32 protein-coding genes, 1 tRNA gene and 1 pseudogene (1 of these 34 running past the window's edge) are annotated in these 43224 nt (G+C 42.0%); 30 read left to right on the forward strand and 4 right to left on the reverse strand.

What is annotated here, in order from left to right:
• From PHO71_RS06100 to PHO71_RS06165, 14 genes are all read left to right on the forward strand, one after another.
• Nucleotides 1-821, forward strand: partial view of an Sb-PDE family phosphodiesterase gene (locus tag PHO71_RS06100; protein WP_300200403.1) — the 3' portion only. 271 nt of this gene lie to the left of the window's left edge; 821 of the gene's 1092 nt are visible here — the last part of the coding sequence; its start codon lies beyond the left edge, outside the window; its stop codon occupies nt 819-821.
• A 134-nt stretch (nt 822-955) separates the two neighbouring features.
• Nucleotides 956-2287 (forward strand): IPT/TIG domain-containing protein, encoded by a 1332-nt coding sequence (locus tag PHO71_RS06105; RefSeq protein WP_300200406.1) that lies wholly within the window; start codon nt 956-958, stop codon nt 2285-2287.
• Between the two features lie 13 nt (nt 2288-2300).
• Nucleotides 2301-5429, forward strand: coding sequence for a TonB-dependent receptor (locus PHO71_RS06110; RefSeq protein WP_300200409.1), 3129 nt, complete (start codon nt 2301-2303; stop codon nt 5427-5429).
• An 18-nt stretch (nt 5430-5447) separates the two neighbouring features.
• Nucleotides 5448-7475, forward strand: coding sequence for a RagB/SusD family nutrient uptake outer membrane protein (locus PHO71_RS06115; protein ID WP_300200412.1), 2028 nt, complete (start codon nt 5448-5450; stop codon nt 7473-7475).
• A gap of 21 nt (nt 7476-7496) precedes the next feature.
• Nucleotides 7497-8399 carry a DUF4361 domain-containing protein gene (locus PHO71_RS06120; protein WP_300200415.1) on the forward strand — a complete coding sequence of 301 codons (903 nt, stop codon included), beginning with the start codon at nt 7497-7499 and terminating at the stop codon, nt 8397-8399.
• Between the two features lie 100 nt (nt 8400-8499).
• Nucleotides 8500-9405 carry a 23S rRNA (adenine(1618)-N(6))-methyltransferase RlmF gene (gene rlmF / locus PHO71_RS06125; protein ID WP_300200418.1) on the forward strand — a complete coding sequence of 302 codons (906 nt, stop codon included), beginning with the start codon at nt 8500-8502 and terminating at the stop codon, nt 9403-9405.
• A gap of 91 nt (nt 9406-9496) precedes the next feature.
• Nucleotides 9497-11149, forward strand: coding sequence for a sialidase family protein (locus PHO71_RS06130; protein ID WP_300200421.1), 1653 nt, complete (start codon nt 9497-9499; stop codon nt 11147-11149).
• A 95-nt stretch (nt 11150-11244) separates the two neighbouring features.
• Nucleotides 11245-11607, forward strand: a complete 363-nt coding sequence (locus tag PHO71_RS06135) for a DUF488 domain-containing protein (RefSeq protein ID WP_300200424.1) — start codon at nt 11245-11247, stop codon at nt 11605-11607.
• Between the two features lie 84 nt (nt 11608-11691).
• Nucleotides 11692-12924, forward strand: a complete 1233-nt coding sequence (locus PHO71_RS06140) for a Cof-type HAD-IIB family hydrolase (RefSeq protein ID WP_300200428.1) — start codon at nt 11692-11694, stop codon at nt 12922-12924.
• Nucleotides 12921-14015, forward strand: coding sequence for an isochorismate synthase (locus PHO71_RS06145; RefSeq protein WP_300200431.1), 1095 nt, complete (start codon nt 12921-12923; stop codon nt 14013-14015). Before PHO71_RS06140 ends, PHO71_RS06145 begins: the two co-directional genes overlap by 4 nt.
• 117 nt (nt 14016-14132) lie before the next feature.
• The gene (menD, locus tag PHO71_RS06150) at nt 14133-15800 is read left to right on the forward strand and encodes a 2-succinyl-5-enolpyruvyl-6-hydroxy-3-cyclohexene-1-carboxylic-acid synthase (protein WP_300200434.1); all 1668 of its coding nucleotides are present in this window, start codon (nt 14133-14135) and stop codon (nt 15798-15800) included.
• Between the two features lie 3 nt (nt 15801-15803).
• Nucleotides 15804-16628: a 1,4-dihydroxy-2-naphthoyl-CoA synthase gene (gene menB / locus PHO71_RS06155; RefSeq protein WP_300200437.1), complete on the forward strand. Its 825-nt coding sequence runs from the start codon at nt 15804-15806 to the stop codon at nt 16626-16628.
• Nucleotides 16629-16658: 30 nt separating this feature from the next.
• Nucleotides 16659-17684, forward strand: coding sequence for an o-succinylbenzoate synthase (locus PHO71_RS06160; RefSeq protein ID WP_300200440.1), 1026 nt, complete (start codon nt 16659-16661; stop codon nt 17682-17684).
• Entirely contained in the window at nt 17684-18784 is a 1101-nt protein-coding gene (locus PHO71_RS06165; RefSeq protein ID WP_300200520.1) for an AMP-binding protein, read from the forward strand. Before PHO71_RS06160 ends, PHO71_RS06165 begins: the two co-directional genes overlap by 1 nt.
• Nucleotides 18785-18949: 165 nt before the next feature.
• Here the strand turns inward: PHO71_RS06165 and PHO71_RS06170 are convergent, their stop codons facing one another.
• Nucleotides 18950-19426: a Dps family protein gene (locus PHO71_RS06170; RefSeq protein ID WP_300200443.1), complete on the reverse strand. Its 477-nt coding sequence runs from the start codon at nt 19424-19426 to the stop codon at nt 18950-18952.
• Between the two features lie 160 nt (nt 19427-19586).
• Between PHO71_RS06170 and PHO71_RS06175 the strand changes: the two genes are divergently transcribed.
• Nucleotides 19587-20513, forward strand: a complete 927-nt coding sequence (locus PHO71_RS06175; RefSeq protein WP_300200446.1) for a hydrogen peroxide-inducible genes activator — start codon at nt 19587-19589, stop codon at nt 20511-20513.
• Nucleotides 20514-20642: 129 nt separating this feature from the next.
• Here PHO71_RS06175 and PHO71_RS06180 read toward each other — a convergent pair whose 3' ends face one another.
• Nucleotides 20643-21359: a NigD-like protein gene (locus tag PHO71_RS06180; RefSeq protein WP_300200449.1), complete on the reverse strand. Its 717-nt coding sequence runs from the start codon at nt 21357-21359 to the stop codon at nt 20643-20645.
• 177 nt (nt 21360-21536) lie between these two features.
• Between PHO71_RS06180 and PHO71_RS06185 the strand changes: the two genes are divergently transcribed.
• The 3 genes from PHO71_RS06185 to PHO71_RS06195 all read left to right on the forward strand — a co-directional run bounded on the left by PHO71_RS06185 (nt 21537) and on the right by PHO71_RS06195 (nt 24407).
• Nucleotides 21537-22085, forward strand: a complete 549-nt coding sequence (locus PHO71_RS06185) for a sigma-70 family RNA polymerase sigma factor (RefSeq protein WP_300200451.1) — start codon at nt 21537-21539, stop codon at nt 22083-22085.
• Nucleotides 22086-22091: 6 nt separating this feature from the next.
• On the forward strand, nt 22092-23378 hold the full coding sequence (locus PHO71_RS06190; protein WP_300200454.1) for a hypothetical protein: 1287 nt from the start codon (nt 22092-22094) through the stop codon (nt 23376-23378).
• 135 nt (nt 23379-23513) lie between these two features.
• The gene (locus PHO71_RS06195) at nt 23514-24407 is read left to right on the forward strand and encodes a glycerophosphodiester phosphodiesterase family protein (RefSeq protein WP_300200457.1); all 894 of its coding nucleotides are present in this window, start codon (nt 23514-23516) and stop codon (nt 24405-24407) included.
• Between the two features lie 873 nt (nt 24408-25280).
• Here the strand turns inward: PHO71_RS06195 and pflA are convergent.
• Together pflA and pflB are read right to left on the reverse strand one after the other, a co-directional pair.
• On the reverse strand, nt 25281-26006 hold the full coding sequence (pflA, locus tag PHO71_RS06200) for a pyruvate formate-lyase-activating protein (protein ID WP_300200523.1): 726 nt from the start codon (nt 26004-26006) through the stop codon (nt 25281-25283).
• 14 nt (nt 26007-26020) lie between these two features.
• Entirely contained in the window at nt 26021-28249 is a 2229-nt protein-coding gene (gene pflB / locus PHO71_RS06205; protein ID WP_300200460.1) for a formate C-acetyltransferase, read from the reverse strand.
• A 241-nt stretch (nt 28250-28490) separates the two neighbouring features.
• On the opposite strand from pflB, the gene PHO71_RS06210 reads away from it, so the two are divergent.
• From PHO71_RS06210 to PHO71_RS06265, 12 genes and pseudogenes are all read left to right on the forward strand, one after another.
• Nucleotides 28491-28575: transfer RNA gene (locus PHO71_RS06210), tRNA-Ser, on the forward strand.
• 299 nt (nt 28576-28874) lie between these two features.
• Nucleotides 28875-30107, forward strand: a complete 1233-nt coding sequence (locus PHO71_RS06215; RefSeq protein WP_300200463.1) for a site-specific integrase — start codon at nt 28875-28877, stop codon at nt 30105-30107.
• A gap of 5 nt (nt 30108-30112) precedes the next feature.
• Nucleotides 30113-30520: a hypothetical protein gene (locus tag PHO71_RS06220; RefSeq protein WP_300200466.1), complete on the forward strand. Its 408-nt coding sequence runs from the start codon at nt 30113-30115 to the stop codon at nt 30518-30520.
• A 163-nt stretch (nt 30521-30683) separates the two neighbouring features.
• Nucleotides 30684-31637 carry a ribose-phosphate pyrophosphokinase gene (locus PHO71_RS06225; protein WP_300200469.1) on the forward strand — a complete coding sequence of 318 codons (954 nt, stop codon included), beginning with the start codon at nt 30684-30686 and terminating at the stop codon, nt 31635-31637.
• Between the two features lie 263 nt (nt 31638-31900).
• Nucleotides 31901-32242: a helix-turn-helix domain-containing protein gene (locus tag PHO71_RS06230; protein WP_300200472.1), complete on the forward strand. Its 342-nt coding sequence runs from the start codon at nt 31901-31903 to the stop codon at nt 32240-32242.
• Complete coding sequence (locus PHO71_RS06235) at nt 32239-32574, forward strand: helix-turn-helix domain-containing protein (RefSeq protein WP_300200475.1); 336 nt, start codon at nt 32239-32241, stop codon at nt 32572-32574. Before PHO71_RS06230 ends, PHO71_RS06235 begins: the two co-directional genes overlap by 4 nt.
• A 120-nt stretch (nt 32575-32694) precedes the next feature.
• A complete protein-coding gene (locus PHO71_RS06240; protein ID WP_300200478.1) occupies nt 32695-34323 on the forward strand; it encodes a DUF4099 domain-containing protein in 1629 nt (542 codons plus the stop codon).
• Nucleotides 34324-34327: 4 nt separating this feature from the next.
• Nucleotides 34328-34528 carry a hypothetical protein gene (locus tag PHO71_RS06245; RefSeq protein ID WP_300200481.1) on the forward strand — a complete coding sequence of 67 codons (201 nt, stop codon included), beginning with the start codon at nt 34328-34330 and terminating at the stop codon, nt 34526-34528.
• A gap of 54 nt (nt 34529-34582) precedes the next feature.
• Nucleotides 34583-36679, forward strand: coding sequence for a type IA DNA topoisomerase (locus tag PHO71_RS06250; protein ID WP_300200484.1), 2097 nt, complete (start codon nt 34583-34585; stop codon nt 36677-36679).
• Between the two features lie 164 nt (nt 36680-36843).
• Nucleotides 36844-37284 carry a DUF1896 domain-containing protein gene (locus PHO71_RS06255; RefSeq protein ID WP_300200487.1) on the forward strand — a complete coding sequence of 147 codons (441 nt, stop codon included), beginning with the start codon at nt 36844-36846 and terminating at the stop codon, nt 37282-37284.
• Nucleotides 37274-42844 carry an N-6 DNA methylase gene (locus PHO71_RS06260; RefSeq protein WP_300200490.1) on the forward strand — a complete coding sequence of 1857 codons (5571 nt, stop codon included), beginning with the start codon at nt 37274-37276 and terminating at the stop codon, nt 42842-42844. Before PHO71_RS06255 ends, PHO71_RS06260 begins: the two co-directional genes overlap by 11 nt.
• Nucleotides 42845-42982: 138 nt before the next feature.
• A pseudogene (locus PHO71_RS06265) lies at nt 42983-43224 on the forward strand (heavy metal translocating P-type ATPase); the annotation flags it as partial.

Below are 43224 nucleotides of genomic sequence, written 5' to 3' on the forward strand. Positions count from 1 at the left end.
ACCGTTCCTATGAACTTTCTCAAAAGCAAGCCCAAAAGTTGGGAATACTTTTAATCAAAGGCAGTGAAATTACCCGTTCTATGGCTCCGGGACATTTTAACGCTATTTTCTTGTCTGACTCTAACCCGTTGGAACAAGAAACATATAAAGAGGCTTTCAATGAAGCAAAAAAGCAGGGAGCGTTTATTTTTTGGAACCATCCGGGATGGGATCGGCAGCAACCTGACTCAACCAAGTGGTGGCCTGAACATACGCAACTTTATAATGACGGTTGTATGCATGGCATTGAAGTAGCAAATGGTGGCCTTTTTATGCCTGAAGCAGTTCAATGGTGCTTAGACAAGAATCTGACAATGATAGGAACTTCCGATATTCATCAGCCTATTCAGACTGATTACGATTTTTCGAAAGGCGAGCATCGTACAATGACATTTGTATTTGCTAAAGAACGTTCATTAGAGGGAGTTCGTGAAGCACTTAACAATCGTCGTACTGCCGCTTACTATCGCGAATTGGTGATAGGGCGTGAAGAAGTTCTGCGTCCGTTCTTTGAGAAATGTATAGAGATAAAAGAGGTGAAACGTACAGATAAAGAAGTAACATTTTCTGTTATAAATACTACTGATCTGGTACTAAAACTGAAAAAAACGGCACATGACACTTCTTTGATTTATTTCCGTGACATGATATTGAAACCACATACTCAACATACAATTTCTGTAAAGTTTGAGAATGGTATCAAAGGAGGAGATTGTAACTTTGAGGTAACAAATTTTATTGTAGCACCCAATAAAGGTTTGAATTATACAATAAGACTATAAAATTCCAATCGCAAAAGATAAACATCAACATTCACTATAAATATATGGCTTAGATTATTTCACCCTGTTATCACATAGTAAAACAGGGAAATGACACTAACTAAAAACACTGTTTAATTTCAAATTATTATTTTATGAATCGTTACTTATTATTGGGCTGTTTCTGGGGAGCTTTATTTTGTTTCTCAAGTTGTGAAAGCAGCAGTGAGAACGCTGGCAAAGCGCATGACCCCGGTAAACCGATTGTACTCACATCTTTTTATCCTAAAGAAGGTGGAGCACGTGATAAAATTCTTTTGGACGGAAGCAATTTTGGCACCGATACAAGCAAAATTAAGGTGTATTTCAATAAAGCAAGAGCATCGGTTGTTTCATCAAGTGGTGACCATATTTACGCTATTGTGCCTCGCCTTCCGGGTGATAATCCTCGTATTTCTGTTGTTGTCGATGCCGATTCGGTAGTTTATGATGATATGTATACTTATCATACTCAAGCACAGGTAAGCACTGTTACCGGTAATGGTGAAACAAGTTTCCTTCCCGGAACACTTGCCACAGCTCAGGTGTATGGTAAATATCTTGAATTAGATGCCGAAGGGAATATCTTTATGTCATGGCGTGACGGTGGTTCATTTGGAGTAGCCCGAATTAATGAACAGCAAAATATTGTGACTCCATTGATTGAAGCAAAAACCACAGCCGAGCGTATACTATATGCAAATGGTTTAACGGTGGATCGCGCCACCGGAATGCTGACTGCCGCACATGAATCGGTGAAGGAAGTAATGTTCACCTTTGATCCTCGGGAGGCTTGGTATCCTCGTCAGCGTAACATGAAATACTCGCCATCCGATTTGAACTCAATAGTAGCTGCTGATTTATACAAGAACTTTATAACTTTTTGTCCATACGACGGGTATTTGTATACACGATATCGTGATGGAAAGGTTGCAAAAATAAACCCTGAAACATTGGAAGCGACTATTATCCATCAAGGACCTTATGGGTCGCAATATGGACAAGCCATCAACCCTGTGAAGCCTTGGCTTCTATATATAACGCTTCATTCCAATGCTACTCCTACCGAATTCAGACAAGGTATTTCGGTATTAGATCTCCGTGATCCAAACGGGACCGGTGGATTTAAACGACTGAACGCTCCGGGGGGCAGTGGCTTTCGTGATGGTCCGCTGGAAGATGCGTTATTCAATTATCCCAAAGATATTAAGTTTGATAACAATGGCAATATGTTTGTTGCCGATTATGGAAACCATTGCATCCGCATGGTATCTGCCGACAATATAGTTACTACAGTAGCTGGGCAGCCCGGCATTGCCGGATACAAAGATGGAGGTCCGGTAGAATCACTGTTCAACCAGCCTTGGGGAGTGGCTGTGAATGAGCAAGGTGACATTTATATTGCAGACTGGAGTAATGCACGCATTCGTAAGTTAGTTATTGAATAAAAAGCTGTTTATAATGAAAATCATTCAAATCTTATATTTGATGTCGTTTTGCTTGTTGCTTACAACGACAACTTTTGCTCAACAAGTGAAGGAATTCACTATTGCCGGTACGGTAGTGGATGGGAGTAAAGAAACGATACCCGGAGTATCTGTATATATAAAGGATAAGCCTTCTATAGGTACTTCTGCCGATAATAGCGGAAATTTTAGTCTTAAAGTAATTTATGGAGATAAGGTGGTATTTACATTTTTGGGATGCGACCCTGTAGAATATGTAGCCATTGAACCAAACAATAATTTAACTATCACTCTTCTTGAAAAAAGTGCTTCCATTGATGAGGTTGTCATTGTTGGATTGGGAAACGTTCAACGGAAAATCAGTTCGGTAGGAGCCATAACAGCCATCAATGCCAAAGATCTTCAGTCTCCGGCTCCATCCATTGCTAACCTCCTGGGAGGAAGGGCTGCCGGTGTTATTTCTATGCAAAGCAGTGGTGAACCGGGACAGAATATCGCCGATTTCTGGGTACGAGGTATAGGTACATTTGGTGCCAACAGTAGTGCTCTTGTATTGATTGATGGTTTGGAAGGCGATCTTAATACCATAGATCCTGCAGATGTCGAAAGTTTTTCTATCTTGAAGGATGCGTCAGCAACTGCTGTTTATGGGGTAAGAGGAGCTAATGGTGTGGTATTGGTAAATACTAAAAAAGGTACTTCAGGTAAGATTCAGATTACAGGACGTTTTAATACGACACTGTCAGTCCTCAATCGGTTGCCGGAATATCTGGATGCTTATGAATATGCTCAATTAGCCAATGAAGCCAGTGTAGTACGAGGTGATAGTCCTTTGTACGACCAGACTGAGATGGGTATTATCCGCAATGGTCTGGACCCGGATATGTATCCTAACGTGGACTGGCAAAACGAGATACTCAACAAAAGCTTCTGGCGTCACACGTATTATGTAAGTGGTAGTGGAGGTAGTGATGTAGCTCGTTATTTCCTAAGTTTGGGAGGTAAAAATGAAAGCGCGGCATACAAAGTAGACAAAAACAGTGTATATAGTTCTAATGTAAGCTATAATACCTATAATTATCGAATCAATCTGGATGTCAATCTGACTAAAACGACTAAAGTTTATCTAGGGTCAGATGGATTTTTATCCCAGTTAGACCAACCCGGTGTAGCAAATACCGAATATATATGGGGTGCTCAGTCACGTCTTACTCCATTGTCTATTCCTACTCAATATTCCAATGGCTTGCTACCCGGTCGCGGAAGTGGCGATCTGGCATCACCTTATGTGATGATCAACCATACAGGTAAGGCATCTGACCAAGTATTCAAAGGAAAATCAACATTGGCCCTTAACCAAGATCTTTCCGGACTGCTTGAAGGACTTAAATTCCGCGCTCAGGGAGCTTACGATATTCATAGTTACTTTAGTGAGAGAAGAAAAGTACAGCCGGCTCTCTATACCGCTTTGGGCAGAGGGGCAGACGGTACGCTCATCATGCAGGAAACAGTGCAGGAGAAAAAAGCATCATATAGCAAGTCTACCCGTCAGTATCGTAAATATCACTTCGAGGCTGTGCTCAATTATGATCATCTATTTGGCACTGACCACCGAACATCTGCATTGGTATACTACTATCTCAGCGATTCTAAAGATACCGATGACGCAACAAGCAACCTTGCCGCTATTCCTCTGCGCTATCAGGGAGTATCCAGCAGATTGACATATGGTTTTCGCGATACTTATTTACTGGATGTCAATTTTGGGTATACCGGTTCTGAAAACTTTCAGCCCGGCAGACAATATGGCTTCTTCCCATCAGTCGCATTGGGTTGGGTTCCTACAGGGTACGATTTTATGCGCGAAGCATTTCCTTGGCTTGACCATTTTAAAATAAGAGCTTCGTATGGTTCGGTAGGTAATGACAGAATTACCGATATCAGATTCCCTTATCTTACTAAGGTGAATGAGGGCACAGGAAACGTCTGGGGTATTCCGAATATCGAAACTATCGGCGAAACAAGAATAGGAGCAGACAATCTTGCTTGGGAAAGGGCAATCAAATCGAACCTGGGAATTGAAGCGAAACTATTTAATAACAAGCTGGACTTTGTTCTTGATATCTTCCAGGATCAGCGTAATGGTATTTTCCAACAACGAGTACAGGTTCCCGAATATGTAGGAGTTATTTCCAACCCTTTTGCTAACGTGGGTAAAATGAAAAGTACCGGAGCAGATGGAAACATAAGCTATATTCAAAACATATCTACAGATTTCGGCTTTACGATACGAGGTAATTTTACATACTCTAAAAATGTAGTACAGAACTGGGAACAAGCTTATTTGGAGTATCCTTATTTGGAGTATAACAACTTTCCATATAACTCTATCCGTGGTTACCAAGCCCTCGGACTGTTTAAAGACGAAGATGATATAAAATACAGTCCAAAACAGACTTTCGGAGAAGTAATGCCGGGAGATATTAAATATAAGGATATCAACGGAGATGGTATGATAGATAAGCTCGATATGGTTCCGCTCACGCACAGTACCTATCCTTTGCTGATGTACGGTATTGGTGCAGAAATCCGCTACAAAAAACTGACACTTGGGGTATTGTTCAAAGGAACCGGAAAAACATCCTTCTTCTATGTAGGACAAAAAACCACAGTAAACGATGAAACACGTCTGAATGGAATGGGATATATGCCGTTTTTTGAAGGAGATCTGGGAAATGTACTTTCAATGGCCGCCAATCCTGCAAACCGATGGATTCCTAAAGAATATGCTTTGGAACATGGTATTGATCCTTCCCTCGCAGAAAATCCGAACGCACGCTTTCCTCGTCTGCAATATGGCAATAACAACAACAATAGCCAGTTATCTACATTCTGGCAAGGAGATTCACGTTACTTACGTCTGGAGGAAATCACACTGAATTACAATGTAAATTTACCTTGTCTGAGACGTATCGGTATTTCTTCATTGGATGTGCAGTTTGTGGGAAATAATCTCTTCGTATGGGATAAAGTGAAGATATTCGATCCGGAGCAAGCCCGTTGGAATGGTCGTAAATATCCTATACCGACTACCTATTCACTCCAGTTATATGTCAATCTTTAATATACATAATTCAATAGAATGAAAATGTCAATAACAAAAAAAATAGCAAGAGTAGTCATATTGGTTCAAACTATTGTGATGGTAACGTCTTGCAGTGATTTCTTGAATATAGATAATTACTTTGATGATGAATTTAATATTGATTCGGTTTTTACCAACGCCCGGTATATGGAAGCATATATGTGGGGAGCAGCAGCAATGTTCCCTGATGAGGCGCAAACCATCAGATATGGCTACACACCCGGCCCTATGGCTACCGATGAAGCGTTTAATGGACTGACCGGTGGCGGATCGGGCAATGTATATTATGGAATGGATTTCGCTACAGGACGTATATCTCCCGACTTTTATGGAGACGGCAATCCCAATCTTGATCAATGGGGTAAATACTACAAAATCATTCGTAAATGTAACAGCATTCTGCAAAACCTCGATCGTCCGAAAGACTTGACTAATACAGATCGACTTCGGATTGAAGGGTACACACGCTTTATTCGTGCCTATGCCTACTATAATCTCTTAGTAGATTATGGCTCTCCAATATTACTGGGAGATGAGGTTGTCAATACCAATGAACCTATTGAATATTACGACCGTCCCAGAGCTACCTATGATGAAGCCATGGACTATGTTTGTGAGGAATTTGAAAAGGCAGCACGACTGCTGCCTCGACCCGACGAGGTTTCTACCTTGGACTTCGGTCGCCCGACCAAAGGAGCTGCGCTTGCTTTGATAGCTCGATTACGATTAATACATGCCAGTCCATTGTTCAATGGTGGTGCTGTTGCCAGTGCATATTTTGGAAACTGGAAACGTTCGACAGATAATGTACACTATGTTTCTCAACAATACGATGAAAAACGTTGGGCCATTGCTGCCGCTACTGCTAAACGGGTAATGGATATGGGAGCTTACAAACTCTATACTGCATTGAAGGATGATAAAACTCCCGCCCTTCCCGAAGGAGTGACATCAGACCCCAACTTCTATGAAACCTATCCGGATGGAGCCGAAGGAATTGATCCTTTCAAATCTTATTCGGACATCTTTACCGGTGAAGCTGTGGCAGCCATTAATAAAGAACTGATCTGGGGAAGAAATACAACCTACATTAATGAGTTTATCAGCAAAGGATCTTTTCCTCCTTCTCTCGGTGGTTGGGGACGCTTTTGTGTCACTCAAAAAGTGGTAGACGCATACTTGATGGATGATGGGCGCACGAAAGAAGAAGCTACCGCAGACGGATATTATTCGGAAACAGGCTTTACTGAACAACCACGCTTTTTCTCCGGATATCCCCTCAATTCGGGAGTTTATAAAATGTATGCTAATCGCGAAATGCGTTTCTACGCCTCTGTAGGATTCAACGAAGCAGTATGGCAAGCATTGTCAAGCACAACACTCAATAATCATACAGCGAAATATTATTATCAGGATGCTGATGGTCGTGGTGGAGTAACTGCCAGTTCTCCTAACTATCCTATTACGGGATATGTCATTAAAAAGTTCAATCATCCGATGGATGCATGGACCGGTACAGGTGCACGCCATATTCAAAAAGCTTATTGTATCATCAGATACGCAGAGATTCTACTGTCTTATGCCGAAGCACTTAATAACTTGACTACTACTCATACAGTGCAATTAGGTGATCAACAATATACCGTAAGCCGGAATGAGGAAGAAATTAAAAACGCATTTAATCTGATACGCTATAGAGCAGGTCTACCGGGGCTAACATCCAACCAACTTAGCGAAGTTTCTGAGGTCCAAAAACAAATAGAGCGTGAACGTATGGTGGAATTCCTATGGGAAAACAGACGTTACTACGATGTACGCCGTTGGGGTATTTATGAAGAAACAGAGCAAGAACCTATACGTGGGATGAATCCTGATGGGGCTACCAAAGAAACATATTACCAACGTGTCATTCCTAGTACCTCGTCGTTCCTAACAAGAGTAGTCAATAAAAAGTCCATTTGGTTACCCATTCCACGTGCCGAAATGAGAAGGTTACCTTCTCTTGATCAGAATCCGGGTTATTAATTAAACGATGAAGAAAATAAGATGAAACAAAGTTATATAACAATACTTGCACTTATAATGGTGCTTTCTTCATGCAATGATAATGAGTTGTTTGAAAAAGAAATGTATAAGAATGTAGTGGCGCTCATCAGTAGCGATTATTACAATACTTTTGAAGAAATTGTACCTTTATCCTCAACAAGTCAAGAAACTATAGCATATATAGCAGCTTCTTCAGGGGGAACTCATGCTCCTGGCAAGGACTTGGTTATCGGACTGGAAGAGGATCAATCTCCACTGGATTTGTACAATCGGTCTCTTTTTGATATAGATGAAAAATTATATGCTAAATTTCTCCCTAAAGATAAATATGAGATTGTAGATTACAAAATCCAGATTAAAGCAGGAGAACGAACGGGTAGAACGATGATTAAATTACGACCGGAAGGCTTATCGCCGGATTCTACCTACTTTATAGGATTAAAAGCTACTGATATTTCCGGTGTTGAGATTAACCAGAAGAAAAATACCATACTGTATCAGGTACTCATTAAAAATGATTACGCCACACAGGGAGAAAATGTTTTTTATGCAATGACCGGTTTGGCAAATGCAATGGTAACGGCAGGCAATAAGAAGTTGTTTCCCCTTACTCATAACAGTGTGCGCATGATAGCCGGTACGGAGGCTTTTCAAAGTAATGTGGATCATATTAATAAAACCTCTATTATATTAGAAGTGGGAGCTGATAATCATGTTATAATAAAGCCGTATAAGGATATTGATGTAATTCAATTGGATGGTGATTCGAAGTATCCGAATATTTTTAAGGTAGAAGAATCTTTCGGGCGTCGCTATAATGTATTTTTATTATCTTACCAATATACCATTAAGGGGGTAAAACGGATTATGCAAGAAGAGTTACGTCTGGAAATAACTAGTTAGGCGGAAAATAGACTGGCACATTACTAAAAATAAAGGCAGCTTAACACACTAAGCTGTCTTTATTTTTTTTTGATATGAAAATATACATATCTTTGTCACCATGACAGAAAAAAGCGAACTACACAAAAGAAATAAGCATAGTGGACACTATGATTTCACTGGCTTAACAGAAGTCTATCCGGCACTTAAAAAGTTTGTAACTTTAAATCCACATGGGATACAGACGATAAACTTTTTCAATCCATATGCTGTAAAGGCTTTGAATAAGGCTTTATTGATGAATTATTATGGCATTCGATATTGGGATATTCCAAAAGGATACCTGTGTCCTCCTATCCCCGGTAGAGCTGATTACATTCATTATATTGCAGATCTGATAAAAGCAGGATCTTTAAGAGGAAATACGGATAAAGAGAATGGACGAAGTTATAGATGTTTGGACATTGGAGTCGGTGCTAACTGTATTTATCCGATTATAGGACAAACCGAATATGGATGGGTATTTGTAGGGTCTGATATTGATCCCTTGGCAATAGAAAATGCAAGAAAGATCATAACTTGTAATCCGATACTGGCACATAAAATAGAATTACGGCTCCAAAAAGATAAACGGAAAATATTTGACGGAATCATTGTCAAGGATGAATACTTCGACGTAACGATTTGTAATCCACCGTTTCATAGCTCTAAAGAAGAAGCAGAAGATGGTACCATTCGGAAATTAAGTAGTTTGAAGGGAGAAAAGGTGACAAAAGCAAAGTTGAATTTTGGAGGAAATGCAAATGAACTTTGGTGCGAAGGTGGAGAGTTACACTTTTTATTAAACATGATTTCTGAAAGTCAAAAGTATCAGAAGAACTGTGGATGGTTCACTAGTTTGGTTTCTAAAGGGAGGAATCTGGATGTACTATGTACTAAATTGAAAGCGGTCAATGTTTTAGAATATAAGATAATTCAGATGAGCCAAGGTACAAAAAGTAGTAGAATATTGGCTTGGCGGTTTTGATAAGTACAAATTCATTTTATTATATAGAGAAAATAGATTATTATTGCATTCGTTTTATATTCGAATCCGTGAAAACCGAAATAAAGATACTATGAAAATAAAGGAGAGAATATTTGTTATCATTTTAATGATTTTGTCATTAACTCCGAGCACAATTTTTAGTAAAGGAGTTAAATTGGAATTGGAAAGACCTGTCATTCCTGTATTGGTAAAGAAGCAAGTTAATCCTACAGTGAAAGGAACTTTAATTAGGGTAGACAAACATCCATATACAATCAGACAGATTGATGTTGATTTGAGTGGAAGTACCGACCTGTCTGATGTGCTCTCTGTAGCAATATATGGTGCACGTAAAGATGGATTGATAGATACATCTTATTTGATATGCCAACCAGTTCGTGCATCTCGGAAGATTTCTTTTACTGATGAAATAGCCATAGAACAAGATACTCTGACTTTCTGGATTGCAGTAACTTTAAAAGACACAGTTTCGCTAGATCACCGGATTCAGGTGAATTGTAGTCGGGTAAAAACAAGTAGGGGCGATTTAAAAAGTCCTGATGAAGCTAAACCTTTGAGAGTGGGAGTCGCATTGAGGCAGAAAGGGCAAGATGGCATTACTTCTTCTCGTATTCCGGGATTAGCTACAAGTAACAAAGGAACTTTACTAGCTGTTTTCGACGCTCGTTACGATTCTTCCCGTGATTTACAAGGTAATATAGATATTGCTCTTCATAGAAGCATGGATAAGGGAATGACTTGGCAGCCTATTTGCAAAGTACTGGATATGGGAGAGTGGGGTGGATTGCCCCAGAAGTACAATGGAGTGAGTGATGCTTGCATTCTTGTAGATAAAAACACGGATGATATTTATGTTGCAGGATTGTGGATGTATGGTGCATTGGATGATAATGGCAAGTGGATAGAAGGGCTGAATAAAAATAGTACATATTGGATACATCAATGGATGAAGAAAGGATCACAGCCTGGAGTCGGATTGAAAGAAACTTGTCAGTTTTTGATAACAAAGAGTACAGACGATGGGCTTACTTGGGGTTTCCCGGATAATATTACACATAAAACAAAGCGTCCGGAATGGTGGTTGTTTGCCCCTGCGCCCGGACAAGGGATTACCTTAGCAGATGGAACGATTGTTTTTCCAACTCAAGGAAGAGATAAAGAGGGTGCAACTTTCTCTAATATCACTTATAGTAAAGATCATGGAAAGACTTGGAATACCAGTAACCCGGCTTACAATGACGTAACGGAATGTAATGCTATACAATTAAGAGATGGAAGTATTATGTTGAATATGCGTGATAATAGAAACAGAGGAAACAAAGAAGTAAATGGAAGAAGGGTTTCTACGACTACGGATTTGGGAGAAACATGGGCTGAACATTCCACTTCGCGAAAAGCATTAGTGGAACCAACCTGTATGGGCAGTCTGCACCGGCATGATTATACAGTGAATGGAGAGAAAAAAAGTATACTTCTATTTGCTAATCCCAATGATTATAAAACACGTGATAAACTTACTCTGAAAGTAAGCTTTGATGATGGGATGACTTGGCCTGAAAAATATTGGATTTTATTTGATCAATATCGTAGTGCAGGTTATTCTAGTATCACATCTATAGATGAAAATTCGATTGGAATTTTATATGAAAGCAGCCAGGCGGATATGGTTTTTATTAAAATAGGGCTGACAGAAATTCTAAAAACAAATAAACAGGAACAATAAAGCCTTAAATTTATTTTGAGTAATAGTTAGACTTTTTTCTTTAAACAATTTACCGTTTTTTTGGTTTATTCTATATTAACTAAGTATAAACAATAATGGTTCAAGTTAGGATAAAACGAGTATACGACGAATATTCGGAGACAGATGGATATCGGGTTTTAGTAGATAAGTTGTGGCCACGTGGAATCAAAAAAGAGTGGTTGAAATATGATTATTGGGCAAAAAATATAACTCCTTCTACCGCATTGCGAAAATGGTTTCATGAAGACATTCCGGGACATTGGAATGATTTTGTAGTATTGTATCAAAAAGAGTTGGATGCTTCTTCGGCTGTGGCTGACTTTTTGTCTCTTATCAAATCATATCCTGTAGTAACATTGATTTACGCTTCTAAAGAACCAATCTATAATCATGCCCGAATCCTTCAGGATTATCTGGAAATACATCTGAAAGAATAAAATAAAAGTAATTTTTATCAGTTTCCGCTTTCTGTCGTTCGCTCAATTTCCTACCTTTGTAATCTAAATCAAATTCGTGTAGCCATGAAATATAAATTATTGGTTCTTGATGTAGACGGAACACTTCTCAATGAGACAAAAGAAATTAGTAAGCGCACACTTGCCGCTTTGCTGAAAGTGCAGCAGATGGGAGTTCGCATTGTATTAGCATCCGGCAGACCCACTTATGGAGTGATGCCATTAGCTAAGGCTCTTGAGTTGGGAAACTATGGGGGGTATATCCTGTCTTACAACGGTTGTCAAATTATTAATGCACAAAATGGAGAGTTACTGTTTGAACGACGGATCAATCCTGAGATGCTGCCTTATCTCGAAAAGAAAGCACGTAAAAATGGATTCGCTTTATTTACTTATCACGATGATACTCTTATAACGAACTCACCGGAGAATGAACATATTCAAAGTGAAGCCCGGCTCAATAATCTGCGAGTAATAAGGGAAGAAGAGTTTTCAACCGCTATTGATTTTGCTCCTTGCAAATGTATGTTGGTAAGCGACGATGAAGAAGCATTAGTAAGTTTGGAAGATCATTGGAAAAGACGGTTGAATGGAGCTTTGGATGTTTTCCGTTCTGAACCTTATTTTCTTGAGGTTGTCCCTTGTTCCATTGATAAGGCCAATACACTGGGAGTTCTATTGGAACAGCTGGAGATGAATCGTGAGGAAGTGATAGCGATAGGTGACGGAGTATGTGATGTTACTATGATTCAGCTCGCCGGATTGGGAGTTGCGATGGGACATTCACAGGATTCGGTGAAAGCTTGTGCTGATTATGTGACGGCTTCGAATGAAGAAGACGGAGTTGCTATTGCTGTGGAGAAAGTTATTCTGGAAGAAATTCGTACGACAGAAATTCCTCTTGATGAATTGAATGCACGGGCGCGCCATGCATTGATGGGAAATCTGGGTATTCAATACACCTATGCTGCTGAAGACAGGGTGGAAGCCACAATGCCGGTCGATCATCGTACCCGGCAGCCTTTTGGCATTTTACATGGTGGAGCTACGCTTGCATTGGCAGAAACAGTTGCCGGACTTGGCTCAATGATTCTTTGTCAGCCGGATGAGATTGTTGTTGGTATGCAAGTCAGCGGAAATCATATATCTTCCGCACACGAAGGTGATACTGTTCGTGCAGTAGGAACCATTGTACATAAAGGACGTTCTTCTCACGTATGGAATGTCGATGTATTTACTTCAACTAATAAATTGGTATCTTCCATACGGGTGGTAAACAGTGTTATGAAAAAGAGATGACCGACGAAGATATAAGGAGCTTGACAACTATTGATACATTTATTCAGCGGAAACAGTCGTTTGCCATTTATCGTATTCCGGGAGAAAGGTATCCTCGTTTTTTAACACAAACGACCGGGGCTATCCGCCTAATTTATAACGTGAAGGATTTGGATGGACAAAGAGGGTTTGTAATCGCTCCCTTTCATGTGAATGAGGTATGTCCGATTGTATTGATACAATCGGATCAGGCAGGACAGCCTTTACCTGTTGAAGATGGAATGGATGACTCAATATTGCTTTCGAAAGAAGAATCCTTTTTACTTCCTTATTCCGAAGAATATGCGGCGTGTTTTCATACGTTTATTGAAGCATTAAATAGTAAAACTTTTGAGAAATTGGTGCTTTCCCGTTGTCTGACCATTAAGAGAACTCCTGAGTTTTCTCCATTGGCTGCTTTCCGAGCAGCTTGCCGACGCTATGTACATTCATATATATACTTATGCTATACTCCTCAAACAGGAATATGGTTGGGAAGTACTCCTGAGATTATATTATCAGGGGAGAAGGAAGAATGGAATACGGTAGCTTTGGCAGGAACCCAACCTTTGCAAGATGGAAAACTTCCACAAGTATGGGATGAGAAGAACCGGAAAGAGCAAAATTATGTGACCTCTTACATCCGCCATCAACTTCTTTCGTTGGGAATTCAAGCTTCAGAAAACGGACCCTATCCGGCTTATGCCGGTACTTTGTCTCATCTGAAAACAGATTTTCAATTTTCGTTGAAAAATAACAAAACTTTGGGAGAACTTTTGAATGTATTACATCCCACACCTGCCGTTTGCGGACTTCCCAAAGAAGAAGCTTATCGCTTTATATTAAAGAATGAAGGTTATGACCGTAGCTATTATTCGGGATTTATTGGATGGCTGGACCCGGATGGGCGGACAGATTTATATGTGAACCTGCGTTGTATGCAGATTGATAAAGAGACTTTGACGTTTTATGCCGGAGGTGGGCTTTTAGCTTCGTCAGAATTGAATGACGAATGGCAGGAGACGGAAAAAAAGTTACAAACTATGCGTAGGCTCGCACCCGTTCTTCCCTGAAAAAAGATCGAAACCTTTCTAAGTGATAGAAGAAGATTAGTCATAAAAGAGCATTCTGGTGGACGGAGTAAGCGAGTGATAAAAGAATAAGTAAGTTTAGTAATAATTGGTATTCCTATGTATACAGACAAGAAAAATATACTTCAATTAGTTGCGCTATTAGAAGCGCATGGGATTACAAAAGTAGTTTTATGCCCGGGTAGCCGTAATGCACCTATTGTACATACTTTATCTACCCATCCGAATTTCACTTGTTATTCGATGACTGATGAGCGAAGTGCCGGTTATTTTGCTATTGGACTTACTTTGAATGGTGGCCGTCCGGCTGCTATTTGTTGTACTTCGGGCACGGCGTTACTAAATCTTCATCCTGCTGTGGCTGAAGCATATTACCAGAATATTCCTTTAGTGGTAATTTCTGCAGACCGTCCCGCTGCCTGGATCGGACAGATGGATGGACAAACATTGCCACAACCTGATGTTTTCCGGACATTAGTAAAGAAGTCTGTGAATCTTCCGGAGATTCATTCGGAAGAGGATGAATGGTATTGTAATCGTCTGATAAATGAGGCTCTGTTGGAGACAAATCATCATGGAAAAGGTCCGGTACATATAAATATCCCTATTAATGAACCTCTTTTTCAATTTACTATAGATTCACTTCCGGAAGTTCGGGTTATTACTCGTTATCAGGGATTAAATGTTTATGATCGGAATTATAATGATCTGATTGACCGCTTGAATAAGTACAACAAGCGAATGGTGATTGTCGGTCAGATGAATCTTATTTATCTTTTTGAAAAAAAACACACCAAGTTATTATACAGACATTTTGCGTGGCTCACAGAACATATAGGCAATCAAACGATTCCCGGTATCCCAGTGAAGAATTTTGATGCTGCAATTTATGCAATACCAGAAGATAAGATAGATCAGATGACTCCTGAACTTTTGATAACTTATGGAGGACATATTGTTTCAAAACGATTGAAGAAGTTCTTGCGTCAGCACCCACCTAAAGAGCATTGGCACGTTTCGCCAAATGGAGAAGTCATCGACTTGTATGGCTCTTTGACTACCATTATTGAGATGGACCCTTTCGAATTTCTGGAGAAGATTGCAGGATTCCTGGATAACCGTACTCCCGGATATCCTCTTGTATGGGAAAACTATTGTAAGACGATTCCCGAACCCGATTTTGCCTATTCGGAAATGTCTGCTATAGGAGCAATGATTAAATCCTTACCGGAATCTTGTGCCTTGCATTTGGCAAATAGTTCTGTTGTCCGTTATGCACAATTGTACTCCATTCCTTCTACCATTGAAGTATGTTGCAATCGGGGAACAAGCGGTATCGAAGGTTCTCTTTCTACTGCTGTTGGCTATGCCACTTGTTCAGATAAGCTGAACTTTATAGCTATTGGAGACTTGAGCTTTTTCTATGATATGAATGCTTTATGGAATAACAATTTGCGTCCTAATTTACGTATTCTGTTATTAAACAATGGAGGAGGGGAGATATTTCATACATTGCCCGGATTGGATATGTCAGGAACTTCACACAAATTTATCACTGCTACTCATAAAACATCGGCTAAAGGATGGGCAGAAGAGCGAGGATTTCTCTATCAACGGGTAGAAAATGACGAACAATTGACAGAGGCAATGAAAGTTTTCACTCAACCGGAGGCTATGGAGCAACCAGTCTTAATGGAAGTCTTTACGAATAAAAATAAGGATGCGCGTATTTTGAAAGATTATTATCATCAATTAAAACAAAAATAGATTATGTCACAACAAAGGGAATGGACTACTATCAGGGAATATGAAGATATTCTTTTTGATTATTATAATGGAATTGGCCGTATAACTATCAATCGCGAACGTTATCGGAATGCGTTTACTCCGACTACTACAGCCGAGATGAGTGATGCACTCCGTATTTGTCGAGAAGAAGCCGATATTGATGTAATTGTGATTACGGGAGCAGGTGATAAGGCTTTTTGTTCCGGAGGTGATCAGAACGTAAAAGGACGCGGCGGTTATATTGGAAAAGATGGTATACCTCGTTTGAGCGTGTTGGATGTACAGAAACAAATCCGAAGTATTCCGAAACCAGTGATTGCGGCAGTGAATGGATTTGCTATAGGTGGAGGTCATGTACTCCATGTTGTATGTGATTTATCTATTGCTTCGGAAAATGCTATTTTCGGGCAAACAGGTCCTCGCGTCGGCAGTTTTGATGCGGGATTCGGAGCTTCTTATCTAGCTAGGGTAGTCGGTCAGAAGAAAGCACGTGAAATTTGGTTCCTTTGTCGTAAATACAATGCTCAGGAGGCTTTGGATATGGGGTTGGTAAATAAAGTAGTTCCTCTGGATCAGTTGGAAGATGAATACGTACAATGGGCGGAAGAAATGATGTTGCTCAGTCCGTTGGCTTTGCGTATGATTAAAGCCGGTTTGAATGCAGAATTAGATGGACAGTCCGGTATTCAGGAATTAGCGGGTGACGCAACTCTGCTTTACTACTTAACTGATGAGGCTCAGGAAGGAAAGAATGCATTTTTGGAGAAACGTAAACCGAACTTTAAGCAATATCCCAAATTTCCTTAAACTAACATTCGAATTTGCGCATTTGGTAAAATGGATTGCAAAATTGACATAATTCCCCGGTTGCTTCATTTTAAACAACCAGCGGGTACTTCACGAGGAACATATACAACTCGAAAAGTTTGGTATCTTCATTTCACTTCTTCTGAATTCCCCAATCGGATAGGAATAGGTGAATGTGCTCCTTTGCCTGATTTAAGTTGTGATGCTCTTCCTGGTTACGAGCAAATTCTGGCTGATTCATGTCGAATGGTAGAAAGACAAGGCGGAAGGTTGGATATAGAATCCTTGCGTAATTATCCTTCGATCCTTTTTGGCTTGGAAACAGCTACCAGGCATTTTTTTGTAGGTGATTGGGCTTTGTGGGATACTGAGTTTTCTCGCGGAGAAATTGGAATTCCTATCAACGGTCTGATCTGGATGGGCGATTCTAAGAAGATGCTTGAACAGATTGAGAAAAAGATGAAAATCGGATTCCGCTGTATTAAACTAAAAATAGGCGCGATTAATTTTGAAGAAGAATTGGCCTTGCTCCGTCATATCCGTACTCACTTTTCTGCACAGGAGATAGAGTTGCGTGTGGATGCAAACGGAGCTTTCTCACCGGCTGATGCAATGGAAAAGCTGAAACGGCTGTCTGAACTTGACTTGCATTCTATCGAACAACCTATTCGTGCGGGACAGTGGGAAGAAATGGCTCGTTTAACTTCCCAATCTCCTTTGCCGATAGCTTTGGATGAAGAATTGATAGGTTGCAATACTATAGAGAAAAAAAACGAACTTCTTTCTGTTATTCAACCACAATACATCATTCTCAAACCTTCTCTTCATGGTGGAATGATTGGTGGAGGAGAATGGATTGCAGAAGCTGAAAAACAGCAGATAGGCTGGTGGATTACCTCTGCTTTGGAATCGAATATAGGTTTGAATGCTATTGCACAATGGTGTGCCATTTTTCAAAATCCATTGCCGCAAGGGTTAGGGACTGGTTTACTCTTTACGGATAATGTGGAGATGCCACTTGAAATAAGAAAAGATTGTCTGTGGTTTTGTAAATGATGATATTCGATCGAAAAGAACAAAAGTTGCTGCTTGACGGGAGAAAGTATACTTCCAATGATATTAGCAAGCTGATAGTAGGGGGGGGGAAGGCCTTTTCTCCTGCTGTTTGGGAATTATTGCTTTTCTTGAATAAATGGTTCGATGATTCCACTACTATTGTAGTACATACTTCCGGATCTACGGGTACGCCGAAAGAATTGCTAGTTCGTAAAGACCAAATGATGCAAAGTGCACGTCTGACTTGTGAGTATTTGAACTTACAGCCAGGTGATACAGCTTTGCTTTGTATGAACCTTTGTTATATTGGAGCGATGATGGTAGTGGTACGTTCTTTGGTTGCGGGTTTGAATTTGATTGTTCGTCCGGCTTCCGGCCATCCATTGGCAGATGTGAAGGAACCATTGAAGTTTGCAGCTATGGTTCCTTTACAAGTGTATAATACTCTTCAGGTTACAGAGGAACGGCAACAGTTGGAGCAAATTGATATCTTAATTATAGGTGGAGGAGCGGTAGACAATACTTTAGCAAATGAAATAAAGAACCTTCCCGGAGCTGTTTATTCTACTTATGGCATGACGGAAACTCTTTCTCATATCGCTCTTCGGCGGCTTAATGGAGCGTTTGCTTCGGAGCATTATTATCCTTTCAATTCGGTGAAGCTTTCTTTATCTTCGGAAAATACATTGGTCATTGAGGCTCCATTGGTCTGTGATAATATTTTGCAGACCAATGATATAGCATATATTCATTTGGATGGCAGCTTTACAATCTTAGGTAGGAAAGATAATGTAATAAATAGTGGTGGTATTAAAATACAAGCAGAGCAAGTGGAGAAGAAGCTCCATTCGTTGTTCTCAGGCTCGTTTGTTATTACTTGTGTACCGGATAGCCGTTTGGGGCAAGCGGTGACTTTATTAACAGAGGTACAATTGAATATAACAGAATTAAAGGATAAAATAAAGACAATATTGCCTCCTTATTATTGTCCTAAATATATTTATATTGTAAAGCAAATTCCGCAAACGGAAAATGGGAAAATAAATCGTATAGGTTGCCGTAATTTGGCACAAAAGTTATTATTGTCGCAGAATATATAGAAGATCATAGTAAGAACAGTAGTAGGGTAGTTATACATCCATGCGTAATCGGATATATAATGAAAGTGACTGAAAGATTTGAGAGAAGAGAAAAAGGGGCTGTCTTCTATTCGTTTGACAGTCCCTTAACTTTAAATTTATTTTCTAAATGAACTAAGTGGATTCTTACTTACTATTATAAGCAGTCAGCATCCAAACCAGTTTTTCCTGTTCTTTCAGATAATCGCTCATCATTGAAACTGTTACTTCATCTCCAGCTTGCGAAGCAATAGATAGAATCTTACGTTCTTCACCAATCAAATAACTGATAGATTGCAGGATATTTTCTAAAGCCTGTTCACCGTTGCTTACTTTATCCACTTCGTTGATATTCGCTACTTTTAGATAGTCACTGAACTTATTTGCAGGAGTACCACCCAACATAAGGATACGTTCTGCAATCTCGTCTACTTTTTCTGCAGTATCATCATACATCTTTTCGAATTGACTGTGAAGTACAAAGAATTCATGTCCTTTGATATTCCAATGGAAACCACGAAGGTTAGTGTAATACACTTGGAAGTCAGCTAAAAGTTGTTGCAAAGATACTACTACGTTGTTTGCTCCTGATTCATTCAATTTGATTAATGCTAAAGTTTTCATGTTCTTTTCGTTTTTAATGATTTATACTTGTTTTTATTTTTTTCTGTACGACAAAGATAAGGCGGAAAATGCTTCGTGTCAAACTGAAAATTTCTATCTTTGCATAGATGATTTCTATGAGACGGTAAATGTTGATAGATAATTTAATTAGATTAAATATATGACGATACAACAACTGGAGTATATCTTAGCAGTGGATCAGTTCCGGCATTTTGCGCGTGCAGCAGAGTATTGCCGTGTGACACAACCAACTTTAAGTGCTATGATTCAGAAACTGGAAGATGAATTGGGAGTCAAGTTATTCGACAGAACAGTCCAACCGGTTTGCCCGACGGCTATCGGAGAAAAAGTGATTAGTCAGGCACGGATTATCCTTGCACAGGCTGCACAAGTAAAGGAAATTATTAGTGAGGAGAAGCAGACGCTAACAGGTGTATTCCGTCTGGGAGTATTGCCCACTATTGCTCCTTATCTATTACCCCGTTTCTTTCCTCAACTAATGGAAAAGTATCCGGAACTGGATATTCGTGTTACGGAGATGAAGACGCAGGATATTCAACAAGCACTACATTCCGGGGATATTGATGCGGGAATCATTGCTAATAAACTGGAAGATTCTTTTTTGACGGAAGAAACTTTGTTTTATGAGCAGTTTTATGGATATGTATCACGCAAAGAGCCATTATCCAAGCATGATGTTATTCGTACATCCGATATTACGGGTGAACGTCTTTGGCTACTGGATGAAGGACATTGTTTTCGTGATCAGCTCATTCGTTTTTGCCAGATAGAGGCTGTAAAAGTTAGCCAAATGGCATATCATTTGGGAAGTATGGAAACTTTTATGAGAATGGTAGAAAGTGGGAAAGGAATTACTTTTATTCCCGAATTAGCTGTGGCACAACTGTCCGAAGAACAAAATGAGCTTGTGCGCCCTTTTGCTATTCCCCGTCCTACCCGCCAAATAGTATTAGTGACAAGCAAGGATTTTATACGGTATAGTTTGCTGAATGTATTAAAAGAAGAGATACAGGCTGCAGTTCCTAAGGATATGCTGTCTTTACAGTCTGTTCAGTATTTACTTTAAGAAGTTTGATCGAAATAGTTTCATTGATTCTTTTAAATAATTAGAGGGCGATTGTTATCACAACAATCGCCCTCTTTCACATATATATATTACAAATTATAAATAAGGGTGTTTTTCGGGCACTTTGATTTATTTTTCTGAAGGAAACTTCACTTCGTAGAACTTCACTCCGTTATAAATAGTATTAACACGGATTCTCAGTCCTTTCTTTCCTTCTATTTGTTCTTTTATTTTATCCAGTTTGAATGATACATATCCTTCACCCAAATGTTCGGGATAATCACCTTCGTTGTTGTGACGGAATTCCAAATCGATATAATTGTTGTCGGTATCTGTTGTGGATTTTTTGTCCGATGGATTGATAACCAGATTCAGGAAATGCTTTTTATCATTCTGATGCGTTCCATAATACTGGAATTCGATAGTCAGATATTTATTATCCTGTGTAATCCACATATATGTAGTATTGATATTATTATCCCCGATATTCTCTTCTGTATTTTCACCTTCACCCATGGTGACAATCTCTTTCGTCAATATCTCCTGAATACGCTTCACTTCTATATTATAGTCATATCCATTCACAGGTTCATCCAATTCTTTGAATATAACAAAAGCACGTTGTCCGTTTTCATATGTTTTGCTTCCCATTTCTTGGGGATTACCTGGATACATCGTTTTTCCATTGTCCAGAGTAAAATACAAATCTTTGCTGTCTTGAGTCGTATTAATAGTGCTGATAACCAATTGATCATTACGGGAGTCATCGTCATCATTACACGACTGCAAAAATGGTATAGTGGCTATCGTAGCAAAGATAAATGCAATGAACTTTAAATTCTTCATATACTTTGTAAGTTTTAGATTTGTATTACTACTTATCATTTTGTATTTGCAAAATGCTGGAGAATAGTAAATATTGCATTTGAATATGTTAAAGAAACAAAAGTTGGAAAAGAGTTGTTCTCTCAATGCAGTATTTCTATCTTTGTTGCATTTTTAAATAAACACGTGTATAAGCGAATGGAAGAATTTGAGTTGTCAGAACAATGTAGGCAAGGCAATAACCAAGCCCGCAAAGAACTGTATGAGCAGTATGCGGGGCGTATGCTTGGTGTCTGCCTACGCTATGCGGGTGATCGGGATACAGCTCAGGATCTGCTTCATGATGGCTTTCTGAAAATATTCGATTCTTTTGATAAATTCACCTGGCGGGGTGAAGGTTCCTTACGAGCGTGGATGGAGAGAGTTATGGTTAATACAGTTTTGCAATACCTTCGCAAGAATGATGTAATCAATCAATCGGCAACTTTGGAGGAAGTACCGGAAGTTTATGAAGAACCGGAAGCCTCGGCTGTTGAATTGATTCCGCAAAGTGTACTAATACAATTCGTCAAAGAATTACCCGCCGGATATCGTACTGTGTTCAATCTTTATACATTCGAAGATAAATCACATAAAGAAATTGCACAGTTATTAGGTATTAATGAGAAATCATCAGCTTCCCAACTATTTCGCGCAAAGAATGTGTTGGCTAAAAAGGTAAAAGAATGGTTAATGAATAACGGATAGACAGAGATGGAAGAGAAAGAATTGTGGATGAGTAAGTTGAAAGAGAAGCTGGCAGATTATTCTGAGCCGACTCCTACTTCCGGTTGGGAACAACTGGAAAAGGAACTTATTTCTCCTGTGGAAAAGAAGATATATCCTTATCGTAGATGGATAATGGCTGCCGCAGCTGTTATTTTGCTGGCTGTCGTTTCGTCGGTGAGCCTTTATTTTCTGGGAACTCCTACGGCTGATGAAATACGACATATACAAACTCCCACATTGGCTTCTTTGCCGGATGCTTTGCCGGGAGTTAATCAACCCAACATAAAGGGAGCAATGATAGATCCGGTATTACGTCCTATAACTAAAGATCATTTGGCAAAAACCGAAACTAACAAGAGAGAACCGAAAACGAACATTGCAAAACAAGGAACAGGAGATAAACGGTTCGCAAAAGCTGAAAATAGTGAACTTCCGGCTGTGGTATCAAAAAATGATTTGAAAGATGAAACGACGAAACAGCCAGAAGAAGTAAATGATACTCAAGAAAAGCAGACCAACACCATTCAGGAAAAGCAAACGAATAAAAACAAACCACGTCGTCCTTCAGGAAAGGATAAACTACATATTCCTATAGGAAACACATCTGTAAAAAAAGGGACATGGTCTATGGGATTGTCTGTCGGTAATGCGGGAGGTGCTTCTGCTGAAATCGGTTCAGGAGCTTCACATTATATGTCCCGTGTAAGTATGTTGTCCGTTTCTAATGGTTTGTTGGCGATTCCTAATGACCAGACACTTGTGTTTGAACAAGGAGTACCTTATTTACGTAAGGCAAATGATATCGTTGATATTAAGCATCACCAGCCTATTTCTTTTGGATTATCTGTTCGTAAGAGTCTAAGCAAAGGATTTTCTCTTGAGACTGGATTAACTTATACATTGCTTTCTTCTGATGCGAAATTGGGAGATAGTGAACGTAATATAGAACAGAAGTTGCATTATCTTGGTATCCCATTACGTGCCAATTGGAACTTCCTGGAAAAGAGATTTTTTACACTTTACGTGACCGGTGGAGGTATGGTAGAAAAGTGTGTATATGGTAAGCTGGGGTCTGAAAAGGAAACTGTAAATCCATTACAATTCTCTGTGTCCGGTGGAGTTGGTGTTCAGGTAAATGCGACGAAGCGTGTAGGTATATATGTAGAGCCTGGCGTTTCTTATTTCTTTGACGACGGTTCAAACATACAGACGATACGTAAAGAGAATCCGTTTAATTTCAATATGCAAGCCGGTATCCGTTTGACATATTAATCATTAATCAGGTTATAATCAGAAATATTTTTGTGGAAATAGTCGGATATTTGAGAAAATATTCATAATATTGTCATCAGTTTATGCCCTCTCGCGGCATACCTTTGTTATAAAGTCTAAGATAGAACTACAATTATGAAAAGAAATTTATTAGTAGGAGTAGCATTATTGCTTTCCGTTTGTTTGTTGGCAGATGAGCCTGTGAAGGCTATTCGTAAGAAAATTGTAAATCCAGCCAACGAAGAAGTTACTATAGTAGCCCACCGGGCAGATTGGCGTTATGCTCCCGAAAATTCGATTGCTGCCATTGAAAGTTCCATTCGTTTGGGGGCCGATGTGGTGGAATTAGATATTCAAAAGACAAAAGATGGAAAGTTGATTTTAATGCATGATAATACGTTGGATAGAACAACTACAGGAAAAGGTAAGATTTCAGAATGGACACTGGATTCTATTCATACTCTTTTTCTAAAAAATGGGGCTTCGCTGCGAACAAAACATCGTATTCCTACCTTGGAAGAGGCATTACTTACAGCCAAAGGTCGTGTGATGGTGAATTTGGATAAAGCTTATCCTATATTTGATGAAATCTTTCCTATACTTGAAAAAACGGGAACAGTTGATCAGATTATTATGAAAGGCTCTAAGCCTGTTGCAGAAGTAAAAAAGGATTTGGGTAAATATCTCAATAGTATTATTTATATGCCGATTGTTAATTTAGATAGTCCCGATGCTTTAAGGCAAATAGAAGATTTCATGAAAGAAATCTCTCCGGTAGCTTTCGAACTTTTGTTTAAATCGGATACAAATCAGGTTCCCAAACAGGTGAAGAGGCTACTGGAGGGTAAGAGTAAAATTTGGTATAATACACTTTGGGATACTATGGCAGGAGGACATGATGATGATATGTCACTCGAAGATCCCGATAAAGGATATGGATATTTAATTGATGAACTAGGAGCAACTATTATTCAGACTGATCGTACTGCATATTTATTGGAGTATTTGCAAACTCGTAAGAAACGTTAGGAAAGTAATAAATTAAATGCTATATGCAATTAAAGAGAATTGTAAATTGATAATAACTTTGGTTGAGGATGCTTTGGAGCATCCTCTTTTTGTTTAATAAATGACGTGCATATTGAGTATTCATTATGTGCCTTATAAATAATATTTAAAGTTATCTGTTATAATTTTACTTCTTTTCGTTTATTAATAGTGTATGAGTATTTTAGGTTGGCTTTTTTGAAATAAAATTTGCAAATAATATTGCTTATGTCGATTTTTATTCTCACATTTGCAATGTGTTAGTAAGATGACACTTTTTAGAACTACTATAGTGAAACAATATATATGGACTCCCCCGACCTGTTAATTTGTGTGAGAGATCGTTGCTTAGTAATTAGGTAAACGGTCTCTCTTTTTTATACTCAATAACTATTATATAAGTTGTGTTTTCTTGGTTGTAAAGTCGTGTTTTTATATCATTTAGAAATTTATATAAGAATTTGTAAGTTAGTGCTTATGAGGATCTGTTTTTATAATCAATATGATTTATTTGATAATTCTGGTAAAGAGTTGTGAAACTTATGCGGAGGGAGGATATTAATTGAATTGATTAAATAGAAAGTAAATATTGGATATAACAAGGCTGAAGAATATGGATTCGATTGATTGTTTGCGATGAGGATTCTTTTATTGAAAAGCAAAAAGAATATATAAAATAAAGGTAATAAATCTCATGTTGAAAATGAATAAAGTAATTTATAGATATAGCTTTAATGTTAGTATAATTGAATTCCTGAAAACTTTCTATTGATTAAATAAACAATAACGAGAAAGAGGAAGAGCACTTGTTATATATATTTTATGCATAATGTTCACTCTTCACTCTTTATTTCTCTAATTTACTACTACGTTGGTGAAATATTCTTTAAATATATCTGCTGCTTTTTCAAGTTGATCAGGAGTATTTTCTTTTACTGTATTCAATAAATACTCTTGTCCCATAGCTTCGTATTTGTGCACGCCCAATGTATGATAGGGAAGAATTTCAACTCGCTGAATCATTTTGTATTTCCCTAATGATTGCCCCAAATGACGGATATCTTCCTCAAAATCACTGTAGCCTGGGACTAATACATATCTTAACCAAAAAGGTTTTTCATTGGCTTCTAGCCAAGTAGCAGTATGAAGAGTCTGCTCATTACTTCTTCCCGTTAGTGATTGATGCCGTGTTGGATTGAACTCTTTTATATCTAGCAATACCAGATCGGTAAGTTTGAATAGTTCTTCTACATCTTTATTCCAAAGACCTCCGTTGCTGTCAAGACAAACATGAATACCTTTCTCTTTCAGATCATGAACCAGAGGCATTAGTGCTTTTGCCTGAAATGTGGGTTCCCCTCCTGAAAAGGTCACTCCTCCACGTTTTCCAAAGAAAGGTTTTTGGCTCATAGCCATACGGATAATCTCTTCTGGCGGAGTGGGAGTACCTCCTTTGCCTGCTATTGTATCAGGGTTTGCACAATACAGACAGTGGAAATTACATCCTTGAAGAAAAACGACGAGCCGTAATCCCGGCCCGTCGAATGTTCCCATACTTTCGTATGAATGTACGTTTATCATCATAAAATTCTAGATTACATACGTTCGTGGAAGCTACGACTAATAACTTCCAATTGGTGTTCGTGGCTCAGTTTTACGAAATTTACGGCATAACCGGAAACACGAATTGTCAGCTGCGGATATTTTTCAGGATGCTCCATGGCATCATATAGCATTTCACGATTCAGTACGTTCACGTTCAGGTGGTGAGCACCTTTGGTGAAGTACCCGTCCATCATTGTTACCAGATTTTCTACTTGATCCTCCGAAGTTGCACCCAGTGATTTGGGGATAATAGAGAAAGTGTTGCTAATACCATCTTGAGAGTCGCGGTAACGAAGTTTTGCTACAGAGCTTAGAGATGCAATCGCACCGTTCTTATCACGTCCGTGCATTGGATTAGCACCCGGGGCAAAGGCAACACCTTTAGCGCGTCCGTCAGGAGTAGCACCGGTTTTCTTTCCATACATCACATTCGAGGTGATGGTTAGCAGTGACAGGGTAGGACGAGCATTTTTGTAGATAGGTAATTTCTTTAATTCTTCGCTAAAGAAGTATACCAAATCTACACCTAAATGATCTACCTTATCATTGTCATTGCCGAAGCAAGGGAATTCTCCATTGATGTCGAAACCTTCTGTCAGACCAATATCATTACGGCGTGCAGTTACTTTTGCATACTTGATTGCCGACAATGAGTCGAGTGCTATGGAAAGTCCTGCTACACCATATGCTAAATTGATATGCGGGTTTGTATCGATAAATGCCATTTGAGCTTTTTCATAATAGTACTTATCGTGCATATAATGGATGATATTCATCGCTTCATTATATACGCGTGCAATCTCTTTCAGTACTTTCTTATAATTGCTCATTACTTCTTCGAAATTCAGCACGTCATTGGTCAGTACCGGAATATCTTTTACCATTAATGTTCCGGTGTTTTCGCAACGTCCGCCATTGATAGCGAGTAATAAAGCTTTAGCTAAATTGCAACGTGCTCCGAAGAATTGAATTTGTTTACCGATCTCCTGATAAGAAACACAGCAAGCAATTCCGTAATCATCAGATTGGCGTACTTCGCGCATCAAGTCGTCGTTTTCGTATTGGATGGATGATGTGTCGATAGAAACTTTAGCACAGAATTCTTTGAAACCTTCCGGAAGTTCGGGACTCCAAAGGACTGTTAAGTTCGGTTCCGGTGAAGGGCCGAGGTTGTACAGTGTCTGCAAGAAACGGAAAGAAGTTTTTGTAACTTTTGTACGTCCATCATTAAGACGTCCACCCAAAGATTCAGTTACCCAAGTTGGATCACCGGCAAAGATGTCGTTATACGATTGCATACGCAGATGACGTACCATACGTAACTTAATAACAAATTGATCGATTAGTTCCTGTGCGAAAGATTCTGTAATTGTTCCTTTACTCAATTCATATTCAAGATATATATCAAGGAAAGAAGATACATTACCAAGTGACATCGCAGCACCGTCTTGTTCTTTTACCGCTGCCAAATATGCCATATATACCCATTGTACAGCTTCTTGTGCTGTGTAAGCGGGGCGGCTCAGATCGAGTCCGTAATATTCACCCATTACCTTCATGTCTTTCAGTGCCTTGATTTGCTCGGCAACCTCTTCACGAAGACGAATGCGAGATTCAGTCATCGGACCAGTCAGATGATGTAAGTCGTCTTGCTTAGCTTTAATAAGTCGATCAATACCGTAAAGAGCTAAACGGCGGTAATCACCAATGATACGACCGCGTGCATAGTTATCAGGAAGTCCGGTAAGGAAACCAAGAGAACGGAAAGAACGGATTTCTTCAGTATATACATCGAATACTCCGTCGTTATGTGTTTTGCGGTAGTGAGTAAATATTTCTTTGACACGGTCGTCTACTTCTACACCGTTCTCGTGGCAAGCTTTGCTGACAACATTAATACCTCCGAACGGCTTGATAGCACGTCTAAGAAGCTCGTCTGTTTGCAAGCCAACGATAAGTTCGTTTTCTTTATCGATATATCCGGCTTTATGAGAAGTAATGGTGGATACGGTTACATTGTCCAGAGAACGGATTCCATTGTTTGCTATTTCTTCTGCCAATGCTTCTATACAGTGGCTCCATACAGCTTTTGTACGTTCAGTAGGACCTTCTAAAAAAGAAGCATCTCCGTAGTACGGAGTAATATTGTGACATACGAAATCTCTTACGTTGATTTCGCTGCTCCAAAGACCATCTTTAAAGATATTGTTTAATTCCATAAAATGATAAAAATTAGAGGTTTTTAGTTATCCTTTCTTTAGAGCGCACAAAGTTACAATGATTTTTCATATATTCGGCATAAATATACTTCGTTTTATGCTTTTCAACACAAAATACCTATAAATAGGGATTCTTTGGAAAATAGTTTTCCAAAAAATATTCGATAATTCTTGCGAATTAAAAAATGATTTGTACCTTTGCACCGCCTTTAACGAAAGGCACATCTGATAAAGAAGTTTTGGAGAGGTGGCAGAGTGGTCGATTGCGGCGGTCTTGAAAACCGTTGTACTGCGAGGTACCCGGGGTTCGAATCCCTGTCTCTCCGCTGAGACTCAAGGACAAACAAGAGTCAAACGCAGACAAAGTTCGTAAAATCAAGGTTTTACGAACTTTTTTTATGTCCATGCCCGGACAACGAAAAGCCACTAAAAAGCCAAGAAAAGACAGAGTGCCGTTACAGATTCGTTACAGGAATTCTGGGTATCTCTTCTGTAACGATTTTATATGTAAGTCTCTGATTTGTCGTTCGTTGTCCGTAAAACGTCCGCTCATAACTGAATTATTAATCATTCCTTTGCAGCCAGTAATCGTTACAGGCTAAATAGGAACAAAAAAAACAGCATTATGAGCATGAGTACATTTAAGATTCTCTTCTATCTGAGAAAAAACTATTTGAACAAGGAAGGGAAAGCAGGTATTATGATCCGTTTGACAGTAAACGGAGAGGTTTCACAATTCAGTTCCAAACTGGACACTGAACCGGATATGTGGGACGTGCGGACTGGCAGGGTTGCCGGAAACAGTATGAAGGCAAGACAACTGAATGGATTGTTGGATAATATGCAGACTTCTCTAAGAAATCATTATTATGAAATCGAAAAGAGAGAATCGTATGTTACGGCGGAAAAAGTGCGTAACGCATTTTTGGGTATTGAGACAAAGCAACGCACCCTCCTCGAATTATTCAAAAAACAGAATGACGACGCGAGAAAATTAGTAGGTATCAGCAAGACACCTGCTACGTTGGCGAAGTATGACCGATGCTATCGGAGGATGGAGGAATTTATCATGTATCAGTATAAATTGAGTGATATTGCACTAAAGGAAATCAATCATATGTTTATTACTGATTTTGAAACGTATCTCCGCTCTGTAAGTAAGTGCAATGAGAACACGACGGCGAAATTCATGCAAACATTCCGAATGATTGTGATTATCGCTAAAAATAATGGGTGGATTTTTACCGATCCGTTTGCAAATTATAAGATTCGATTGAAACGTGTGGATAGAGGGTATCTGACGGATGCGGAGCTGCAAAAGATAATGAAGAAGAAATTTCCAACAAAACGACTGGAACAGGTGCGGGACGTTTTTCTGTTTTCTTGCTATACGGGCTTGTCGTATGTGGATGTAAAGGATTTGAAAGCAAGTGAGATTTGTACTTCGTTTGATGGTAAATTGTGGATTATGAAGCATCGGCAGAAAACGGACACTCCGGTGAATGTGCCACTGCTGAAAATTCCACTGGCGATACTGAAAAAGTATGAGGGGCAGTTACCCAAAGGAGAATTGTTGCCAGTTTTGAGCAATCAAAAGTTAAATTCTTACTTAAAAGAGATCGGGGATTTGTGCGGAATTAATAAAAATATAACCTTCCACCTTGCACGCCATACGTTCGCCACAACAACGACTTTATCGAAAGGTGTACCCATCGAAACGGTCTCGAAAATGTTGGGACATACGAACATAGAAACGACACAGATTTATGCTCGCATTACCAATGAGAAGATACGAAAAGATATGTCATTGTTAGAGGATAAATTGGGAGATATTGATAATGTTGCATTTAATTTATAATGAATATGACAAAATGGGGCAAGTTTGAAATAGAGATCGGTTCTTCGGGCGAAGATCTTATCGTGAATATAGAAGCCGGAGAGGATGACAATGTATGGTTGTCAAAAGCGGAAATAGCACAGATATTTGAAGTGTTTTACGCTGCGGTGTCTGCCAATATCCGGGTTATGCTGAAATCCGGTGATTTGAAAGAGTATAGACACATGAAAACGATACGTTATACAAATAAGAAAGGGCAAGAATGTAGTAACGACCTTTTTAATCTGGAGGCGGCTATCGCGTTAGGATTTAGGATGAAAGGGTATAAATGCCAATTGTTTCGTCAATGGGTGGCGAGGCAATTATCTACTCCCAATAACCAAAAACAAAGGGCTTTCTTTATTCAGATGTGTAATAACGGAATGAAGAATTAAAAGTGAAGGATTGAATAACAAGGGGCAATCATCAATTACGACAATTGCCCCTTGCTGTTTTTATGTGGTAAAAGAAGCTAAAAAGCGACGACTTATGTTTATCTCCGGAAGATAAGGGGCTATATTCGCAATATGTATGCTAAATGAATGAAATATAGTGCTTATGGTTGAGGCTTTTGATATGCTGATCGAATATGATTCGGGTATGGTGATAGACGGGTATAAAGTGCCTTTTGGATATGAATTACAGAGTTTTGAGGAACTCTTCTGTCTGAACCGACAACCGTCGGGCGAATTTGTTATCGTATTGAAAGAAGGCGGACTGTTCTATTTCTTATCGGAGAATTGGAGTGACTTTGCTGAACTTTGTAAGGATTATGACTGGTATATCATTTCTCATCAATCATTTAATAAACAACTTGAAATCGGTGTCGGACTCATGAAAACTGGCGGATCGGCAGGGTGGCTCGGACGAGCGGAAAGCCTCGAAAGATTGAATATGTATAAGGATATTTTAGTGTTTTCTTATGACTGCGGGGTGGAAACGGAATTTTATCCTTATGACACGGTTTTTACGGGATGTTGCGAGATAGACGGAAGTACTTGTCATTATGTACATGACTACTATCCTACACGTATAAAGAATGTGGATGTTCACCAAAAGCGTATCAGCAATTTGATTTTTCGTTTCAAGGAAGGTGGGCATTGCGGTATGTTGGTAGCGAAGATTATTTCTCTCTGTATGAAGAATATTTTATATAACGATTCACCTGCCCAAACGATACTTATTCCTATTCCGGCTTCGACACGAGAACGACAACGGAAGAGGTTTCCCGTTCTTTGTTATCATTTATCGAAATGGCTGAATATTCGTGATGGATTTCAAACAATCTGGATCGAGCAGGAACGGGAAGAGATGAAGGGAATATCACATAAGGATGTGGTATCGAACTTGAAAATCAAGAAAAGGGATGTTGAGGGGATGGATGTTATTTTATTTGATGACGTGCTGACCAGTGGGGAGAGTTACAGGCAGCTTCGGCGGAAACTGCTGGACTTGGGTGCGAAATCAGTGATCGGAATATTTCTTGGTAGAACTGTTCATTCTATGGATTAAGACAGAGCGTCTCTTTTTGTTTGGGCATTTACGAATAGGACTTATATTGTCCTGAATTGTTTTTTTGATATAGAGGTTTGGGTATGGAATAATGCACTCCGTACCCAAACCTTTTTTGTTTAGTTACTCACGGTTATAGGAGTATAGGCCTTTGTTATATACCTATTTTGCTTATTAAAAAATCTTCCACAGGTGGCTACCTACCTGTGAAACCGCCTTGTATTATCTCTCCAATTTTGCACCATCATTAAATGTGCAAGAGTATGGAAATCATAACTTTCGACCATCAGGTCTATCAGGATTTGGCAAACAAAATCGAACGTATTGCCGACTATGTATTCAAAAAAGAGAGCACCTATGCCGAGGAACCGGAAATGTGGCTCACCAGTGAAGAGCTGGCAGATCTTCTGAAAATCAGTACACGGACAATTCAACGTATGCGTAAGGAACGTATGATCCCTTATAGCATGATGCGAAATAAATGCCTGTATCGGTTCTCGGATATAGAAGAATGTATCGCTCAACGTGTTGTGAGTTGCAACCCGCAAACATTGGACGAGTTCAGAAAAGGTTATTGGCTAACCCATAAATCTTTTTCCCGATGAACGAGCCGTTGGATATTAACACCTTCGAGGGTTGGATGCGGAAAATCATGGAGCGTTTCGACCGGAACGAGCAGTTGATTTGCTCCCTCACGGGCAAGGAACTCAAAGAGGTGCATTACCTCGACGGGGAACGGCTGCTGGATAATCAGGACGTGTGCCAGATGCTCCATTCGAGCAAGCGTTCGGTACAGCGTTACCGCAGTTCCGGCACGTTGAGATACCAAATGCTGTTTGGCAAAATCTATTATAAGGAGTCCGACGTGATGGAGTTTCTAAAGACTCATTTCACCGATTTTGAACAGAAAAAACGGGCGAAGAAAAAACGGACGTAACGCCAACCAGTGCCATGCGAAAGCCAAACACTGCCACTTGACCTACACTCCATTGTGCTGTATATCAAAGCTGTTACATTCGCAGGCTATCAATGGATTTTTCACTTAAAATTAAATTCAATGGAACAGAAAAAGAACGAAAAAGATGTGCTTATCGTCCGGGACGAGAAGACAGGGGAAATCGGTGTCGTTGCCGGATTAGGCAAAGACGGCAATCCGAAACTAAGTCCGCCCAAAGCGGAGAACAAGGGCGATTTTATGCTCTTCAACAAACACGACGATATGTTGGAGAGTTTTTTCAAGAACTTCTACCGCCAGACCAAAGAGCCGCACCGCTTCGGCTTCTACCGGGTGGCGGCAGACCAAGTGGAGCACGTGATCGACGTGCTGAAAGATTTGCTCAAAGACCCCGAAGCCAACAAGGACTTGCTCGCCTCTCACCGTGTGGATACACAGAAGTACGAGCAACAGGCACAAACTGCATCTGAAGAGGTTAAACCTACCCCCAATGAGTCCAATGAGCTCAACGATCTCGACCCCTTTTGGCAAGCGGTCGAAGATCATTGGTTCCCCGACGAGAAAGAGTTTGGAAAACAAGAACAGGCACAGAAACAGGAAGATGGGCAGGAGCAGACACCAGACGGGCAATCCGCACAAGAGCAGGCGAAAGAGAAAAAACAGCCTTACAAACCCATTGACGAAAACAGCATCGACTGGCAGGAGTTGGGCGAGAAATGGGGCGTCACCCGTGATAAGCTGGGTGAAAAGGGGCTGAAAAGCGTACTGAACTACGGCAAATCTCCACTGATACCTGTATCTGTGGCGATGGGCGGTGTCATCTACGAACTGGATGCCCGTATTTCGCTCCGCATGGGACAGGATGGTAACGTGCAACCCGTTCCGCACTTTGTCCGCAAAGAACCGAACCTCGAACAGGAGTTTATGGGGCACACCTTTACCGACGCGGACAAGGAGGCACTCAAAAAGACGGGCAATATGGGGCGTGTGGTGGATCTGGTAGATAAGGAAACAGGCGAGATTATCCCCTCGTACATCAGCCGGGATCGCCTGACCAACCAGATAGAATCCATCGCCGTGAAAGATGTCCATATCACCGGAAAGATCGGAGTAACGGAACTCTCCAAGCAGGAGACGGATGAGTTGCGTGCAGGTCGGGGCGTGAAAAAGGAGGTTGAATTTGCCAGCGGAAAGAAGTTTACCACCACCCTGCAAGTCAATGCCGACTATCGGGGTGTGGAGTTCGTACCCAAGCAAAGCGGACAGAACCGCAGGCAGCAAAACGGACAAAAGGAGAAGCCCGCCAATCAACCCGACCAAGCGGACGGGGAAAAGAAACCAAAGGTGTATAATCACAAGTGGACGGACGGTAAGGGCAATATCCGCGCCCCAAAGACTTTAGGCGGCGTAGAGCTGACACCCGACCAGCAAAAGGAGTTCGCAACAGGCAAGGCGATTTTGGTTAAGGACATGAGGCGGGACGGAAAGGGTGAACCCTATACCTCCTTTGTAAAATACAATCACGAGGCGGGTAAACCCCTCTATTACAAAACAAACCCCGATACGGCACACAAACAGGAGGTTGCCCCCGCCGCCGAAAGCCGCACACAAGTAGCGGTCAATACACACGGCAAGACCAACGAGGCGACCAAGCATGTGGGCGAACCGCTTAAACAGGGGCAGACAGAGCCGACGCAGCAGCAACGCAGGCAAAACAGACCTAAATTGTAAGGCTATGGCGGCACTTATCATTTTAGCAGCCGTGCTGCTACTGCTCAATATTCTGGTTGTTACGCTCTATTTGTATCTGGCTAAACGGTATCCGGCTTCCGAAGATGACGATACAGCCTACTACGACGAGAACGGCAATCATATTTATTACGACCGCAAACGAATCGCTCACTTAGAAAAAGAGAAACAAAAGACAATTCAATAATAACAATCGGGGCAGTAGCCCCACACCACTAAAATCCAAAAAAAGTAATTCAGTATGAAAACAATTCTTGCAGAAAAACCCAGCGTGGCGAGGGAAATCGCCCGTATCGTGGGTGCGACACAAAGACAGGAAGGTTACCTCACGGGTAACGGGTACAATGTAACGTGGGCTTTCGGGCATCTGGTCATGCCAGCCCTGCCCGATGGGTATGGCATCGAGGGCTTCCATCGGGACAACCTGCCGATTATTCCTCCGGTCTTTACCCTTGTCCCCCGACAAGAGAAAACAGATAAAGGCTACAAGCCCGATAGCGGCGTAGTGGCACAAATCAAAATCATCGCCAAGCTATTCAAAGAGAGCGACCGGATTATCGTCGCCACCGATGCAGGACGCGAGGGTGAGTTGATATTCAGGTATTTGTATGAATATATCGGCTGTACCACGCCGTTCGACCGCCTTTGGATCAGTTCTCTTACCGACAAGGCTATCCGTGAGGGGCTGGAACAGCTTAAATGTGGTGCGGAGTATGACAAACTCTATTATGCCGCCAAAGCACGCTCGGAAGCGGACTGGCTCGTGGGTATCAATGCCACCCAAGCCATTACCGTTGCCGCAGGGCGTGGCACTTACTCGCTGGGGCGTGTACAGACACCAACGCTGGCGATGGTGTGCGAACGCTTTTGGGAGAACAAACGGTTTGTTCCCGAACCTGTATTCCAACTCCACCTATCGACGGACGGCGTGGCGGATGGCGAAATCGTCAAGCTCTCGTCAGTCGAAAAATGGAAGGAGAAACCGACCGCAGAAACCGCATACGGGGCGGTCAAAGGGTGTGAAACGTTCGCCGTTACCCGTATGGAGTGCAAAGAGGCGGTACAGGAAGCTCCGCTCCTGTATGACCTTACCACGCTCCAAAAGGAGGCGAATACGAAGCACGGATTTTCGGCAGAGCAGACGCTTTCCCTCGCCCAAAAACTCTACGAAGCGAAACTAATCACCTATCCAAGAACGGGTAGCCGTTATATTTCGGAGGATGTGTTTGCCGAAGTACCCGCATTACTGGCAACACTCAAAAACTGCCCGACGTGGGGAAGCTATGTTGCCATTATGGGCAGCCCGACACGCCGCAGCGTGGACGACACGAAGATTACCGACCACCATGCACTGCTTATCACGGGAATGAAGCCCAAGAACCTCGACACGGACGACCGCATCATCTACGATATGATTGTGGGGCGTATGCTCGAAGCCTTTTCCGAGAAGTGCATCAAAGATGTAACCACCGTCCGGGCAACGTGCGGCGGTGTGGAGTTTACCATCAAAGGGGCGGTTGTCAAGCAAGCCGGATGGCGTGCGGTCTACCGTGAGCCGGAAGACGACCAAGAGGTTACATTGCCCGTGTGGAACGAGGGAGATAAGCTCCCCGTCAGAGGTTGTTCCCTTACGGAAGGGAAAACCAAGCCCAAGCCGCTGCATACCGAAGCATCGTTGCTTTCGGCAATGCAGACCTGCGGCAAGGAGGTGGAGGACGAGGAACTCCGCCTGTCGCTCAAAGAGTGCGGTATCGGCACTCCCGCCACACGAGCATCCATCATCGAAACCCTTTTCAAACGTGAATACATGGTGCGGCAGAAGAAATCCCTCGTACCGACTGAAAAGGGGCTTTCCATCTATTCGGTCGTCAAGGCGATGCGTATTGCGGACGTGGCAATGACAGGCGAATGGGAAACGGCACTTGCCAAAATTGAGAATGGCGGGATGAGTGCCGAAACGTTCCGTAAGGGAATTGAAGTGTACGCCTCGCAAATTACCTCCGAACTGCTGACCTGCGACAAACTGTTTTCGCACAAGGATACGGAGTGCCAATGCCCCAAGTGCGGCAAGGGTGCAATGCAGTTCTACGGCAAGGTGGTACGCTGTTCCAATCCCGATTGTGCGTTGCCCGTATTCCGGCAAAAAGCGGGGAAAACGCTCACCAACTCTGATATTACCGAACTGCTGACCAAAGGGGAAACGGGAGTTATCAAGGGATTTAACAGCAAGGCTGGCAAGGCGTTCAGTGCCTCGATAACCTTTGATGCCGATTTCAACACCGTGTTCGTGTTCCCCGACGTGAAAAAAGGCGGCAACAGCAAGCGAAAAAAGAAATAATGCGTACCTTTACCACTGAAATCTCAGTTTTCGGTCATTCATACTATTATATAGTTGATACTGATTTTACTGGATTTTAGTGGTGGCACTCGACGGGGACGTCGAGTGCCTTTTCGCATCTATTCATTTCTCACGTATAACAATCCACTAAAATCCACAGTAATATGAACGATAAAAATCAAGCGATAGAGCTATCTTATTATGCGCTCTATCTACTAAAACAGCTCAAAGAGAACCACCCCGACCGGGCGACCGATACCGATTTCATCAACACCCGTTCCGACCATGCCGCAGACATTTATGAGCAGTCCCGATTAGAGGGCTACACGCCTGAAGGTGCACAAGAGTTGGCAATGGCGGCACTTACCGAGGGGCTACACTTCTCGAAGTACAACACGGTTATCGAAGTGCTTTGGAATGAGTTTGAAAAGGAGGTTGATCCGGGCAACGCTCCGGCACTCGCCCAGAAACTGCTTCCGGCACTCGAAGAAGTCTTTTCCCGCTATTCCCTTTCGGATGATTTTGCCTACACTTCCGGATATAGTCGGCTCTACACCGAACTCACGGGAGCCGTTGTAATCTACCTCGAAGCGTATGGCGTTTAACCGTAAAGCGAAACTGCGGGACAACATCGAGGCGATACGGACGGTATTCACATTGGAAAAAGAGCGTAGGGCGGCTACTCCCGAAGAACGGGAGATACTTAGCCGTTACTGCGGTTTCGGAGGGTTGAAGTGCATCTTGAATCCTGCCGCCGATTTGATGGATTCCGTACAATGGGCAAAATCAGACCGTGAGTTGTTCCCGATGACAGCGGAGTTACACAGGCTTATCCGTGAACACTCTGCCGATGAGAAAGAGTACAAACGCTACTTCGACAGCTTGAAAAGTTCCGTACTCACAGCGTTCTATACTCCCCCAGAAATCGTGTCGGCACTTGCCGATACGCTCCACGCAAATGGCATTACCCCTGCTCGACTGCTCGACCCGTCGGCAGGGCAAGGGGTGTTTATCTCCGCTTTCGGGCAGCACGCTCCGCAGGCGGAGGTTATGGCGTTTGATAAGGATTTACTTACCGGCAAGCTACTCTCGCATCTCTATCCACAGCATAAAGTGAGAGGCGAAGGGTTTGAGCGAATTGAAAAACCGTTTACGAACTACTTTGATGTGGCAACGTCCAATATTCCCTTTGGCGATGTAGCGGTGTTCGACCCCGAATTTACGGGGGCTGCCGACTACCCACGCCGTACCGCCTCTAAAACCATTCACAACTATTTTTTCCTGAAAGGACTGGATGCGGTGCGTGACGGTGGTATCGTTGCCTTTATCACCTCTCAAGGGGTGATGAATGCCCGTGAGGGGGCAATCCGTATGGAGATGCTCAAACGTGCCGACCTCGTGTCGGCTATCCGTCTGCCGAACAATCTCTTTGTGGATAGTGCCAACACCGAAGTGGGTAGCGACCTTATCATCCTGCAAAAGAATGAGAACAAGCAAGGGATTAGCGAAACGGACAAGCTATTTGCCAATAGTACCCCCGATGCTTCGGGGATTACCACAAGCAATTATTTCCAGCACCACCCACAGCAGATTGTCCGCACACAGGAGAAGTTAGATACCGACCCTTACGGCAAGCCCGCAATGGTCTATCTACACGACGGTGGATTGTCGGGTATTGCACAAGATATGCGGCAAATTCTTTCTACTGATTTTTCCCAAAGGCTCAATGTGGATTTATATAAAGGTATAAAGCCACCGCAGAGAGAGCAAGTAGCACCTCCCGTTGTCGTGCAACAAGAACCGGCGAAAAAAGAAGAGAAGCCGGAAATCACCCCTCCCGTGATGGATTTATACGACCTGTTCAACCTCTCGCAAGAGGAACGGCAACTGGCACAACGGGGGTTGAAGAAAAAACCGACCGCCAAACAGGGTAAACGCTCCGCTCCGGTTTCCCGGACGCTGTTCGACCAACCTGTTGCAGAAGCAAAGGTAGTCGAACCACCCATCGACCCCGATGCGGTCTATGCCGCTATTGACTGGGACGAGAACCCACCCATCAACGGATTCTATGAGGCGATGATGAACCTCGGAGCGGAACGCAGGGCACAACTGCGGCAGGAGAATATCACTGCCGGACAAAACAGGCAGAGCGATACGGTGCAAAACCAACCGCAAAAACCCGTTTATCCCGTTGCCAACGGTTTTGAGGAAGAGCACCGCCGCCGTTATGAACGCCACCAGCAAGAGGTCAAGGAGCAGGAAGAGGCAGAGAAGATAGAGGCGGAATTGATGAAACCCCGCCCGTTGATGCAAAAATTAGAGCCGCACCACAAAGAGGGTGCAATGGTGGCGGACGGTAATCAGGTAGGCTATCTGAAAGGGATCACCCGTTACGGAGCTACGTTCCACCCGCTGAAGTTGGACAAGGCACAGCAGGAGAAAGCGGAGCTGTATATCGCTATGCGGGACAGTTACGAGCGGCTCTATACCTACGAGGCAACGATGCACCAAGAGAACAAGCCGGAGCGTGCCGCCCTGAACGCCACTTACGACCAGTTTGTAGAACGCTACGGGCATTTGAACGAAAAAGCCAACGTGAAATTCCTGTTGATGGACGCTTCGGGGCGTGATATGCTCTCGCTGGAACGCACAGAGAACGGACAGTTTATCAAGGCAGATATTTTCGACCGTCCGGTAGCGTTCTCACTTAACGAGATTACACACGTCGATACCCCGCAGGAGGCTCTTTCGGCTTCGTTGAACCGCTACGGGGTTGTAAAGTTCGACTATATGGAGTCGCTGTGCGACAGTAGCCGGGAAGAGATATTCGACCAGCTCAAAGGGCGGATATTCTTCAATCCGCTTGTGAACAACTACGAGATTAAAGACCGCTTCGTTGCCGGAAATGTGGTGGAGAAAATGGAACAGATCTCCCGATGGGCTAATAACAACGAGGGGCACGAACGAATGTCGGAGGTAGATGCGTCTCTCGCCGCATTGCAGGAGGCGATGCCTCGCCCGATTACGTTCGATGAGTTGGATTTTAACATGGGAGAGCGTTGGATTCCGACGGGAATGTACACCGCATACGCCAAGCACCTGTTCGGTACGGATGTTTCTATCTCCTACTCGGAGAGTATCGACGAGTATTCGGTCAAGTGCGGCTCGAAGAATGCCAAAGTGCTCGACCAGTATGCCGTGCAGGGGTATTACCGCACATACGATGGCATCAACCTATTGAAACACGCCTTAGTCAATACCGTACCCGATATTACCAAAAGCGGAGGCAAGGATGCGGACGGCAGGGAGATAAAGGTACGGGACAGCGAAGCGATACAGCTTGCCAACTCGAAGATTGATGAAATCCGTAACGGATTTTCCGACTGGTTGCGTGAACAATCGCCGGAGTTTCAGCAGCGGTTGGCAGATATGTACAACCGGAAATTCAACTGTTTTGTCCGTCCAACCTACGACGGCTCGCACCAAGAATTTCCCGGATTGGACTTGAAAGCACTTGAAAGCAAGTACGGTATTAGCTCTGTTTATCAGAGCCAAAAAGATTGCGTATGGATGCTGAAACAGAACGGCGGTGGCATTTGCGATCACGAGGTCGGGACGGGTAAAACGCTGATTATGAGCCTTGCGGCACAAGAAATGAAGCGGCTGGGATTGGCGCATAAACCGATGATAATCGGGCTGAAAGCCAACGTCGGGGAGATTGCCGAGTGTTACCGCACGGCGTACCCCAATGCTAAAATTCTCTACGCCACCGAAAAGGATTTTGAACCGAAAAATCGTGTCAAGTTCTTTAATAATATCAAGAACAATAACTGGGATTGTGTGATAATGTCGCACGACCAGTTCGGCAAGATACCCCAGCCGACCGATATTCAACAGGAGATTTTACAGAAAGAGCTGGATTCGGTGGAGGAAAATTTGGAGGTACTCAAATCGCAAGGCAAGGAGGTTTCACGGGGTATGCTCAAAGGGTTGGAAAAACGAAAAATCAACCTGACCGCCAAACTCGAAAAGGTGGAACACGAGATAAATTCCCGTACCGATGACGTGGTGGATTTTAAGCAAATGGGTATCGACCACCTATTTGTTGATGAGAGCCACCAGTTCAAGAACCTTACCTTTAACACTCGCCACGACCGTGTGGCGGGGTTGGGTAATAGTGAGGGAAGCCAAAAGGCACTCAATATGCTGTTCGCCCTGCGTACTATTCAGGAGCGGACAGGCAAGGATTTGGGGGCTACATTCCTGTCGGGAACAACTATCTCCAATTCGCTCACGGAGCTGTATCTGCTCTTTAAATACCTCCGCCCGAAAGAGCTGGAACGGCAAAATATCAACTGCTTCGATGCGTGGGCAGCCATCTTTGCCAAGAAGACCACCGACTTTGAGTTTTCGGTAACGAACAACATTGTGCAGAAAGAGCGGTTTCGCTACTTTATCAAAGTGCCGGAATTGGCGGCATTCTATAACGAGATTACCGACTACCGTACCGCCGAAGATGTGGGCGTGGATAGACCAAACAAGAACGAGATACTGCACAATATTCCACCCACCCCACAGCAGGCGGAATTTATCGAGAAGTTGATGCAGTTTGCCCAAACGGGCGATGCCACTATATTGGGGCGTGGGAAACTCTCGGAGTCGGAAGAGAAAGCAAAAATGCTCATCGCCACCGATTATGCCCGCAAGATGGCGCTGGATATGCGGATGATTGATAAAGAGAAGTACGAAGACCATCCCGACAACAAAGCATCGCATTGTGCCGCCAAGATAGCGGAGTATTATAAAAAGTATGACAGCCAGAAGGGAAGTCAGTTCGTTTTCTCGGATTTGGGGACGTATCAACCCGGTCAGTGGAGCGTGTATAGCGAGATTAAACGTAAATTGATTGAAGATTACGGTATTCCGGCAAACGAGATACGGTTTATTCAGGAGTGCAAGACCGAAAAGGCACGCAAGGCAGTGATTGCGGCGATGAACGAGGGAAAAGTACGGGTATTGTTCGGCTCGACGAGTATGCTCGGAACGGGTGTAAACGCACAGAAAAGGGCGGTTGCGATCCATCATCTCGACACCCCTTGGCGACCGTCCGACCTCTCGCAACGGGACGGGCGTGCGGTCAGAAAAGGCAACGAGATTGCGAAACTCTATGCCGACAATAAAGTGGATGTGACTATTTATGCGGTTGAAAAATCGCTGGATAGCTACAAATTCAATTTGTTGCACTGCAAACAGACCTTTATCTCTCAGCTCAAAAGCGGAGCGATGGGGGCACGTACCATTGACGAGGGGGCAATGGATGAAAAATCGGGTATGAACTTTTCCGAATATATGGCTATCCTTTCGGGCAATACCGATATATTGGACAAGGCACGGTTAGACAAGCGGGTTGCTGCATTGGAGGGTGAGCGAAAGAGCTTTTACAAGGACAAAAGCAGCTCGGTACATAAATTGGAGTCGCATACTAAAATATTGGAGAGCAACAACGAGCGTATCGCCAATCATACTGCCGACTATGCCGCTTTTACTTCACGGGCACAGACCGATGAAGATGGCTACCACCGTAATTTGGTGCGGTTGGATGGATTGACCGCTACCGACGTGAAAAGTGTCGGAGCCAAGTTGCAGGAGATTGCCAAGAATGCCACTACCGGAGGTCAGCATTTGCCGATTGGCGAGTTATACGGATTCCCGATTTTGGTTAAGACCGAAAGTGCTATCCGTGAAGGTGTGGAGGTAAAGCAGAACCGTTTTTTTATTGAGGGAGCATACAAGTACAGCCACAACAACGGTCAGTTGGCGATGTCCGACCACAAGGCGGCAGCAACAAGTTTTCTGAATGCGTTGGAGCGTATTCCCAAGCAGATTGAGCAACTTCAAGCCGAGAACGCTAAATTGGAAAAGGATTTACCGACCCTGCGTGAAATTGTCGGTGGTACGTGGAAAAAGGAAGATGAGTTGAAACAACTTAAATCCGAAGTGGCGGCTCTGGAACGGAAAATCCAATTGACGCTCTTACCACTTAGTAATGAGAAAATGGAACAGAAGCAAGGAGCGACTACTCCAACTAACAAGAATGAATTTCCTGCAATGATTATTCCTCCAAAACTACCCACAACTGAAACAAACAAAGGTTTCAAAATCTAAAGTGATTGTAGCTTTACAGTTATGACTTGTGCCCCAAAAGTTTTTATTTTCAGCTTTTGGGGTATACTTCATTCTGTTTGCAACTAAGTTGCAGGGCATTATGGTTACTTTTGCGATATAATTTTAATATTACTATATATGGGACAGTGTAATTGTAAGGCAGAAATAAATATAGATAATAGAATTTGTGTAAACGAGAAGTCTATTATTGCGGAGTATTGGCGACCACTTCTCTCTTTAGTGATGATTCTGGTTGGAAGCGGTATAAATGCCATGAATGTTCAACTCTTCCAAAATGAATATATTTCATTGGTATGGTATATTTTGGCATATATTCCTGTGGGCTTACCCGTAATGATTGAGGCGTGGAAAAGTATCCT

It is taken from the genome of Bacteroides sp., assembly GCF_028690125.1.
Classification (GTDB): domain Bacteria; phylum Bacteroidota; class Bacteroidia; order Bacteroidales; family Bacteroidaceae; genus Bacteroides.

What these genes read in the sequence shown, in the direction of transcription:
- PHO71_RS06105 (WP_300200406.1), top strand. Translation starts at nt 956, where the DNA reads ATGAATCGTTACTTATTATTGGGCTGTTTCTGGGGAGCTTTATTTTGT.
- PHO71_RS06110 (WP_300200409.1), top strand. Translation starts at nt 2,301, where the DNA reads ATGAAAATCATTCAAATCTTATATTTGATGTCGTTTTGCTTGTTGCTT.
- PHO71_RS06115 (WP_300200412.1), top strand. Translation starts at nt 5,448, where the DNA reads ATGAAAATGTCAATAACAAAAAAAATAGCAAGAGTAGTCATATTGGTT.
- PHO71_RS06120 (WP_300200415.1), top strand. Translation starts at nt 7,497, where the DNA reads ATGAAACAAAGTTATATAACAATACTTGCACTTATAATGGTGCTTTCT.
- rlmF (WP_300200418.1), top strand. Translation starts at nt 8,500, where the DNA reads ATGACAGAAAAAAGCGAACTACACAAAAGAAATAAGCATAGTGGACAC.
- PHO71_RS06130 (WP_300200421.1), top strand. Translation starts at nt 9,497, where the DNA reads ATGAAAATAAAGGAGAGAATATTTGTTATCATTTTAATGATTTTGTCA.
- PHO71_RS06135 (WP_300200424.1), top strand. Translation starts at nt 11,245, where the DNA reads ATGGTTCAAGTTAGGATAAAACGAGTATACGACGAATATTCGGAGACA.
- PHO71_RS06140 (WP_300200428.1), top strand. Translation starts at nt 11,692, where the DNA reads ATGAAATATAAATTATTGGTTCTTGATGTAGACGGAACACTTCTCAAT.
- PHO71_RS06145 (WP_300200431.1), top strand. Translation starts at nt 12,921, where the DNA reads ATGACCGACGAAGATATAAGGAGCTTGACAACTATTGATACATTTATT.
- menD (WP_300200434.1), top strand. Translation starts at nt 14,133, where the DNA reads ATGTATACAGACAAGAAAAATATACTTCAATTAGTTGCGCTATTAGAA.
- menB (WP_300200437.1), top strand. Translation starts at nt 15,804, where the DNA reads ATGTCACAACAAAGGGAATGGACTACTATCAGGGAATATGAAGATATT.
- PHO71_RS06160 (WP_300200440.1), top strand. Translation starts at nt 16,659, where the DNA reads ATGGATTGCAAAATTGACATAATTCCCCGGTTGCTTCATTTTAAACAA.
- PHO71_RS06165 (WP_300200520.1), top strand. Translation starts at nt 17,684, where the DNA reads ATGATATTCGATCGAAAAGAACAAAAGTTGCTGCTTGACGGGAGAAAG.
- PHO71_RS06170 (WP_300200443.1), bottom strand. Translation starts at nt 19,426, where the DNA reads ATGAAAACTTTAGCATTAATCAAATTGAATGAATCAGGAGCAAACAAC.
- PHO71_RS06175 (WP_300200446.1), top strand. Translation starts at nt 19,587, where the DNA reads ATGACGATACAACAACTGGAGTATATCTTAGCAGTGGATCAGTTCCGG.
- PHO71_RS06180 (WP_300200449.1), bottom strand. Translation starts at nt 21,359, where the DNA reads ATGAAGAATTTAAAGTTCATTGCATTTATCTTTGCTACGATAGCCACT.
- PHO71_RS06185 (WP_300200451.1), top strand. Translation starts at nt 21,537, where the DNA reads ATGGAAGAATTTGAGTTGTCAGAACAATGTAGGCAAGGCAATAACCAA.
- PHO71_RS06190 (WP_300200454.1), top strand. Translation starts at nt 22,092, where the DNA reads ATGGAAGAGAAAGAATTGTGGATGAGTAAGTTGAAAGAGAAGCTGGCA.
- PHO71_RS06195 (WP_300200457.1), top strand. Translation starts at nt 23,514, where the DNA reads ATGAAAAGAAATTTATTAGTAGGAGTAGCATTATTGCTTTCCGTTTGT.
- pflA (WP_300200523.1), bottom strand. Translation starts at nt 26,006, where the DNA reads ATGATAAACGTACATTCATACGAAAGTATGGGAACATTCGACGGGCCG.
- pflB (WP_300200460.1), bottom strand. Translation starts at nt 28,249, where the DNA reads ATGGAATTAAACAATATCTTTAAAGATGGTCTTTGGAGCAGCGAAATC.
- PHO71_RS06215 (WP_300200463.1), top strand. Translation starts at nt 28,875, where the DNA reads ATGAGCATGAGTACATTTAAGATTCTCTTCTATCTGAGAAAAAACTAT.
- PHO71_RS06220 (WP_300200466.1), top strand. Translation starts at nt 30,113, where the DNA reads ATGACAAAATGGGGCAAGTTTGAAATAGAGATCGGTTCTTCGGGCGAA.
- PHO71_RS06225 (WP_300200469.1), top strand. Translation starts at nt 30,684, where the DNA reads ATGGTTGAGGCTTTTGATATGCTGATCGAATATGATTCGGGTATGGTG.
- PHO71_RS06230 (WP_300200472.1), top strand. Translation starts at nt 31,901, where the DNA reads ATGGAAATCATAACTTTCGACCATCAGGTCTATCAGGATTTGGCAAAC.
- PHO71_RS06235 (WP_300200475.1), top strand. Translation starts at nt 32,239, where the DNA reads ATGAACGAGCCGTTGGATATTAACACCTTCGAGGGTTGGATGCGGAAA.
- PHO71_RS06240 (WP_300200478.1), top strand. Translation starts at nt 32,695, where the DNA reads ATGGAACAGAAAAAGAACGAAAAAGATGTGCTTATCGTCCGGGACGAG.
- PHO71_RS06245 (WP_300200481.1), top strand. Translation starts at nt 34,328, where the DNA reads ATGGCGGCACTTATCATTTTAGCAGCCGTGCTGCTACTGCTCAATATT.
- PHO71_RS06250 (WP_300200484.1), top strand. Translation starts at nt 34,583, where the DNA reads ATGAAAACAATTCTTGCAGAAAAACCCAGCGTGGCGAGGGAAATCGCC.
- PHO71_RS06255 (WP_300200487.1), top strand. Translation starts at nt 36,844, where the DNA reads ATGAACGATAAAAATCAAGCGATAGAGCTATCTTATTATGCGCTCTAT.
- PHO71_RS06260 (WP_300200490.1), top strand. Translation starts at nt 37,274, where the DNA reads ATGGCGTTTAACCGTAAAGCGAAACTGCGGGACAACATCGAGGCGATA.